This window comes from Acinetobacter sp. WCHA39 (assembly GCF_002165385.1).
GTDB lineage: Bacteria > Pseudomonadota > Gammaproteobacteria > Pseudomonadales > Moraxellaceae > Acinetobacter.
The window spans coordinates 1-54,183 of record NZ_NHRP01000020.1 but is presented as its reverse complement, the minus strand read 5'-3'; the positions used below and the strand labels follow the sequence as shown (position 1 = coordinate 54,183).

General features: G+C 36.9%; 45 protein-coding genes, 4 tRNA genes, 1 rRNA gene and 5 pseudogenes. 14 read left to right on the top strand and 41 right to left on the bottom strand.

Going from position 1 to position 54,183, the window contains the following annotated elements; translation table 11 throughout:
• Window positions 1-78: 78 nt before the first annotated feature.
• Both CDG56_RS11310 and hsdR read right to left on the bottom strand, forming a co-directional pair.
• Window positions 79-1,386, bottom strand: a pseudogene (locus CDG56_RS11310) (type I restriction-modification system subunit M); the annotation flags it as partial.
• Window positions 1,387-1,439: 53 nt separating this feature from the next.
• Window positions 1,440-3,818, bottom strand: a complete 2,379-nt coding sequence (gene hsdR, locus CDG56_RS11305; RefSeq protein WP_087547908.1) for an EcoAI/FtnUII family type I restriction enzme subunit R — start codon at window positions 3,816-3,818, stop codon at window positions 1,440-1,442.
• A gap of 382 nt (window positions 3,819-4,200) precedes the next feature.
• Here hsdR and CDG56_RS11295 point away from each other — a divergent pair.
• The 3 genes and pseudogenes from CDG56_RS11295 to CDG56_RS11285 form a co-directional block, all read left to right on the top strand.
• Window positions 4,201-4,461 (top strand): annotated as a pseudogene (locus tag CDG56_RS11295) (integrase core domain-containing protein); the annotation flags it as partial.
• 81 nt (window positions 4,462-4,542) lie between these two features.
• Window positions 4,543-6,498 (top strand): alkyl/aryl-sulfatase, encoded by a 1,956-nt coding sequence (locus CDG56_RS11290; protein WP_000693745.1) that lies wholly within the window; start codon window positions 4,543-4,545, stop codon window positions 6,496-6,498.
• Window positions 6,499-6,976: 478 nt separating this feature from the next.
• On the top strand, window positions 6,977-7,231 hold the full coding sequence (locus CDG56_RS11285) for a hypothetical protein (RefSeq protein WP_045796801.1): 255 nt from the start codon (window positions 6,977-6,979) through the stop codon (window positions 7,229-7,231).
• Window positions 7,232-7,310: 79 nt separating this feature from the next.
• Here the strand turns inward: CDG56_RS11285 and CDG56_RS11280 are convergent, their stop codons facing one another.
• Window positions 7,311-7,523, bottom strand: coding sequence for a helix-turn-helix domain-containing protein (locus CDG56_RS11280; RefSeq protein ID WP_004281769.1), 213 nt, complete (start codon window positions 7,521-7,523; stop codon window positions 7,311-7,313).
• 168 nt (window positions 7,524-7,691) lie between these two features.
• Here CDG56_RS11280 and CDG56_RS11275 point away from each other — a divergent pair, with 168 nt between their 5' ends.
• The 8 genes and pseudogenes from CDG56_RS11275 to CDG56_RS11240 form a co-directional block, all read left to right on the top strand.
• Window positions 7,692-8,174, top strand: a complete 483-nt coding sequence (locus CDG56_RS11275; RefSeq protein ID WP_087547907.1) for a hypothetical protein — start codon at window positions 7,692-7,694, stop codon at window positions 8,172-8,174.
• Window positions 8,175-8,303: 129 nt separating this feature from the next.
• Window positions 8,304-8,495 carry a BcepMu gp16 family phage-associated protein gene (locus CDG56_RS11270; protein WP_004645891.1) on the top strand — a complete coding sequence of 64 codons (192 nt, stop codon included), beginning with the start codon at window positions 8,304-8,306 and terminating at the stop codon, window positions 8,493-8,495.
• A 173-nt stretch (window positions 8,496-8,668) separates the two neighbouring features.
• Window positions 8,669-9,340: a TnsA endonuclease N-terminal domain-containing protein gene (locus CDG56_RS11265; protein ID WP_087547906.1), complete on the top strand. Its 672-nt coding sequence runs from the start codon at window positions 8,669-8,671 to the stop codon at window positions 9,338-9,340.
• Window positions 9,341-9,342: 2 nt separating this feature from the next.
• Window positions 9,343-11,232: a Mu transposase C-terminal domain-containing protein gene (locus CDG56_RS11260; protein WP_045796706.1), complete on the top strand. Its 1,890-nt coding sequence runs from the start codon at window positions 9,343-9,345 to the stop codon at window positions 11,230-11,232.
• Complete coding sequence (locus CDG56_RS11255; protein WP_045796707.1) at window positions 11,225-12,163, top strand: TniB family NTP-binding protein; 939 nt, start codon at window positions 11,225-11,227, stop codon at window positions 12,161-12,163. Before CDG56_RS11260 ends, CDG56_RS11255 begins: the two co-directional genes overlap by 8 nt.
• A gap of 4 nt (window positions 12,164-12,167) precedes the next feature.
• Window positions 12,168-14,177, top strand: a complete 2,010-nt coding sequence (locus CDG56_RS11250; protein ID WP_087547905.1) for a TniQ family protein — start codon at window positions 12,168-12,170, stop codon at window positions 14,175-14,177.
• 453 nt (window positions 14,178-14,630) lie between these two features.
• Window positions 14,631-16,271, top strand: coding sequence for a malate dehydrogenase (quinone) (gene mqo, locus CDG56_RS11245; protein WP_087547904.1), 1,641 nt, complete (start codon window positions 14,631-14,633; stop codon window positions 16,269-16,271).
• Between the two features lie 75 nt (window positions 16,272-16,346).
• Window positions 16,347-17,585, top strand: a pseudogene (locus CDG56_RS11240) (MFS transporter); the annotation flags it as partial.
• Window positions 17,586-18,278: 693 nt separating this feature from the next.
• On the opposite strand, the gene CDG56_RS11235 reads toward CDG56_RS11240, so the two are convergent.
• The 15 genes from CDG56_RS11235 to rpe all read right to left on the bottom strand — a co-directional run bounded on the left by CDG56_RS11235 (window position 18,279) and on the right by rpe (window position 28,891).
• Complete coding sequence (locus CDG56_RS11235) at window positions 18,279-18,914, bottom strand: nuclease-related domain-containing protein (protein ID WP_087547903.1); 636 nt, start codon at window positions 18,912-18,914, stop codon at window positions 18,279-18,281.
• A gap of 140 nt (window positions 18,915-19,054) precedes the next feature.
• A tRNA-Pro gene (locus CDG56_RS11230) sits at window positions 19,055-19,131 on the bottom strand.
• Window positions 19,132-19,135: 4 nt separating this feature from the next.
• Window positions 19,136-19,211: transfer RNA gene (locus CDG56_RS11225), tRNA-His, on the bottom strand.
• Between the two features lie 36 nt (window positions 19,212-19,247).
• A tRNA-Arg gene (locus CDG56_RS11220) sits at window positions 19,248-19,324 on the bottom strand.
• A gap of 68 nt (window positions 19,325-19,392) precedes the next feature.
• A tRNA-Pro gene (locus CDG56_RS11215) sits at window positions 19,393-19,469 on the bottom strand.
• A gap of 143 nt (window positions 19,470-19,612) precedes the next feature.
• Window positions 19,613-20,677: a quinolinate synthase NadA gene (nadA, locus tag CDG56_RS11210; protein ID WP_087547902.1), complete on the bottom strand. Its 1,065-nt coding sequence runs from the start codon at window positions 20,675-20,677 to the stop codon at window positions 19,613-19,615.
• A 143-nt stretch (window positions 20,678-20,820) separates the two neighbouring features.
• Complete coding sequence (gene argJ, locus CDG56_RS11205) at window positions 20,821-22,041, bottom strand: bifunctional glutamate N-acetyltransferase/amino-acid acetyltransferase ArgJ (RefSeq protein WP_005158682.1); 1,221 nt, start codon at window positions 22,039-22,041, stop codon at window positions 20,821-20,823.
• Window positions 22,042-22,390: 349 nt separating this feature from the next.
• Window positions 22,391-22,879 carry a methylated-DNA--[protein]-cysteine S-methyltransferase gene (locus CDG56_RS11200; RefSeq protein ID WP_087547901.1) on the bottom strand — a complete coding sequence of 163 codons (489 nt, stop codon included), beginning with the start codon at window positions 22,877-22,879 and terminating at the stop codon, window positions 22,391-22,393.
• An 18-nt stretch (window positions 22,880-22,897) separates the two neighbouring features.
• Entirely contained in the window at window positions 22,898-23,215 is a 318-nt protein-coding gene (locus tag CDG56_RS11195; RefSeq protein WP_087547900.1) for a DMT family transporter, read from the bottom strand.
• A 172-nt stretch (window positions 23,216-23,387) separates the two neighbouring features.
• Window positions 23,388-23,933, bottom strand: coding sequence for a hypothetical protein (locus CDG56_RS11190; RefSeq protein ID WP_087547899.1), 546 nt, complete (start codon window positions 23,931-23,933; stop codon window positions 23,388-23,390).
• Between the two features lie 2 nt (window positions 23,934-23,935).
• Window positions 23,936-24,442, bottom strand: coding sequence for a cobalt transporter (locus CDG56_RS11185; protein WP_087547898.1), 507 nt, complete (start codon window positions 24,440-24,442; stop codon window positions 23,936-23,938).
• Between the two features lie 82 nt (window positions 24,443-24,524).
• Complete coding sequence (locus CDG56_RS11180) at window positions 24,525-25,424, bottom strand: copper resistance protein B (RefSeq protein ID WP_087547897.1); 900 nt, start codon at window positions 25,422-25,424, stop codon at window positions 24,525-24,527.
• A complete protein-coding gene (locus tag CDG56_RS11175) occupies window positions 25,411-27,351 on the bottom strand; it encodes a copper resistance system multicopper oxidase (protein ID WP_087547896.1) in 1,941 nt (646 codons plus the stop codon). The genes CDG56_RS11180 and CDG56_RS11175 overlap by 14 nt, the downstream gene beginning before the upstream one ends.
• A 68-nt stretch (window positions 27,352-27,419) precedes the next feature.
• Entirely contained in the window at window positions 27,420-27,839 is a 420-nt protein-coding gene (locus tag CDG56_RS11170) for a hypothetical protein (protein WP_087547895.1), read from the bottom strand.
• 365 nt (window positions 27,840-28,204) lie between these two features.
• Window positions 28,205-28,891 carry a ribulose-phosphate 3-epimerase gene (rpe, locus tag CDG56_RS11165; protein ID WP_087547894.1) on the bottom strand — a complete coding sequence of 229 codons (687 nt, stop codon included), beginning with the start codon at window positions 28,889-28,891 and terminating at the stop codon, window positions 28,205-28,207.
• A gap of 178 nt (window positions 28,892-29,069) precedes the next feature.
• Between rpe and CDG56_RS11160 the strand changes: the two genes are divergently transcribed.
• The gene (locus tag CDG56_RS11160) at window positions 29,070-29,345 is read left to right on the top strand and encodes a DUF2218 domain-containing protein (RefSeq protein ID WP_087547893.1); all 276 of its coding nucleotides are present in this window, start codon (window positions 29,070-29,072) and stop codon (window positions 29,343-29,345) included.
• Between the two features lie 26 nt (window positions 29,346-29,371).
• Here CDG56_RS11160 and fghA read toward each other — a convergent pair whose 3' ends face one another.
• The 7 genes from fghA to CDG56_RS11125 form a co-directional block, all read right to left on the bottom strand.
• Window positions 29,372-30,217, bottom strand: a complete 846-nt coding sequence (gene fghA, locus CDG56_RS11155; RefSeq protein ID WP_087547892.1) for an S-formylglutathione hydrolase — start codon at window positions 30,215-30,217, stop codon at window positions 29,372-29,374.
• Window positions 30,186-31,631 carry a C13 family peptidase gene (locus CDG56_RS11150; RefSeq protein ID WP_087536806.1) on the bottom strand — a complete coding sequence of 482 codons (1,446 nt, stop codon included), beginning with the start codon at window positions 31,629-31,631 and terminating at the stop codon, window positions 30,186-30,188. Before CDG56_RS11150 ends, fghA begins: the two co-directional genes overlap by 32 nt.
• A 202-nt stretch (window positions 31,632-31,833) precedes the next feature.
• Entirely contained in the window at window positions 31,834-32,643 is an 810-nt protein-coding gene (locus CDG56_RS11145) for a class I SAM-dependent methyltransferase (RefSeq protein WP_087547891.1), read from the bottom strand.
• Entirely contained in the window at window positions 32,643-33,464 is an 822-nt protein-coding gene (locus tag CDG56_RS11140) for an undecaprenyl-diphosphate phosphatase (RefSeq protein WP_087545772.1), read from the bottom strand. Before CDG56_RS11140 ends, CDG56_RS11145 begins: the two co-directional genes overlap by 1 nt.
• An 8-nt stretch (window positions 33,465-33,472) precedes the next feature.
• Window positions 33,473-34,171 carry a tRNA (adenosine(37)-N6)-threonylcarbamoyltransferase complex dimerization subunit type 1 TsaB gene (gene tsaB, locus CDG56_RS11135; protein ID WP_087545773.1) on the bottom strand — a complete coding sequence of 233 codons (699 nt, stop codon included), beginning with the start codon at window positions 34,169-34,171 and terminating at the stop codon, window positions 33,473-33,475.
• Window positions 34,172-34,316: 145 nt separating this feature from the next.
• Window positions 34,317-34,844 (bottom strand): gamma carbonic anhydrase family protein, encoded by a 528-nt coding sequence (locus CDG56_RS11130; protein WP_171295046.1) that lies wholly within the window; start codon window positions 34,842-34,844, stop codon window positions 34,317-34,319.
• Between the two features lie 36 nt (window positions 34,845-34,880).
• Window positions 34,881-35,495, bottom strand: a complete 615-nt coding sequence (locus tag CDG56_RS11125) for a CoA pyrophosphatase (protein ID WP_005218190.1) — start codon at window positions 35,493-35,495, stop codon at window positions 34,881-34,883.
• Window positions 35,496-35,615: 120 nt separating this feature from the next.
• Between CDG56_RS11125 and CDG56_RS11120 the strand changes: the two genes are divergently transcribed.
• Window positions 35,616-36,164: an NUDIX hydrolase gene (locus tag CDG56_RS11120; protein WP_005158740.1), complete on the top strand. Its 549-nt coding sequence runs from the start codon at window positions 35,616-35,618 to the stop codon at window positions 36,162-36,164.
• Window positions 36,165-36,202: 38 nt separating this feature from the next.
• Here CDG56_RS11120 and CDG56_RS11115 read toward each other — a convergent pair whose 3' ends face one another.
• The 6 genes from CDG56_RS11115 to CDG56_RS11090 all read right to left on the bottom strand — a co-directional run bounded on the left by CDG56_RS11115 (window position 36,203) and on the right by CDG56_RS11090 (window position 44,403).
• Window positions 36,203-38,215 (bottom strand): hypothetical protein, encoded by a 2,013-nt coding sequence (locus tag CDG56_RS11115; RefSeq protein ID WP_087547890.1) that lies wholly within the window; start codon window positions 38,213-38,215, stop codon window positions 36,203-36,205.
• Between the two features lie 19 nt (window positions 38,216-38,234).
• A complete protein-coding gene (filE, locus tag CDG56_RS11110; RefSeq protein WP_227519061.1) occupies window positions 38,235-39,458 on the bottom strand; it encodes a putative pilus assembly protein FilE in 1,224 nt (407 codons plus the stop codon).
• An 11-nt stretch (window positions 39,459-39,469) separates the two neighbouring features.
• On the bottom strand, window positions 39,470-41,134 hold the full coding sequence (locus tag CDG56_RS11105; RefSeq protein ID WP_171295150.1) for an OmpP1/FadL family transporter: 1,665 nt from the start codon (window positions 41,132-41,134) through the stop codon (window positions 39,470-39,472).
• 12 nt (window positions 41,135-41,146) lie between these two features.
• Window positions 41,147-42,262 carry a hypothetical protein gene (locus CDG56_RS11100; RefSeq protein ID WP_087547887.1) on the bottom strand — a complete coding sequence of 372 codons (1,116 nt, stop codon included), beginning with the start codon at window positions 42,260-42,262 and terminating at the stop codon, window positions 41,147-41,149.
• 45 nt (window positions 42,263-42,307) lie between these two features.
• Window positions 42,308-43,141, bottom strand: coding sequence for a C39 family peptidase (locus tag CDG56_RS11095; protein WP_087536797.1), 834 nt, complete (start codon window positions 43,139-43,141; stop codon window positions 42,308-42,310).
• Between the two features lie 272 nt (window positions 43,142-43,413).
• Window positions 43,414-44,403 (bottom strand): DUF6160 family protein, encoded by a 990-nt coding sequence (locus CDG56_RS11090; RefSeq protein ID WP_087545784.1) that lies wholly within the window; start codon window positions 44,401-44,403, stop codon window positions 43,414-43,416.
• Window positions 44,404-44,919: 516 nt separating this feature from the next.
• Here CDG56_RS11090 and CDG56_RS11085 point away from each other — a divergent pair.
• The gene (locus CDG56_RS11085; protein ID WP_087545785.1) at window positions 44,920-46,269 is read left to right on the top strand and encodes an anthranilate synthase component I family protein; all 1,350 of its coding nucleotides are present in this window, start codon (window positions 44,920-44,922) and stop codon (window positions 46,267-46,269) included.
• 11 nt (window positions 46,270-46,280) lie between these two features.
• Here CDG56_RS11085 and hisC read toward each other — a convergent pair whose 3' ends face one another.
• The 10 genes and pseudogenes from hisC to rrf form a co-directional block, all read right to left on the bottom strand.
• Window positions 46,281-47,366, bottom strand: a complete 1,086-nt coding sequence (gene hisC / locus CDG56_RS11080) for a histidinol-phosphate transaminase (RefSeq protein WP_087545787.1) — start codon at window positions 47,364-47,366, stop codon at window positions 46,281-46,283.
• A 64-nt stretch (window positions 47,367-47,430) separates the two neighbouring features.
• Complete coding sequence (gene hisD / locus CDG56_RS11075) at window positions 47,431-48,720, bottom strand: histidinol dehydrogenase (RefSeq protein WP_005158794.1); 1,290 nt, start codon at window positions 48,718-48,720, stop codon at window positions 47,431-47,433.
• A gap of 155 nt (window positions 48,721-48,875) precedes the next feature.
• A pseudogene (locus CDG56_RS11070) lies at window positions 48,876-48,980 on the bottom strand (DUF4272 domain-containing protein); the annotation flags it as partial.
• Window positions 48,981-49,071: 91 nt separating this feature from the next.
• Window positions 49,072-49,761 (bottom strand): ATP phosphoribosyltransferase, encoded by a 690-nt coding sequence (gene hisG, locus CDG56_RS11065; RefSeq protein WP_087536792.1) that lies wholly within the window; start codon window positions 49,759-49,761, stop codon window positions 49,072-49,074.
• Window positions 49,758-51,017: a UDP-N-acetylglucosamine 1-carboxyvinyltransferase gene (gene murA, locus CDG56_RS11060; RefSeq protein WP_005158797.1), complete on the bottom strand. Its 1,260-nt coding sequence runs from the start codon at window positions 51,015-51,017 to the stop codon at window positions 49,758-49,760. The genes hisG and murA overlap by 4 nt, the downstream gene beginning before the upstream one ends.
• 6 nt (window positions 51,018-51,023) lie before the next feature.
• Window positions 51,024-51,275, bottom strand: coding sequence for a BolA family iron metabolism protein IbaG (ibaG, locus tag CDG56_RS11055; RefSeq protein WP_004663844.1), 252 nt, complete (start codon window positions 51,273-51,275; stop codon window positions 51,024-51,026).
• Between the two features lie 135 nt (window positions 51,276-51,410).
• A complete protein-coding gene (hpf, locus tag CDG56_RS11050; RefSeq protein WP_005158799.1) occupies window positions 51,411-51,752 on the bottom strand; it encodes a ribosome hibernation-promoting factor, HPF/YfiA family in 342 nt (113 codons plus the stop codon).
• Window positions 51,753-51,918: 166 nt separating this feature from the next.
• Window positions 51,919-53,367, bottom strand: coding sequence for an RNA polymerase factor sigma-54 (locus CDG56_RS11045; protein ID WP_087547886.1), 1,449 nt, complete (start codon window positions 53,365-53,367; stop codon window positions 51,919-51,921).
• A gap of 192 nt (window positions 53,368-53,559) precedes the next feature.
• Window positions 53,560-53,897, bottom strand: a pseudogene (locus tag CDG56_RS17325) (hypothetical protein).
• A 177-nt stretch (window positions 53,898-54,074) separates the two neighbouring features.
• A 5S ribosomal RNA gene (gene rrf, locus CDG56_RS11035) occupies window positions 54,075-54,183 on the bottom strand; the annotation flags it as partial.

The following is a 54,183-nucleotide window of genomic DNA, read 5'->3' as shown; positions in this document are numbered from 1 at the left end:
TGTCATCATATTCGTCGTCAGAAAACAAGTATTATGCCATTATTTCAATGAGTTATCTTTTTTTGTCGTGTACAGAGCTTGAAGCGATACTTTCCATGCCTGTTGATTTGCTATACGAGTGGCAAAACCATCACTTTCTACACCCCACCATGCTTTTAAAGTATCGAACTCTTTAAGCTGTAGCGGTTTGGTTTTGTTATATGCTTTTACACCCTGTGGTAATTGGTGCTCATAGAACCATATATGTTCTGTTTTCTTCCCCTTGGTAAAGAATAAGATATTGGTACTAATCGATGTATAAGGTGCGAATACAGACTTAGGTAAACGAACAATTGTATGTAGATTACAATCTTCCATTAATTTTTCTTTAATGGCTGTTTTGATACCCTCACCAAACATAAAGCCATCTGGTAATACTACTGCTGCACGACCATGTGCTTTTAAAAGCTGAATGATCAACACCATAAATAAATCGGCTGTTTCACGAGTCTGGAATTTTGAAGGAAAATTCTTTTCAATACCTTGTTCCTCCGTGCCACCAAATGGAGGGTTAGTCAGAACTACATCTACACGCTTTTCTTTAACCCAATGATTCAGAGAATAAGAGAGCGTATTATCTCGAATAATTTTTACTGGTACATCAATACCATGCAAAATCATATTGGTTGTACATAGCAAATGCGGTAAAGGCTTCTTTTCAATCCCGTAAATACTATTTTGTAATATCTTTTCATCTTCAGCAGTTTGAACATAATTTTCACGTTTATGTTCAATAGCAGAAGTAAGGAATCCACCTGTACCACACGCAGGATCAAGCACAGACTCACCTAATTGAGGATCAATCATCTGCGCCATAAAAGTTGTAACTGCACGTGGAGTATAAAATTCACCTGAGTTCTTCGCTGCTTGTAAATCACGTAATAACTGTTCGTAAATATCACCGAAGGCATGACGTTCTTTAGATTTATTAAAATCAAAGCCTCTTTGAATCTGGTTAATGACTTTACGAATCAAACCTCCAGATTTCATATAGTTATATGCATCAGCAAATACGTTTTGTACTACACGAGCGCGTGGATCATCATTTTCAACAGCTAGATTTTGTAATGCTGGGAACAATTCATTGTCAATGAAATCTTTAAGCTCACCTCCTGTCATACCTTCATCATTTGCAGCCCAATTGCGCCAACGAAATTTTTCAGGAATCGGAGACTTAAAAGTTATCCCTTCCAATAAAGCTAAAGTTGCTAGTTCATTCTCTCGATCATCAACAACCTTAAGGAACAACATCCACACCAACTGCCCAAGACGTTGCACATCACCATCAACCCCCACATCTTCACGCATGGTATCTTGAATGGATTTAATTGTTCCTGAAATGCTCATATTACAACTGCATTAAACTAAAAAATTTGGCGGCAATTGTATCAATCCAGTGATTAAGATGCATCCTCATATAAATGATCTCCCAATTCTTTTAAAGCATTTGTATACGCTTCAACCGATCCAAATGACTGAATAATTTCAATGATTGACCCCATCTGATTAAACGGAGGAATTTGTAAAATCTTTACATCTTCAATTGGCTCAATCCCCTGATCTGCGTATTTATCCAGTAAGGCATCTAATACCTGACGAGCTTGATCATTATATTTGGTGAAATAGTTGCGTTTACGTACATTATTAGCACGTTCTTTTTTAGTCAAAGCAGGCTGATCGAAAGCAATATGACAAATCATATCGAAAGGATCAAAATCTTTCCCAACCTCATCCTCTAATGCTTCAAAAATTACGCCCTGCTTTTTGAACTCATCAATAATAAGTGACTTTTTATCAGTACCTTTCCATTTTCTTAAAAATGCATCTAAAGACTCATAGTCTTTTAAAATATGCTGACGTGTATAATCTTTCAGTGATTCAGTAACTAATTTTCCATCGTTATCATAAAACTGAACTCGCTCTCCAATCACATTAACGGCAACATCATTTACATAGAATTTTCTTGGTGGTTCACCACCACCGTCACCTGTATCCTCACCATCAGAAGTACCCCCTATTGTTGAATCATCATCAGGATAATCTGTATCATCACCTTCATCTCCAATATCTGGCTCATCAGGTGGTACTACAGGTTCATCTGATTTAGGTTCATAAATGACAACAGGCTCACCATCAAAAGCTGGATCACTAAAAAGCTCTGTAGCTTTTTTGAAATCCATAATCGTAAACCACGTTTTTCCGAACTCTTCATTGATACGCGTACCACGACCAATCATTTGTTTAAATTCAGTCATAGACTTAATATGCTGATCAAGCACAATCAATTTACAAGTCTCTGAATCCACCCCTGTGGTCATCAATTTGGAGGTTGTTGCTATAACGGGATAACGTTCTTCGGGATTAATAAAGTTATCTAGTTCAGCCTTACCCTCTTTATCATCGCCTGTAATACGCATGACAAATTTACGGTTTTCTTTAACTCGCTCAGGATTCAAATTAACCAATGCTTGACGCATCCGTTCTGCATGATCAATATCATCACAAAACACAATTGTTTTGGCATAAGGATCTGTATTAACTAAAAACTCTGTAATTTTTTGAGCAACAATTTCTGTACGACTCTTTAAAACAAGCCCTTTATCCATATCTTTAAGATTATAGATGCGATCAGTAATTTCATTGCCATTCTGATCCTTTTTGCCTTTCTCTGGTCGCCATCCTTGTAGGTCTTTATCTAGATCGATACGTACAACTTTATAAGGTGCAAGGAAACCATCTTGAATCCCTTGTTTCAACGTATAGGTATAAACTGGATCACCAAAATATGTAATGTTTGAAGTATCTTTGGTTTCTTTTGGGGTCGCTGTTAAACCAACATGAGTGGCTGAACTAAAGTATTCTAAAATTTCACGCCATGATGAATCTTCTTTTGCACTTCCCCGATGACATTCATCAATTACAATTAAGTCAAAGAATTCAGGACTAAACTGTTTATAAATATTTTTTTCTTCTTCCGAACCTGTTACTGCCTGATAAAGTGAAAGATAAATTTCATAACTTTTGTCAATCATACGTTTAGAAATTTTAGTCATATGCTGACCAAAAGGCTTAAAATCTTTATTTTTGGTTTGGTCTACTAAAATGTTTCTATCAGCTAAAAATAAAATCCGCTTTTTTGCACCTGCTTTCCATAACCGCCAGATAATTTGAAAGGCTGTATATGTTTTTCCTGTACCTGTCGCCATGACAAGTAAAATACGATTCTGTCCACGTGCAATCGCTTCGATTGTTTTATTAACTGCATTGACTTGGTAATAACGCGGTATACGTCCTGAACCATCATCATAGTAAGGGTATTCAACGATTTGTTTAGATTCAGATGTAGTTAATCCTTTATATTGCTCATACAGTTTCCATAAATACTGAGGGGAAGGAAACTCATCCAATCCTAACTCTTGCTCAACTTTTCCAAATAATCCCGTTTGGTCATGAAATAAGAAGCCATCACCATTACTCGAAAAAACAAAAGGGACTTGTAAACAATCAGCATAGGCTAAAGCCTGCTGCATACCAGACCCCAGGCTATGATTATTATCTTTGGCTTCAATAACTGCTAAAGGAATATTCTTCTTATAGTAAAGAACATAATCGGCACGTTTTCGCTCACCACGAGTGTGTAGCTTCCCACGTACCATGATTTGACCATTGGTAAAAGTTACTTCTTCACGAATTTGATGCGCAGTCCATCCTGCTTGCTCTAAGGCAGGATTGATAAATTTACTACATATATCTCGTTCAGATAGTTTCTTCTTATCCATTCTAAAACCATGTATTTGATTCTTATAATTAGAATAATGAATTTTGAAACCTATTGATAGTTAATCAATAGGTTAATAATTTCAGTATATGAAAGTGATTTATCCTTAGAAGAGCTATGTAAAGAAGTTTTATGAGTAACAAAAATGAATTGAAACAATACACAATTAGATAGCCGGCGGCCTAATAATACATTGGAATGTACAGAAAAAATTGGAGATATTATTAAATACATTCCATCTCATGAAAGACCTCAAAGAAGTAATTCATTACAGTAAGAACATGTTAGATCTTTTTTTATTTTTCAATTTATTAGAAAATTTGAAAAAAATTTCATAAAAAAAATGCCAATTTGTGCATCAACAGTAAGCTATTCATAGGCATGTATTGAAATCAAATGACATCCAAATCAGCATGGATGGTAAAGGTCGATGGGTTGATAATGTGATGGTTGAACGATTATGGCGGAGCGTTAAATATGAAGAGGTGTATCTCAAAGCCTACAGCAATGTTTTGGATGCGAAGAAGCAATTAAACGCATATTTTGAATTTTATAATTTGAAACGACCTCATTCGAGTCTGGACAAAATGACTCCAGATGAGTTTTACTATGACCAGCTACCACAACAAAATAAGGTAGCTTAACTAGAGCAGAGTATCACTTATAAATAAGCTTTTAGTTGTTCAAACATGTGGGACCACCTCTATTTAAAAAAAGGAAAGAAGATGAAAATTAAGTTTTTAACAGTTTCATTGATGCTTATTCTGCCATTTTCTGTTTTTGCAGCAAATACTGTAGTAGAAAAAGCGGTCATTGAATCAAATAATACATATAAGGCGAAGTATAACTTAGAGGATATGACTGAGTTTAATCAGGCTCAAAAGGGCTTTATTGCCAAGCCAACAGGTCAAATTAAAAGTGAGAAAGGCAATGTTATCTGGGATTTTGATGCATTTAGTTTTTTACAAGATCAAGCACCAAATACCGTTAATCCCACTCTATGGCGACAAGCAAAATTAAACAACAATGTTGGGCTATTTAAAGTAACAGATCGAGTTTGGCAAATTCGTGGTTTTGATTTGGCAAATATGACCATCATTCAGGGTGATACTGGCTGGATTATTGTGGATACATTAACCTCTAAAGAAACGGCTGAAGCAGCACTTAAATTTGCTAGACAGCATTTAGGTGAGCAAAAAATTTCAGCCATTATCTTTACCCATAGCCATATCGATCATTTTGGTGGTGCATTAGGCGTTCTTTCTAGCGAAGAAATTAACGCTAGAAAAACTCCAATTATTGCGCCAAAAGGCTTTATGGAAGAAGCGACCAGTGAAAATGTGATGGCAGGTTCAGCCATGATACGTCGTGCGACTTATATGTATGGAACTTTTCTACCTAAAAATGCGGAAGGATTGGTGGATACAGGTTTAGGTAAGGCTGTTGCTGTGGGAAAAATGGGCATCCTTGAGCCTACACAACTGATCACTCAACCAGAACAGAAAATGACGGTTGATGGCTTGGATTTTGTGTTTTATAACGTGCCGGGTTCAGAAGCACCAGCAGAATTAACGTTCTCTATCCCATCATTGAAACTTTATAACGGCGCAGAAATTCTATCTCATACCATGCATAATCTTTATACCCTTCGGGGTGCTAAAGTCCGTGATGCCTTAAAATGGGTGGGCTATCTAGACCAAGCAATGCAGCATGCCAAAGCATCCGATGTATTGATTGCACAGCATCATTGGCCTGTCTGGGGCAATGACAATATTCAAGATTTTATTAAAACCCAGCGAGATGTTTATAAGTTCACGCATGATCAGACGGTGAGATATATGAACTCTGGTTTTAATGGCGCTGAAATTGCCGAAAAAATTAAGCTTCCAGCGGCACTTGATCAAAAACTATATGCTCATGGCTATTATGGAACCCTAAAACATAATGTAAAAGCAGTATACCAATATTATATGGGATGGTTCGATGCCCATCCTTCCAATTTAGATCCATTACCCCCTAAAGCTGTTGCAAAAAAATATATTGAGTTAGCAGGTGGGGAGAACAATGCATTGAAAAATGCGCGGGATGCCTACGCTCAAGCTGACTATAGATGGGCTGCCGAGATTTTAAAACATATTGTGTTGAATAACCCTCAAAACCAACAAGCAAAAGACTTATTGGCGAATACTTATCGTCAATTGGGCTATGCTGCTGAGGCTTCAACTTGGCGTAATTTCTTTTTGGTGGGCGCTCAAGAGCTACAAAATAATGTACCCCTACAAAATACTTCTGATCCGAGTGATTTATTGATTCATACACCAACTGAAAGATTTCTTGAAGCTATGGCGACAAATTTAGATGTGGAAAATTTAAAAAATGAAAACCAGTGTATCAATCTGGTTTTGTCGGATACCAAAGAGCATTTTTCATTATGGGTTGAAAACTCAGTCATGCAGTTTAAGCGTTATGATGAAAGTAAAGATTTGGCATTGGATTGCCCTACATTAACCTTAACCAAGCCCTTATATCTAAAAATGATTACAGGTCAAATAGAAGGGGTAAAAGTCCTGCTTTCTAAAGACAGTAAAGTCAAAGGTAATCCACTGAAAATTGGAAAATTCTTTGCAATGTTTAAACGTCCAGATTCAATTTTCCCGATTGTGACTCGACCAAATGGCTAAGCTCAAATAAGTAAAGTCGAAACTTAAATTAATAGATCCAAAGAAATGGGTGAAATTATCAACTTGGTTCTCCCAATCTTATAACAGGAATACAAGAAATTATTTCTTGTATTCCTCTTTAAAATTAAAAGTAAGCTATATGTATTTTAACTCTATTGATACTTTATTAAATGGTTTTTGAATTTTTATACTTTATTTTCGATGGAGATATTTTTATTAGTAGCTTGTTTAAAAAAGATTTGTTTATTTTTCTATTAATTGCTTCTAAATAATAACTTCAATATTTTTGTGGTTAAAAGGCAAGGGGGTATTATGATGTGTTTTTTATTGAAAATAAGCTTTTATATTAGGTATGTTGTTGATATGATGGCAGGTTAGGAATATTTAATTATTTTTATAATTAAATGGTGGACGGTAACCCTCTCAAAGGATATGAATAACACTATTAACCCAATTTAATCGATTTAAGGTTTTAGATATGACAATTGAATCCCCAGAGAACGAACGTGAAATAGCTAAAGCTGCCGCTCTTGTACTTCAGAAACGCTTTATTGAAGTTGCACGTACTAGAACAGTACTCTATGTAAAGAATGATATCGTATGGAGCAAAGCTCCCAATAGCGAACCTGTATTGGTCAAAAAGTTATCCGGACGCAATCCAGATCTTGCGAAAAGGTTTGCTGGCCGAGGGACTTACAAAATTAAAAAACGTGGTAATGATTTTATTACCTAATAGTAGTCTATCTTTGAACGCATACTATTCATCTTCAAGATAGATAATTATAAAAATAATAGTAAAGCTAGAAGCCTCATTAGTCTTTAGGCAGCAAATCATGTGGTGCAACTTTAAGTATTTGTGCAATCTCATAGAGCTTTAGTACCGTGATATTTACTTCTCCTCGCTCAATACGTCCCACATAACTACGATCGATATTGCAAAGTAATGCTAATTTTTCTTGAGTAATTTTCTGCTCAATTCGACAATTCCGAATAGCATGTCCAATTTTCTGTGCTAAATCGTTCATAAGTTCTATTCCTATAAAGAATAGAACTATTCATTTTTGAGGACTAAGTATCCACGGCTTATAATCCTCATAAGCATTAGATTTTAAAATTTTATATTTAAAAATAAACCTTAAATAAGACAGAAAAACGGATTATAATCCCCCTTTATTTTTACGTATTACCTTTAAATGATTGAAATTAAGCACCCTCTAAAAGAGCAGTTTCTTGTAGTTATTGAGAATGGCATTCTCTTATTCTTGTTCAAACCTAAAGATCTTTGGATACGCTTTGTAGGTGCTCCTGATTCACTAAAGTGGCAAACATATTCTTTAATTAAACAATTAGTAAAATTTGGCTATTTAAAAAAAGTCTATGACCAATTAGGGAATCAATATTATTCAGAAACCGATAGGTTGAGTGATTTTAGAATTAGTCATTGCAAAGAAAAAGCAAAAACAACATTAACAGAAAAATTAAGATTACTCGACCAAGAAAAAGCTGAAAAACATTTTGAAATACAAATAACTAGAGAGCTAAGCAAACAACTACCAGAAATTAATTATTGTTTTAAAAACTACATAAAAGATAAAAATGATTTACTAGTTAAAATAGAAAATAAGAAAAATGTTATAAATAATATTATTAAAAATATTGAATCTCTTATCTATTAGAATTAATAAAATATTTTAAAAATGTTTTATTAATTTAAAATAAAAAAATTAATCCAAGATAATAAACCCTTGCAAAACTAAAAAATTCCTCTATTTTAAGGTTATGTTCTAATTATTTTTATTACTATTATGAAAACAAATCAGCAAATCAAAGATGATTTTGAGCAAGCTGGAATCACAATTTCCGACTGGAGCTTAAAACATAATTTTTCAAGAGAGTTAGTTTATAGAATTCTCAATACAAATCGTTTGCCCAAACGTGGTGAAAGTAAACGAATTGCTATCGCACTTGGCTTAATTACAGAGGAGAAAGAAACATGACTTAAGAAAAAATAAAGCGGATTCATAGAATCCGCTCTACCCGTTTGCAATCAAGAGAAAGCTAACTAGTCGTGTTTTTAGTATCTCTTGATTGCAATGTTCCGTCAAGTCTTGGGCAATAAAATCAAAATTGCTCAAAGCTTTATCTCATCCTAAAAAATGTGAGAACTACTATGCAATCAAGTTATCTAAAGCAGAAAACTAATCAACTTAATCAAAATCTGCTAATCAAATTTGAAGAAGCTTTTCAAAAACAGACTCATGTATCATCAAAATTCATTGGTGAACGTAGAGTAAAATCACGTATAGGTAGTCGTGTATCCCTCTTTCCAAGTGTTAAAAATCAGGGGTTAATATGCCTCGAAAGTAATTTAGAACTAGCCCATGCAATAGCTTTGGAGCGTAATGAAGATGTACTTCAATACAGAACACAAGCAGTTCAGATCTTTATCAATGATCGACATTTTATTATTCCCGACTTCATTATAAAAACACTGAATGGATATGAAGTTCATGAAATTAAACCTAATTTAAATACACTTTCAGAAAAAAACATTGCAAGATTTAATTTAGCAGAAAGTATTTTAAATAGTTACTCGATTAAATTTAGAACTTTTGATCGTACTAATCTTATTTCAAAACAAGACTGTCTTTTATTAAGTATCAGCTATCAAAGAGCAAATTATAAAAAAATAAATGAAATTGATTTAGAAAAAGCAGACACCCTCATTAGAAATAGAAACTTCAAAAATAAAATGGATTTATATAAATTACTGAATGCTAACAATTTAGATTTGGTTATTGCTGATTATTTAATTTTTTATAAAAAAACTTTAGGAATTTAATTATGAAAAATAATTTTCAATTAAAAATTGGCGATCGATTTAAATATCGTCATGAACTTTATGAAATATGCTATATAGAAAACGAAGTTATTCGATACTCAAATTTCATTAATGGAAATATGCATTTCATAACAAAGGATAATTTAATTCAGAAGATCTTAAATGGAGATATAAAGTTAACTAATTTAAGCATTCCGCAATTTCACAAAAATAAAGCTCTGACAATTGAGGAAATTTTCAAGTATCTTAACTACATTTTTTCAAACAAAATTCCATGTTCGATCAAGCACTTGAAAATTGCAATTATAAATATAACCAAAGAAAATCCTAATCTTAGAAAAATATCTGCAAGTACTTTGGCAAGGTATATAAAAATATATCGAGATAACTCAGATTCATTTCATGGTTTTTATCAAGAAACTGGTGGAAATAAAAGCCTTAGATTTCCAATTGAAGTTGAAATAATTATTAATGAAGTCATTCTTGATTTCATTAAAGAGAGAGAAAATTTCAGCCCAACTGATGCACACTTAATTATTAAAGATCGAATCTTATCACTTAAAACAAATGCAAAGATTCCAGCCAAACGGACTATATATAGGCGTTTTGAGAGATTAGACCCTTATAACGTAGTTAAAAATAAAAAAGGCTCAAGAGAAGCAAATAGAATTTTTAAGGCTTCAGGTCAAAGCTTAATATCCCCTGGTTTACTCGCAATAGTTCAAATAGATACCCATGAGATTGATTGCATCATCCTAGATAAAATTGGAAATATTCTTGGTAGACCACAACTTTCCATTGCAATAGATGTTTTTACACGAGCTATAGTGGGCTGGAACTTGTGTATGCTACCTCCCTCAGCAACAAAAACATTACTTACACTTAAAAATATGTTAATGAGACCTCATCTGGGAAAAACAGGAGGTCTTCCAGCAGTAATAATCCCAGACAATGGTTGTGAGTTCAATAATAATGCTTTAGCTAATTTTTGTAATAATTTTAATATTACCAAGTCAGAATCCCGACCATATTCCCCAAATGATAAAGCTCATATTGAGAGTTTTTTTAATACACTAAATATAAATATTATTCATAAGCTTAAAGGTACTACGTTTTCATCACCAGCCCATCGAGGAGATTACGATTCTGGAGGAAATGCTTGTTACACACTAGATGTCTTAAGAGATTTAGTAGATGAATGGATCGAGAATATTTATCAAAAAAGCATTCATTCTGCTACGCAACAGCGTCCGGAAAAAATGTGGAAAGAAGCTACAAAAATATTTCCAGTACTGACAATTCCTGAGTTAGAAATTGAAAGAAAATGTCGGACCGTCTTTCGATATACAATAAGCAAAGGTCAAATAAACTTAAAAGGTCTACGATATAAATCTCAAGCACTCGCTACATTAAACAAACGTTTCAAAGAAAAAGTTACCGTTTATGTTGATCAATTGGACTTAAGCTCTATTTATATACAAGACCCGTTTGATGAATATAATCTAATTCAAGCGGACTCAATTCACCCAGAAGCAACTAAAAATTTATCGTTAGCTGAATGGTTAGAAGCAAAGGAGATATTACGTGAAAAGTATAGGTCTGATCCTGAGGAGATTAAAAATGAGGAACTATTATTTCTTGCACGTCTAAATTTTTTATTAAAAATACAAACACTTAACAATAAAAAGACACGTTTTAGACAAGTCAAAAATGACTTACCAATGATGATTTCAAATTTTGAAAATCGGTTAAATTTAGCAAACTTAACCAAAGAAACTGTAGCTGTTTCCAACGCGGATATTAATATAGAAATAGACTCCCATCTTACATATGACAATTTACCCCCTGACTTAACCGATTTCTTCTACGAGGAGGTTAATTTCGATGAATAGTAATAAAAATATTGAAACTCTATCTAAATTACGGAATTTCATTTGTCATCATTCTGATTTCTCAAAAGCTTTAACAGCTATTGATGAATGTATGCAAATGAGTTACATGGATAATCGACCTATCGGCTCCTTGTTGCTCGGTGCAGGAGGTGTTGGTAAATCTACAATATGTAAGCTTATTAAAAGTAGGCATAAACCTTATAAATGTATTGAAGATAACTTTGAGAAGTTAATAGTACCTGCCTTTTACTTTCCTGTTCCTTCACCAATCACTATTAAAAGTCTAGCAATTCGAATGCTTGAAGAGCTGGGATGTACAGATCCTAAAGGTACAAGTGAGCAATTAAACTATCGATTACGCATTCTCCTAAAAGAATGTAAGACACAACTTATCATGCTTGATGAGTTTCATCATATTTATAGCTCGAGTGCCCAAAAGAATAAATCATCTGAAAATGTAGCTAACTGGATTAAAACATTAGCTGATGAAACTAAAATATCTATATGTTTAGTAGGGTTACCTACCATTCAAGATAATCTTTTTATTGACAGTCAACTAGCGCGTAGATTTTCTTGTGTTTTACAGCTCAACCCTTTGACTTTAAATATAAACGATCAATCTGGGACACTTAATCCTTTTTTAAAACAGACCTCTTCATATATTGCAAAGAACTTTCATCTTACGTTTGATCCAGAAATTTTCTCGAGAGATCTTTCTAAGCGCATATTTTTAGCCACTAGTGGCTATCAGGCTTATGTCATGCAACTTATATATCAAAGCTGCCTAAGTGCGATGAGCAACAACCGTGTAGTTGTTTCAATGGCCGACTTTCATACAGCTTATGCCTTAAAAAGTATCTTGTACAAGCCTCAGACTAAGAAAGATATTTTCCTACTTAATTCTTCCCAAATTACTGAAATTCTAATTTAAAATCATGAAAAAATTATCTCTTTCTCATACTCCAATTCCATTTTCAGATGAATTTATAGCTGGATTTTTTCTTAGAGCTTCTTATATAAATGGTTACAACTCACCCAATCAAATGTTAAATAGCTATGGTATTCCAATTTATGGCTTATCTTATGAAGCAATATTTACTGATGAAAATAAAATTAAACAAGCTGTAGAATACTTAAATTTTCCACCTAACTTAATAGAACTAGTTATAAGAAAAGTTCCACCAACTTTTCAACATTACTTTTGGACAAATAATCAAATTGTTAATGCATCACTCCTGACTATTCTATTAAATACATTCTGTCCAATTTGTTTAAATAGCAATCGCTACTGGAAGAAGGATTGGTTACTAAAACCTTTAACAGTTTGTTTAGATCATCAGGTTAATTTGATAACTAACTGCCCAGAATGCCATCAACACTTACCAATAGATCGTAGATCATTATTTGAGTGCCCAAATTGCAATTTTGATCTTCGAACTCACAAAAGTACCCCTTCTACCGTCGATGATATTGAAACTAATAATTGGTTTTTAGAAAATCTCTATTCTGATGATGAGAGTTTTATAAAGATATTTTTTGATATATGGATCGCACTGTTTGAATATTTTTCAAATTTAGACATTCAGGTGAATAAATCTTATCTTTTAAAATTGTGTCATATTTTCTTTCATAATGAAGATATTTTTATATCATCTCTTATTAAGGAAATCGAAAAAAATTTAGATTATGCTCACCCGCAGATCCAATTGCTTCCATTTTCTAAAAATAAGCCTAGGTTCAAATCTATTTTGACTAAAGTCCAATCTCAATTTAGCGACTATAGGCAATTTTCAGCGCAACCAATTGATAAAAAATTTAATAAAAATGAATCAATACATATACTTGGTGTTAGTTTTAGATCATTTCATAAAAGATTAAAAGAAGGGATTCTATATCATGATCAGCTTGGAAATCATGAAAAGAATAGTTTTAGTGCCAAAATACTTGAGGATTGGTTGATTAATGATACAAGGAATATAAATGGTACATATGAATATCAACATCCACCACAACTAGCTGATGAATCCAATCACTATTACACAATTCCTGAAATTATGAAAATACTCGGTCTTAATGATAGAAACACACGATTATTTCTCAAAATTCCAGATATTCCAACGACCAAGAAGTATCTCAATCGTTATACACAATTTTGTCTTGCAAAAGAATTTGTTAATGATTTTCATAAAAAATATATTTTTCTAGGCCCCCTTGCTAAATATTTGGGCGTTTCGACTCTTACACTACGATATAAACTTTCTAGCTTAAAAATTGATCCTATATATAGCAATAAACTTTATCCTGCCTATTATGCAAGAAAAGATATTCATCATTTAGATAAATCCATGATTGAAAGTATTGTTACTTTCAAAAATAATTTAGGACGTAAAAAAGCAGGAACTGTAAATAAGAGTAAGAATAATGCTTTTGTAAGCCTGAATGAAGCAGCTCATCTTCTGAGTATTTCACCATCTCAAACAGCTCAACTCATTCAATACAAATGGCTCCAAGTAGAAAATTTAGATGAACGTCCTTATCGTATTCCGAGAAGAAGTATCGATAAATTAATACAACAAAAGAATGACCCTTCTTTTGTGGATATAGAGGTAGTCCTCAAAGCCCTAAATTGCTCATATAAACAACTACAAAAAAATTGGATTATGACAGGTTATTTGAAACTCTGGCATATAGGGTATTGGCAATTGTTCTCGAAAACAGAATTCAATAATGTGCTAGAAATTCATAAAGAATTCTTCACAGCTTCGGAGGCAAATAGCTATTTAGGCATGCATCGAACTCACATTACCAATTTAGTGAGTCGCGGATTAATCAAACCCCACTTTTATGGCAATAAAAATTACTCCATAAGATTATTCAAAAAGGAGGATGTCAAAAGATTACTAAAAGAAGGATATGGTGTTCAAACACCGTTAGGAAAATCTTAACTTATGTGTCATAGATTCCTAGAAAATCTTAACTTATGTGGCAAGAGTAAGTTGAGATCGAATGTCACAAAAACTTAAGAGGCTTTGATTTAATTAAAAAACCCAATCTCACACTATATGTCTTTTATCGATGGAAAAAGGCTGTCATTAGACAGCCTTTTTTTAATGGTTATAAATATTAAATATCCCTTTAACCTACAAAACTTAGATTGACCAGAACAAGAAACAATAAGACCTATAATCTACCATTCAAAATGACTTGAATAATACATATTGCAACATTTGGTATACCAAAATCATTTCTATTTTAAAGTAAAATTCACGAACTTTTTCTCCAAACATCAGTCAAGACAACCCTTTTACTGATGTGCCTTGATTGCGCCAATTCTTATTGAAATCCTTTCTCTCTATATTACCGATATAGGGAGTCATTTAATTTTTAAGGTAAATTGAATGAAAAAATTCTGGAAGTATTTATTAGTACTATTACTAGTACTAATAGTGATTGCTATTGCCTTTCTTTTTAGACCGATTACGTCTAAGGCAATTCAAACGAAAAATGATGAAACTGTTGTTGATGCTGTATTGGTCGGCGGTGGAATCATGAGTGCCACACTTGGTACTTACCTCAACGAGTTACAACCTGACTGGAACATCCGCATGTATGAACGTCTTGATGCAGTCGCACAAGAAAGTTCAAATGGCTTTAACAATGCGGGTACAGGACACTCTGGCTTTATGGAAATGAACTATACCGAAGAAAAAGACGGTAAAATGGACATTTCTAAAGCGGTTAAAGTGGCAAGCCAATTCGAAATTGCTAAGCAATTCTGGGCTTATCAAGTGAAACAAGGTGTATTAGAAACACCAAGTACATTCATTAACCCAGTACCACACATTGCATTCGTATGGGGCGATAACGTGAACTTCATGGAAAAGCGTTATGCTGCCATGATTCAAAATCCGTTATTCGCTGGCATGAAATTGAGTGAGGACAAAGCCGAAATTCAGCAGTGGGCACCATTGGTGATGGACGGTCGTGATCCTCAGCAAAAAGTGGCTGCAACTCGTATGGATGTTGGTTCTGACGTGAACTACGGTGCAATCACCAAGCAATTGATTAACAATCTCGAGAAAAGTCCAAACTTTAAACTCAGAAATTCGACTGAAGTCACTGGTATTAGTAAGAATGACGATAATACTTGGTCTGTTGCATTCAAAGATGTCAAATCTGGTGAAGTCAGTCATGTAAAAACACGTTTCGTGTTTATTGGTGCTGGCGGTGCTGCAATTAAATTATTGCAAATGACTGGTTTACCAGAAGCGCAACAATATGCGGGTTTCCCTGTGGGTGGTGAGTTCCTTGTGACTGAAAATCCTGCGGTAACAGCAAAACACACAGCCAAGGTCTATGGTCGTGCTGATCTGGGTGCGCCTCCAATGTCTGTTCCACATATCGATACCCGTTATATCGACGGTAAAAAATATGTGTTGTTTGGCCCATTTGCAACCTATTCAAACAAGTTCCTAAAACATGGTTCACAGCTTGATTTGCTTGCATCGACTAACAAAAACAACGTCTTGCCTATGGCTGCAATTGGTCTACAAAATGCTGATCTTGTTCAGTATCTAGTAAGCCAAGTGTTAATGTCTGATGCAGATCGTTTCAACGAGTTGAAAAAATACTACCCTGAAGCTGATCCTAAAGACTGGCATTTACAACAAGGTGGTCAACGCGTTCAGATCATCAAAAAAGAGCCAGGCAAACCTGCTAAATTGCAATTCGGTACAGAAATCTTTGCATCTAAAGACAAGTCTGTAACTGCATTGTTAGGTGCTTCTCCGGGTGCATCTACATCACCTTACATCATGCTTAACTTGCTTGAAAAAGCATTCCCTGAGCAGACTAAAGGTGTATGGAATGACAAATTGCATGAGATCGTACGTTCTTATGGTAAAGACCTTTCAACAGATCCAGCGTTGTTAGATCAAATCCGTCAATACTCAAGTGCAACTTTGGGCTTGAATTATACGACTCCAGCAAACTTAGTTCCTGCTAAGAAAGTAGAAAAAGCTGAAGCTGTTGCTCAATAAGTAACGCTAAATACATCAAAAAGGGAGGAGTTTTGGCTCTTCCCTTTTTCTCATTTTGTCTTTTATTTTTATACTATGCCTTCTGCTGCACCTCACTCTGCTTTTGCTGCATTTGCCAGTCGTGACTTTAAGTTATTGACTCTCAATCAATGCTGCCTGACTTTTGCGGTGCTGATTCAAGAGGTGCTGATTGCCTTTCATTTGTATCAAATCACCAAAAATCCACTTTTCATCGGTTTACTCGGGATCATGGATTTTTTACCTTTTATGGCGCTGTCTTTATGGGGTGGTTATATTGCTGATCGTTTTAATCGGCAACATATTTTACAAATCAGTTTTAGCTTTGCCATCCCCTTATCGATTGCTTTGTGGATCAGTTTTGATCTTTTCCACACCCAAACCATCAGTGCAAATTTATTATTAATCTCATCCTTGAGTATTTTATTTTTATTTGGCTGTATTTGCGGCATATACAGTCCCTGCTTTAATTCTTTACGTCCTTTTGTCGTACCCGAATATTTGTATACTAATGCAGCAACATGGACCAGCATGTGCTGGCAAGCTTGCGGCATACTTGCACCCGTGGTTGGCGGTTTTCTATTGGCGCATCTGGATTTGGATATTACTTTTAGCGTCATCGTGGCACTTTTTTTAAGTGGCAGTATTGCCCTCTGGTGTTTGCAAAAACGAGATTTTCCTCAAATCCAAACAGAATCGGTAACTCAAAGTCTAAAAGACGCACTACAATTTATTTTTAAAACCAAAATTATTTTTTGGGCGATGTTTCTCGATCTCGGCTCTGTTTTCTTTGGCGGCATCATCGCGCTACTGCCCATTTTTGCCCAAGATATTTTGCATGTCGGTGCCGATAGTTTTGGTCTATTACGCGCTGCGCCTGCATTTGGTGGCTTGGTCATGATGCTGATCTTGGTGCGTTACCCGCCCAAATCTAGACCGTGGCAGATCATGCTGATTGCCGTCACTGGCTTTGCACTATGCACCTTGTTATTTGCTGTTACCAGACACCTCTATTTTTCTATCGCAGTTCTCATTATTATGGGGGCATGTGACAGCATCAACATAATTATTCGTCAAACGATTCTGCAACTGATTCCACCCAAGGACATGCTTGGACGTGTCGCTGCCATTAATGGCATCTTTGTCACGTCCAGTAATGAACTGGGTGCATTGCAGTCCAGTGTGATGACACGCTTTTTTAGCGTGGTGCCCGCTATGTTGATTGGCGGTTCACTGTCTTTGTTCTGTGTGCTACTGACCAAGATCAAAACCAAAGATTTATTGAAGTTTCGTTTTTTAATCCCCCAAACAAACAGCTATTTAAAAAACCAATATCATATGAAACACACTTTGCCCGAATCTTCAGGTCCCTCCAAATTTATTATTTTTTCCGTTTTTATATGGCTACTGCTGATGTGGCTACAGTCGACCTATATTGTCATTATCGGGGGTCAAGCCTATCTGTTCTGGACTTCTTTGGGTCTGTTGATTCTGAACGTACTCAGCTTGCGCCCCAACATCTTAAAAAATCGAATTGCTCTGGCGATTACAGCACTACTGTTGCTCTATCTGGGCTTTCACTCTTTATTTTGCACCTATTTGATCATCGCTTTTTACTGTATTTTCTATTTATATGCGGGTGAATATAAACATAAATGCGCCATTAAGTTGATCAGCCTGTTTTTGATCATGATCGTTTTTGCAATCTACCAAAGCCAATCACTGCATGAACTGAAAAGCCATTATGCAAACTATGAAACGGGTGAAACATGGCAAAAATATGGTGCGCTATAAACCCTAACATTTATGTTTTTTGTGTTCTTGATCAAATCATTTTTTCTATATGTAACCATAAACTGAAGTGTATCCTGCAAAGTCAATTGAGCAGGTTTAGTGCCAATAGAAATTGATATTCGTGTCCTGTAGGATTAGTTTTGTGATCAAAATATCTTGATTGCGTTACTACACCGACTTTCTGCAATTGTTTTTCTAATTCAAGTGCTTGTTATTCGTACTTTTCTGTTTGAGATATTCAACATGTTGGCGATCTGTTTTCCATGAAGATTCCAATATTTCTTTTTCTATTCTGTAATGAATTCTTTTTTGCTTCATTGAACTGATTACTTCCTCATTGAAGCTCTTTACATAATTTATCCATGCCTTTCCACGAAATACATTTTCAGGCATCTCTGTTTTGAATTCACTTCTAGGAGTAAAAACAATAACTGAATGCAAATATTTTGGTTCAAGTATATCACTTAAAATCATCTCCAAAACTTTCATGTGTTTGTAGTTTTGATGTAATGGATTTTGAAATTTATAACTTTTTTTATAAATCTTTTGCGTCCATTGTTTCTGACGAGCACTACCAAAAATCCAACCCGTATAGTTTTTCGTTTCTATAATAAAAACACCGTAAGGACTTATTAGAATGTGATCAATTTGTGTTGTTCCCTGCTCTTGGTCAGGAATCGTACAGTTATTTAACAGAATATACTCATCGCCTAATGCTTTATCGACATGTACGGCAACCATGAGTTCACCCATCTTTCCTTTAAAATGGGGCGATTTCAAATAAGTAAGAACAGCTAAAATAATAATGATAAAAATAAAATAGAAAAGCATCTCTTCCCAATCACTTATAGTTTTGAAGTTTAAAATAATAAATCTAATACGTTATAAATATTATATTAATAACATAATCAATTAATTCAGACGTAAAAAAACCGCTAACTTAGCGGTTTTTTATCTCATCTTAAAGATGATGGTCGGAGCAGTAGGATTCGAACCTACGACCCCCTGGTCCCAAACCAGGTGCACTACCAGGCTGTGCTATGCTCCGAAATTGGGGTGAATGACGGGATTCGAACCCGCGACAACCGGAATCACAATCCGGGGCTCTACCAACTGAGCTACATCCACCATCAAAACTTTGATTCTACATACCAAGCTGCCAAATGGCGCGCCTGACAGGATTCGAACCTGTGACCATCCGCTTAGAAGGCGGATGCTCTATCCAACTGAGCTACAGGCGCATAACGATGATAATACTATCACGATACTTCGCCGATATTTAAAACTATGTTTTTCAACATATTTTAAATGGTCGGAGCAGTAGGATTCGAACCTACGACCCCCTGGTCCCAAACCAGGTGCACTACCAGGCTGTGCTATGCTCCGATTTCTTTTCAGCTTTTAGCGTATCGCACATCGTGCGGTACGGTGTGCATTCTAGGCGCGACGCCCTAGAACGTCAACACCTATTTTTCAAAAAAAGAATAAATCCTTATCAAATGTATATTTAACAAGCATTTTTAGACGTTTTAGCGTTTCAAAGAAGCACTAAAGTTCAACATTCGATCTAAGGGTAATTTCGCGCGTTCAGCAAGAGCAGGATCAACGTGTATTTCTTGATCGGCATGTTGTAATACATGCAAGATTCCATCCAGTTCATTCATCGCCATCCACGGACAATGTGCGCATGAACGACAAGTTGCCCCCTCACCTGCGGTTGGTGCTTCAAATAATTCTTTATCAGGCGCTGCTTGTTGCATTTTATAGAAAATACCGCGATCCGTTGCCACGATCATTTGTTTATGTGGCAAGGTCTGAGCTGCTTTAATCAGTTGCGAGGTGCTCCCCACCGCATCAGCAATATCCACTACTGATTCAGGTGACTCTGGATGAACTAAAACCGCTGCATCTGGATAGAGCGCTTTCATTTGCGCAATACCACGGGCACGGAATTCTTCATGCACGATACATGCACCATCCCACAACAACATTTCAGCGCCCGTTTTCTTTTGAATATAGCGACCTAAATGCTGATCTGGTGCCCAAATAATTTTTTCGCCCAAACTATCTAAATGTTCAATGATCTCAACCGCACAACTAGAAGTCACCACCCAGTCGGCACGCGCCTTCACTGCCGCCGAGGTGTTGGCATACACCACCACGGTATGGTCAGGATGCTGGTCACAGAATGCGGTGAACTCATCCACAGGACAACCCAAATCCAGTGAACAAGTTGCTTCCAAAGTTGACATCAACACTGTTTTCTCTGGTGAGAGAATCTTGGAGGTTTCGCCCATAAATTTCACCCCTGCCACCACCAGTGTTGTAGCAGGATGGTCACGACCAAAACGTGCCATTTCCAGTGAGTCAGAAACACAGCCACCCGTCAGTTCAGCAAGCTCTTGTACTTCAGGATCACAGTAATAGTGCGCCACCAGCACTGCATTTCGCTTTTTCAACTCAGCTGCAATTTGGGCAAACTTTTCTTGTTTCACTTCTGGGCTAAGACTATTGTCCTTTGGCTCGCCCAAACGATCTAAATGCGCCTGCACAATATTTTTGGCTTCGTTCGCAATTAAATTCGCATCATTCATAAAGCGTCTTCTCTATCCTGCGTGCTTGCATCGCTGCAAACTTATAACGTGGGTATCTTGGTGAGCATTTAGTTAATATCACACTATCCACATACCAGCTTATAAAAAAAGCCTCACTGTGGAGGCTTTATTATAACGCAAATTTATGAACGATAATCGGCATTAATTTTGACATAGTCATAAGAAAAGTCACAGGTATAAACCGTGTCTTTAGCTGTACCACGACCGAGGTCAATACGAATGCTAATTTCCTTTTCAGCCATGACGGCTGCACCTGCTTCTTCAGTATAATCTGGGTTTGCACCACCATCTAAGCAAATCTGAACATCACCTAACCAAACTTGTACTTTACTACTATCTAGGTTGGGTACACCTGCCTTACCAATCGCCATCACAATTCGCCCCCAGTTTGGATCTGAAGCGAATAAAGCAGTTTTAATTAAAGGCGACTCAGCAACGCTATAGGCAACATCACAACATTCTTGAGTATTTTCTCCACCATCAACCTGTACAGTAATGAACTTGGTCGCACCTTCACCATCACGCACAATCAATTGCGCTAAACGGTTCATAATACGCGCTAGCACATCAAGAACCTGTTGATAACGTGCATCCTCTTGGCTCTGAATCTCAACACCACCTGCTAATCCAGTTGCCACAAAAATACAAGAATCATTGGTTGATGTATCACCATCAATGGTAATACGGTTAAATGAATGCTCAACCGTGGTTTGCAGTAACCGCTGTACCATTTCACGGCTAATCGGCGCATCGGTTGCCACAAAGCTGAGCATGGTCGCCATATTTGGACGAATCATGCCTGCACCTTTACTAATCCCCGTCATCGTATAAGTTACGCCGTCCAGTTCAAACTGCTCAGATGCACCTTTTGGTGTGGTATCTGTGGTCATAATACCTGATGCAGCATCCGCCCAACGATCAGCATTTAAATCATTTAATGCAGGTTGAATACCTTGCACTAAACGTTCAATTGGCAACTGCTCACCAATCACACCCGTTGAAAACGGTAAAATCTGATTGGTTTGCACGCCTGCTAACTCAGCCAACTTGGCACAAGTAGCTTCTGCATTTTTATAACCGACTGTGCCTGTTGCAGCATTGGCATTGCCTGTGTTGATAATCAAGTAACGTGGTGTATTTTCTGCTAAATGCTTTTTACTCAATTGAACAGGCGCAGCAGCAAAAGCGCTTTGGGTAAACACCCCTGCAACGTTTGAGCCTTCAGCAAATTCAAAAATGACCAGATCGCGTCGGTTTGGATAACGGACATACGCCTCAGTTGAGCCAATTTTTACACCCTGCACCACATGCATAAGTGGCATAGTTACGTCACCAACAGCCATTTTTAAACTTCCATTCAATTTGTTATGAAAAAGAAAATGAATACATACCCTATATATGAGACTCGGAAAGGTCATCGACAACCTGCGTGGTATTTGTAATATCCCGTTTCTGCGATAGATAAAACAAATGCAACAAGTGAACAGGTTTTGTAGATGACAATGCCTTTGGTTACTTTGGGCGAAACCAAAGTAACTCGAACCGAAGGTTATTCCTAATATTGAATTACACTAAGCAAGACACCGCCTCGCGAATAACTGAGTTACGGTTCAAGTCATAAAATATGTCGATTCATATCTGTTAAGTAGCTTATTCCAAAAAGAAATGAAAATCGAGTATTAACACTACAGATTATGGAATTTGGCTTTGCTCTAAACTCAGTAAAATCTGCTTCTTATCCAAACCACCTGCAAAACCAACTAATGCCCCACTCGAACCAATCACCCGATGACATGGCGCAATAATCGAAATCGGATTCTTACCATTGGCTGCCCCAACAGCACGCACTGCTTTTTCATTACCAATCTGAACGGCTATTTCCTTATAACTACGTGTTTCGCCATATGGAATAGTTAATAAAGTCTGCCAAACCTGTTGTTGAAAATCTGTCCCTTGAAAGTCCAAAGGTAAATCAAATTGCTGACGTTGCCCTGCAAAATACTGTTCTAATTGTTTTTTAACTCGAAGTAACATCGGATGTTGATGATCTTCTATCAGTTCAGCCAGTCGAACTCGTTTATGATCTTCATTGTCCCACATCACGGCGACCAGTGCATGATCATGAGCAACCAGTTTTAATGCACCCACAGGAGAATCCATGTACATATACACCAGTTGCATTACACTCTCCTTAAACAATTAATTTGATGACAATTTCATCAACATTAAGCCAGATACAATTAATATTGCAGCAATCATTCGCATCGCAGTCATTGGTTCATTTAAAACCATGATACCAACAATAAATGATCCTATCGCACCAATTCCCGTCCAAACTGTATAAGCTGTACCCAAAGGCAACGATCGCATTGCAATTGACAATAATACGACACTTAAAATCATAAAAATGAGGGTCACGATACTTGGCGTTAGCTTGGTAAAACCCTCAGACATCTTCATTGAATATGCCCAAATAATTTCAAAAATACCCGCCAAAATTAAAATTGCCCATGCCATTTTTCACACTCAACCTTAACAAGAGTTGGGTCGTCCCAACGTGATGCTTTTGAAGTGAGGTCGTCCTCTTAGGAAAAGCAGTGTACTGTAAAATTTCGAGATTATGTGAAAGGTTATGTATGGCTTCCAGTGCAGTATTTTAAAAATTAAAAGCTTTATCTAAGGTTAAGATTTACTGCCATGAAATCTGATCGACCTGCATTAGCTCACATGCCCCGTTTCCTGTATCTTCACGGGATAAAGAACTTTTCCAATGCCAGCCATCTTTTGTCTGGATTTCGATTAAAGAACCCTTTAAATAGACTAAATCATCTTTTTTAATTTTTTTCATTTGAGATGCGACATAAGCATTGGCAGGAACCAGATGCATATTGGCACTATGCGTTGCGATTTCTCGCAAAGAAATAGGCGGTTGATGATCTATACGCCAGTGATACCAACGATTACTTTGTGATACATCAATTTGTTTATAGATCTGCGGATTTGCCATATCTCCCCAACCAACAGCAATATCCATTGGTGAAAATTCAGCTTCACGCCCTAAATTGTAGTCTTCTCTAGAAAGCACACGAAATGCGCCTTCATAACGCTCTAATGCATTAATCTGTACGCCTTGTTGAGTGGTCATTTGACTAATATTTGGCGCTGGTTTTAATACCTGTGTCCAAACCAACCATACGATAGCCAATCCTAGTAGGCCATACATCCATCTTGGCATGCTTAATTATCCTTCTTTCCTTGTAAGCATTTTATCCATTGCTTTAAATGATTGAAGCATGAAATTAAAAAATGACTTAAAGCACTTAAATAACTATCCTGTGACTCATTTTTATGCTCCTGTAAAGTTGCAGTATCTGTATTCAAAGTATTCATTTCTAAAGGTTCATAATGTGACAAAGTTTGTTGTAACTCAGCTCCCAAGCTCAAGCGAATTAGAGCAATTGTCACCTCATCAATTCCGTAATGATGATATAAAGTTAGATGACGTGTATCCAAATCAATACTATGTTCAACTAAAATTTCAGCAAATGGCAATAATGCTTTTCGAACCCGTTGTACTTCCACCAAACTACTCATGTGTGGAATATAATAAAAACTGACTTTCATACTGCCGCCATCACGTGGAACAGTGTCAAATTGAGTTATCAAATTTTGTGTTTTTTCTCTCCGACTTAGAGATTCATTTGCTTTATCAGTTATTAAATTGTCTTGTTGTTCTAAAGTCATTTATGCACCATGAATGACTCAAAAGAGATACTGCTAGTATAAACCAACAGTATCTCAGGATAGTGACATTTTAGACAAAGGATCAGAACTTTAACGTAAGTCCCAAACCATATAGCCAACCTTTTTTACTGTCTGTAGCCGACTGTAATTCGGTTTGTTTCAAACCTTTGTTGTATGCATAAGCGACATCAATAAATGGCATGATTTTTTTACTGATTTCATAACGCGTTTGCAGACCTATCTGAAGTTTAGATAATCCAGATTTATTTGCATAACTTGACTCATCATTGAATATTACATCTGCATTCAAATAAGGTTGAGCAATCAACTTTTGCGTAAATAATACATCCCGTGTTGTTTCCAAACTCAGTTGCCAGCGTTGGTTTTGACCTGCATAAATATAGGCTTCGGTTTCAAAAAAATACGGCGCTAGACCATGTAATCCCAATACCGCGTCCCATTGATTTTTATCATGCTTTTGCTCAGGCTGATATTGATAACGAACACCTGTTTGTACATCCCAAAAGTCAGCAACATTGCGGCTGTATAACAGCTTTGTTTCGGTTTGAGTTTTTTCCGATTCTGCTTTTTCAACATGTGCTTGAATGAATATTTTATTTTTATCACTTCCCACCCATGTTTTTAGCTCAGTACTGGCACTGCCTCGACCATCGTCATCAACGATCCATGCATTTTTAATCGCTGTGGCTTGATAAATTTGTACACCATGTTCACGATGATGATCATGTGTATCATGTTGAATATCAGATGGTACTTGCTTTAATTCAGGTTGATGTTCTGAATGATCAACAGGAGATGATGTCTCCATCAATATATTCTGTTGTACCGACTGATCCATTTGCATCATTTGATCATGCCCCTCATGTGCAAATGCAAATACACTCAAACAAGAAACCATGCCACCAATTGCCAATAATTGTGTATAGCGTTTCATCGTAGAAGCTTGCTTAGTGATGTGCATGGCTCACTCCTTGAGTAGGTTGAACAGACATAGTTTGTGAAACGTTGCTGCCATCGACATTTGCGACAATCAATTTACTCATCATGCCCGCACTCATGTGGTATAACAGATGACAATGAATCGCCCATTCACCGAGCTCATCCGCAGTCAGTAGAGCTGTAACAGTTTTGCCCGGCGGCACGATCACCGTATGTTTATTTGGCATATCCTGCGGTGCCTGACCATTCTCCAACTGCATAAACATGCCATGTAAATGCATTGGATGCGCCATCATACTTTCATTCACAAATTTGAGACGGATACGTTCGCCATAACGCACGGTTAAAGGTTTGAAGTCAGGATCACTAAACTTTTTACCATCAATCGTCCAGATGTAACGCTCCATCGTGCCCCCAAGACGAATCACCAATTCTCGCTCTGCTGGACGACTATAACGCTCAGGTTGTGATTGCAACGACTTCAAATCTGCATAAGTTAAGGCTTTCTGACCGATTGGTGTTGCTGCATTCGCCCAGCCCTGAACGGTATCTGAAGTTGTTTTTTCAGAAGATACCACCATCTGGTGTTGGCTATGATCTGAGGGCGTTACTGAAGCTGACATATCCATCTGACCGTGTGCACTATGATCCATACCCGACATGTTCATCTGACCATGTGAACTATGATCCATTTTCGACATGTCCATTTTTTCATGTGAGCGATGATCCATCGCTGTTTTTTGCATCGGTGTAACTGGTGCTTTACCTTGAGGCATCTGATGCTGACTATGATTCATATTGGCCATATTCACTGGCTGATCTGAACCATGGTCCATTTTGCTCATATCCATCTGACCATGCGAACCATGATCCATGCCCATATCTTCCATCGTCAATAATGCACGTGGGCGCGCTTTAGGAATCTGAACCTTTTGCGTATTCGGTGTCATGCTATTGTGCAATGAAGCAATTGCAAAACCAGAACGGTCGATTGATTCAGCTTCAATTTGATAATGTGCCTGCTTAGGTTCCACTAACACATCATAAGTTTCTGCTGTGCCAATACGAAACTCATCCACAGGAACGGGTTTCACTGGCTGACCATCGGCACTAACGACTGTCATTTTTAGGTTGGGAATACGCACATCAAAAAAAGACATGGCTGACGCATTGATAAAGCGCAAACGAATCTTTTCACCCATTTTAAAAGCGCCTGTCCAATTTTGTTGAGGTGTTTTCCCATTCACCAAGAAAGTATAACCAGTGACATCAGATAAATCGGTTTTGAGCATCCGCATCTGGTTCCACATCGAACGATCTTGCCACGTTGCTTTTAAACCGTCTTGTTTCACCTGCTTCCAGACATCACCCACCGTTTCACGTTGGTTTTGGTAATACTCAGCCGACTTCTTCAAATTTGCCATGATCTTGTCGCTTTCCGTTTCATGAAAATCAGACAACATCACCACATAGTCACGCTCAGCTTTTTCATATGCGGCAACAGGCTGTTTTCCTTTTGGATAAATCACCAGAGGACCATATAAACCATCCTGTTCCTGTCCTTTACTATGCGCGTGATACCAATAAGTTCCATTTTGTCGAACTTTAAAACGATACTCAAAACTGCCATTCGGCTTAATACTTTTAAAGCCATTAAAACCAGGTACACCGTCCATCAATCCTGGCAAAAGTAATCCATGCCAATGTAATGACGTATCTTGATCTTTGAGTTGATTATGCACATGAATGACCGCTTCATCCCCTTCTTCAAACTCTAATAACGGCGCAATAAATTTGCCATTTACCGTAATACGTTTGACAGGTTTTCCAGTAACATTGACCATTCCTTGATCAATGTTCAGATGATATTCTTTTATTGCAGCCAAAGTATAAGGCGCAAAAATTAGACTTAAGCCAGCAATGACACCAGCATATATTTTTGAGGACATAATATTTTCCTAATCTGTGAACTATTTTTAACTCGCTCGTTGAAGCGAAAAAGAGCTTCTAAGACAGATTAGGTTCTAGGAGGACGTAAAATTTCTTGCCAATGCCCTGCAAGATGACGAGCTTGATACTCAGTATTTTTATAAGTGTTTAGCTCAAAAAAAGGTGAAACAGACAGGCTTGGAATTTGTTGATCGAGTGCAAAATTAATCGTTTGGCAATGTGAAATATTATTACAATCGGGGCAATGTTGCTGATCTTGCATTTGTTCATCATGGCATTTAAACACATCGGTTACATCATGCGACATATCCATTTGATGATGCGGACGTGTCATCTGTTGATCATGACATGGTATCACCTGCGCTGTAGGCATCTTTTGATCAAGTTGAATCTTTTGGACTGCTGCAATAGACGCACCGCTTCCCCCGATGAAAAATATCATCAGGAATACAAACCATAGATGCTTGTATTTTTTATGAAGTTGCACTAAATATCCTTGGATCAATCATCAAATGAATGCGATTTACTTAGCATAATTTCTTTCTATCTTATGCACAATCTACTTTATGTTCAATTATGCTAATTCCTTGCATTTAAGCAACAGAATTGCCGATTTATCAAACGAAAAAGAATAAAATACGTTATGAACAAAAATAAAGCAAAATAAAGGACTTGATGCACAAAAAAAGGACAAAAATTTGTCCTTTTTTGATATTTTTGTTGAGAATATAAACAACTGAAATCATTTTGTTTATTTTAACAACATCTTATCCACTTGCTTATCAACACGGTTATCCACCCAGTTATAAACAAAGTTATCCACAACCTTATGTGAAAAATAGGATGAAAACACTAAATGTCTTTTGCACCAACTTGAGCTAATTCTGCACGCATTTGATCAATTACAGTTTTATAGTCAGGTTGACCAAAAATTGCCGAACCAGCTACAAACATATCCGCACCCGCTTCAGCAATTTCACGAATATTTGCTGGGCCAACACCACCATCAACCTCTAAACGAATATCAAGACCGCTGGCATCAATGATTTTGCGTGCTTGGCGAAGTTTCTCCAATGTCATTGGAATAAATTTTTGCCCACCAAAACCAGGGTTCACACTCATCAATAAAATTTGATCTACTTTATCGAGAACATAATCAAGGTAATGTAAAGGGGTTGCTGGATTGAAAACTAAACCTGCTTTAGCACCACCCGCCTTGATCAGTTGTAAAGAACGATCAATATGATCCGTTGCTTCTGGATGGAAAGTAATAATATCTGCGCCTGCCTCCAAAAAATCACCGATCATACGATCAACAGGTGAAACCATCAGATGCACATCAATTGGCGCCTTAATTCCATAATTTTTCAATGCCTTACAAATACCTGCACCAAAAGTTAAGTTTGGTACATAATGGTTATCCATGACATCAAAATGCACAACGTCTGCACCCCCAGCTAAAACTTTTTCTACATCTTCACCTAAACGTGCAAAATCAGCAGATAAAATCGAAGGAGCAATTAAATAAGGCTTGGACATGAATGACCTGGCAAACTTTGAAAAATGATAATTGAATTATAACAAATTCATCGGCTTTAGGCTGTTACAAAGATACGATTACGACATTGCAAACTTGCAACAACACGTTGCATGAATACTGTTTTTAACTGCATACGATTTTGCTATTTTTAATGGTGAAATCATATGCAGTTAAAAAATGAATAGTACGACACAAATTACAACTCACGATGGTAAACGTATCAGTAAACGTTTATTGAATCACTGGAAGCACAAATTTGAAGTATCAGAGACTGAGCTGTATTCAAAAATTTTTATGCCGACAGCAACAGTGACGCTTACACCACAAGAACAGCATTTAGATGTATTGATTGAAAATCAGCAAGAAGATGTTGCTCGTCTAGAACAGGTGGTTATTGATCATTTAAATCGTATGGCACAACAAGAGTTTATTGTTGAATGGCAGCATCATTAAAAAGAAGCTCAATCGAGCTTCTTTTTTTAAGCCATTCCCTTTTCTAACTGAATCGCATGAAATTGCAGATGATCATCAATAAAACTTTGAATAAAGTAATAACCATGATCGTAGCCTTTGTGCTGGCGTAAAGTTAAATGTTGCCCTGCTTCTAGACAAGCTTGCTTAAACTTTTTAGGATTTAATTGAGCATAAAACTGATCTTCTAGACCTTGATCAATTAAAATTTCCGCAAAGACTCCACCCTTTTGCTGAACTAAAGCCGTTGCATCATGTGCTAACCATTGCTGTTGATCTGTACCTAAATAGTGACTAAATGCCTTTTCTCCCCACGGACAAATACTTGGCGCACAAATCGGAGCAAAAGCTGAAACCGATTTAAATTGCTCTGGGTGTTTAAACGCCAAGGTTAATGCACCATGCCCTCCCATTGAATGACCAAAAATTCCAATCTGACTTTCAATAATCGGAAATGCTTGTAAAACATGTGCATAAAGTTCATCAACCAAATAAGACTCCATTTGGTAATGTTCAGCCCAAGGTTGTTGAATAGCATTGATATAAAAGCCTGCACCCTGACCAATATCCCAATGATCACCCTGTGCAACTCCCTCTCCACGCGGAGAGGTATCAGGACAAATTAAAATCAGACTCAGCCGAGCTGCCATACGTTGTGCATGTGCTTTAATCGCAAAGGTGTCTTCAGTGCAAGTTAAACCCGCAAGATAAAATAATGCTGAACAAGGCTTTCCTTCTAAAGCAGCAGGAGGTAAATACACTCCAACTTTGGTTAGACCTTTAAGATGCTGTGATTCCAGTTGATAAATACGCTGTTCACCTTCAAAACAACGATTTTTTTGCAGTAGCTGCATGTTGATTATCCTGTGTTTTTGTAATGTCTGTTGTTGTGATATTTTGCGTTGGGAATAAATACGGCTCAAGTTGTGGCAACATCAATTCCATGTTACGACCGATAGCCCATTGCGGCTCGGATGGTTCAAATCCTTGAGCTGTTTCCCACTGTGTCACAGTTTGTTTAGACTGATCAAATGCTTTTTTCATTGAGGATTGTTCACGCATCGCCAAATCGAAGAAAGCACGACCAAAATAAGTGTAATCCGCTTCATTATTACAACCAAAAGAGGTTTTATCTGCGGCTGAAGCAGTAATAATTAAGGTTTCAGGTGACTGTAATGCTGGAATAAAACTTCCTGAATAACACGCTGAAATTACAATCACTCGCCAACGAATACCTGATTTATCGAGCGTTTCACGTAGCCATTTCGGGTCGACTTGCCCTAATTCTAATGGTGCATTTTCGAGTTCAAAATGATTACGCTCACCGTGGGATGTCATATAAAGAAATAATACATCGCTATCACGGTTCATCTGCTGACCAATCCGACGCAACGCTAACTCAATACTGGTTTTAGACGCAATTGGAACATCTAAACGTGTCGCAGGATTATTAATCAACATAATGGAACGTCCAAACGTTCCAAAACGAGTATCAAATTGCTCTCTAATGCGCTCAATTTCAGATTTGAAAACATCAGCGTAGCTATCCCCAGCTACGCCCATAAAATACCAATGGCTTTTCGCAATATCACCATATTGGATTTGATCTAAAGCTTTGTCCAACACATGACTTTGCGCATAAAAAGCATCTTCAGCAAAACTTGGTGGTGTTTCTTCAACTTTCCAAATCGGTTGATCTTTTACCGAAAGCTGCCAAACCACCATGGTTGCAATAGTCGCAATAAAAACTAAAGCACGCTCCCACCACGGCCAATTTAATGCCCGTGAAAATACCCAAATCACAGCCAGACTTTGCCAAACAAATAGTCCAACAAATAATGGTGGTAAGAAACCATTATAGATTGAATCGGGAATGAAATTTAGATAGCCATTTGAACCTAAATATTGGATCAAACACTGTAATAATAAGATATTGGTATCAAGCACTAACCATAATAATGCGGGTACAAGCATTAAACGGGCTTGGTTCATGCGTTGCGAAAGGAAAATCCCCACAATTAAGGCAATAAAAGGCCACAGTGCGTAACCAATCAAACCTTGAGGGTTGAACTCACCAATTTGCCCTGCCACCAACCAGCTATAAAGTGAGTTGGTACAACCACCTAAAATACCCCAAATAATGAGCTGGGTAATTGATGGATGAACAATCTGTAAGGAACGTCGAGACCCAAGGAACAACCACATTCCAGCAATTTGGTTACTTTTAAAATCATGCCAGATATTAATGGAAGGTTTGAGGTCGATCATAAAGTTCTTCGGGTATTTCTCTTTTCAAGCTTAGATTGAAAATATGTCTATCTTTTATCAAATGAATATGACTTTTCCTAAAAGGAACAACGTCTTTCCTTCATTTAATCTCGACAAGAATTTTTTATCAATCATGCTTTTGCACTATATCACAAATCTTTACCGAGCATTCACCTAAGCTAAACAATCACTTGGATAAAAGTTAAGTTGAACTTTTGGGAAAATATGCATCAAAACGACAAGCATCACCTAGCCATTGATGATCTGGAGCTTGATCAGCCAAATAAACTGCATGTCGAGGTCGTTTTACAATAACGCGCTTAGCGATTTTACTGGCAAGATGCAGTAATTCATCACCTAAATCCATTTCACCATCTTCAGGTAATAACATATGCAATAATTGCATTTGCTTTTTGACCTGTGCCTGTTTCTTTTGTGCTTGGTGGTTTTGATCTCGCTGTGGGAACATCGGATCTAAATAAATGACATCGATCTGTTCATCTCGCTGCTTTAATCCATGTAAATAATCAGTTGAATCAGCATAAATGAGTTGAATCCGTGGCATAACAGATTGCAGAAAAGGATCTCGTTCTGCTTGGGCTTTGGTATATTCCAATAACACAAATAGGATCGGATGACGTTCAACCAAACGGATATTAGCACCCAAATAAGCCATCAATAAACTATCATGACCTAAGCCAGCTGTTGCATCAATTAAATTAGGTTTTTCACCTAATTGACATGCTCTTGCGATCATTTCGGATTTCAGACTGGCTCGTTTTAAACGAGGAATTTCAGCACGCCAATCCGGTTGCATTTTCATCCCATTCGCAGCCAGACTCAGCCCATCTTCATCTAAAACCAAAGCCATGTCTGGATTCAGACGAAGGAAACGTGCATTCACTTTTTCAACGATTTGACCTTTTAGTTCGACATCCAAACTCGCTAATCGGGTTTGAAGTTGTTGAAATTGCTCCGCGTACTCCGTCTGATACCAACAGATCATCTGCATTACCAATGCACCCAACCTGTCCACCATGTCGCCAAAATGAATAAACCAAACACTATACGGTAGTAAGCAAAAGCGGTGAAATCATGCTTAGAGACATAACGAATTAATGCACGAATCACAATTAAAGCTGAAACAAAGGCAACAATAATTCCAACTGCTAAAATAGCCATATCATTACTATGTAATTCATGACGCATTTTATACATATCCAGTAAGCCTGCCCCCATCAATACAGGAATACCGAGGAAGAATGAAAATTCAGCCGCTGCTTTACGTGAAATACCTAAGAATAATGAACCAATAATGGTTGAACCAGAACGTGATGTCCCAGGAATTAATGCAAGACATTGAATCAAACCAATCAATGTGGCTTGCTTGAATGTTAGATCTTCAACTTCTTGACTCACGATTTGATGCGGACGGCGTTCCGCCCATAAAATAACGAAACCACCGACAATTAATGCAATTGCAACCGTGACCGCATTAAATAAATAAGCCTTTACCACATCACCAAAGCTCAAGCCAATAATCACAATTGGAACAGAAGCGATGATTAAATTCAGGCTTAAACGACGACCTTGCTCTTGTCCTGTGAGTGCGCCAATTAATGCGCCCCACAGTTTGCCCCAATACTCATAAATTACTGCTGCAATCGCACCAATTTGCACAGCAACCGCAAACATATCTCGTTTTTCAAGCGTCCAAAAATCTAGCAACTGCCCTGCTAGAATCAAGTGCCCTGTACTTGAGATCGGTAGAAATTCGGTAATCCCTTCCACCAACCCCATAATTGCTGCTTTAAATAGCAATAAAAAATCCATAATTAACCTTAATTCGCTTTACTTTGTTCTGGAATTTTTTTCCATGCATCATCACGTAAATACACAGGGAGTGCATGCTCAGCATCAACCCATTTTTTTTGTACAGCATAAATTTGCGCAATTGTTGCAATGTCTTGTGCAGTTGCTCGAATTTCTGTTGCAGACGTTTTTAGAATGGAAGCCTCTTGCGAGTCTATTTGACTTGGCTTAATCAATTCTGAACCTGAGCCAATCGCCGTAAATTTACGATATGCGGTCGCTTGTTCATAATTTAATAATTTTTCTTCATCGACAGCATGCATAATGCCATTTTCATCTAGACTAAAATTAGCAATATAAACTTCTTGCATACGTGCATCTAAAACAGCTGTAACCTGCTGTAATCCTGTCAAACGATATGCAGCTTGCGCTAACGCTTGCAAGCTTGATACAGGAATAACAGGCAAATCTTGTGACCATGCCAAAGCTTGAGCAACCGCAGCATTAATACGTACACCACTAAATGAACCTGGCCCACGACTAAACGCAATTGCAGCCAAATCAGCCAATTGAGTTTGAGTTTGTAATAGTGCCTGTTCAGTTAATGGCAAAATGGTTTGCGTTTGTGCTTTTGGTCGCTCATCTAATTGAAAATAGAGTTCTTGAACATCATCAATTAATGAAACTGAACAGTGCTCATTTGCAGTTTCCAATGCAAGCAACTTCATGCAAAAACCTTAGCTTAAAAGAGATAAAAAACGTCGAGTATCATACCCCACTCAAGCGTCCTAAGCGAGTTATTGACTTTTTATAAATACAAAAAAGCCAAGGATATACTTGACTCAAGAAACACACTATATCAATTCGTAATTATTAGAAATTAAACTCTTCCAATACTAAAAAACTCTTATAATGTTCAGCATAATGTAAAGCACTCAAGCGTAACCGTGCAGCGCCTTGCTCATCTAAAGTTTTGATCACTTTTCCTGGTGATCCCATCACTACAGAATTATCAGGGATAACTTTACCTTCAGGAATCAATGCATTTGCACCAATAATACAATTTTTACCAATCACCGCATTATTTAAAACTACAGCATTGATACCAATTAAAGAATTATCTCCAATCGTACAGCCATGCAACATGGCTTGATGACCGACTGTCACATAATCCCCAATATTCAGTTCAATACCTGCATCAGTATGTAAAACTGCATTCTCTTGAATATTCGAGAAATTTCCAATCCGAATTTTACAATTATCAGCTCTTACAACCGCACCAAACCAAATACTAACTTGGCGACCTAACTCAGCTTGACCAATCACCGTTGCATTCGGTGCAATCCAGCCATCCCAAGGTTCATGTAATGCTTTAGGGCTCAATCCTTGATATGTGTACATCATGACAAAATACTACTCTATTTTAATAAGACGTGATTAGAATTTAGATAATCCAAAATGAGGAGGATTAACTAAAAAAGGCCATTTTTTTTGATGTCCTAGCCCATACTGAAATAATGATACTAACATTCGAGCGGTTAAACCCCATACGATCTCATTTTCAACCTGCATACTCGGAAAATAAATTGATTGTCGAGCTAAACGCACTTCATAGGGTAAAGGTGGTGCATCAATTAACTGCTGCAATGGTGCAAAAAAAATACGATCTATCTCTGTAGGTTGTGCAATTAGATCTACTTCTGCGGGAATTAATCCTACAATCGGTTTCACAGATAAACCACTACGCGCACGTTGTATCGGTAGATCACCTAACAGTTTGACATCGAACGGATTAAGCGCTGTTTCTTCTTGTGCTTCACGCAAAGCAACTACAATATTACTGGTATCACTCGGATCACGCTTTCCTCCTGGAAAAGACACCTCACCTGCATGTTGAGATAAATGGATTGAACGACGTGTGAGTAAGACCTTCGGTTGCTGTTCTTGTGTAATTGCAATTAAAACCGCTGCATCAGCTTGTTGGATTCGTTTGGAAAAACGCAACCGTTGTTGTAAAAGCTGTATTAACGATGGTTCTTCCATATGACTCATCTCTTTTTCTCATTTTCCTTACAAATCATCATAACTGAAATTTCAATCACAATCATAGATCATGATGCGAAGTGATCAAAATTCAGTTATGCTGAGTTATCTCTGTAGCTGATGATAATTATGAGCTTTTGCGTTGCGTGTGGACATCAAACTGAAGCAAAAATCCCGCTAGGTGATCATAAAACACGGCTCGTCTGTACACACTGTGGCAATATCCACTATGAAAATCCGAAAGTTATTTGCGGTGCATTAGCCATTTGGGATAATAAAGTTTTATTGTGTCGACGTGCCATCGAACCACGTTATGGGCTATGGACACTTCCTGCTGGGTACATGGAATTATTTGAAACCATGGAACAAGGTGCTGCTCGTGAAACACGAGAAGAAGCTGAAGCCGAAGTTGATATTGAACAACTATACTGTATGTATAATATTCCACGTATCGGGCAAATTTATGTTCTATTTAAAGCACAATTGAAAGATGGTGTTTTTGGAGCTGGAGAAGAAAGTCTCGAATGCCGTTTATTTGAAGAACATGATATCCCATGGGCAGAACTCGCATTTCCGAGTGTAGAACAAACTTTAAAACATTATTTTGCAGATCGTAAATTAGGATTATTTCCATCTCATTTAGAAACATTAGGTACACGTTTAGATCATACAGGTTAAATAAAAAGACCGCTTATCGCGGTCTTTTTATTTAACTCTTACTTTATTTTAACAGCTTTACATGCGTTTAAATTTTGATCCGCTAGTTGAATAGTCACTGGACCAGTCCAGCGTTTAGCCATTTTACGATCTTCATCTGTAGGTTTAACATAATTATTTTTATCCGTGTCTTTTAAATTATCGTATAGATTTACATACACACCCTGATAATAAGCGTAAGTGTTTGACCAATATACTGTACTACTTGTCTCAGTAAAGTCAGTTAATGTTATTTCCTTTTGTGGGGCATCACTTAATAAATTGTGAATATTAATTTTAGCGCCACCAATAGCTTTAATCGTTTCATTATAAATAACACCAACATTCAATCCAAACATCGCACCATTTAATATACCAAATTTTGGATTAGATAAAATTGCTCGGATAGATACTGATTTACTTGTAGGTGTAAAAGAGGTTGCTCCTGTAGAGCCTATACGATATTGAGTCTCTCCAAACTCATCAGTGATCGTCCCATCTGAATTAATAGATTGAATTTTTGCACACTCTCCGGACATATCACTAGATGTAGAATTTTTACGAATATCAGTTCGGATATCACCATTCTCGTCAATTACAATCCCTAACTTAATTTTTTCTGAGTCAGGAATACTATTATCAGAGAAACCAAAAATTAGAGTCGCATATAAAGGGAAAATATATTTTTGATTTGTTTTTACATTTGTACTGGTTTTAAAAACATCTTTACCTAAGTAACTTGGCGGGTTTGCTTTATAGATTTCTAAACTTCCATTATAAGCTTGACCACCTATAGTTTGCTCCCATTGCCCCAAATGTGCTGTATTTACAGGGTCAGTATCTTTAGCATTTAATAAAACTCTATAAATATATTCCGTCCCAGGGATTGTATGACCATTAATCAACTTACCTTGCTTAAATTTTAAGTCTTCTGATGGGTTGGTTGTCAAAGCAAAACGCAGCGGTTGGTTAGAGTTTATTTCACGATTAATCGGATTCAACCACGTATTTTGAGGATTAATTTGTACTTTTTGAGCTTTGACTTTAGTAATTAATACAAGTGGTGGATAAAGTTTACCCTCTATAAAACTTGCAGGACCTCTCCATTGTTGACCTGTTCCTATTGTATATCCTTGTCGATCTGTAAGTAAAAAGACCTCCCCCATCGAATGTATAAGGTCATTACCTTTATCAGGATTTACACAATCATTATAATTTGATTGATTACAACCAAAAAAGCCATCTGGAGTCTTAACTGAAGGTGTAATTGTACCCGCCTTTAAGAAAGGTATTGTTGTTTGCCATACACCTGCATTAGATAAATTTAAGAGACGCTGAAGCAGCACCATCGCCTGTTCATCTGTTACATTACTAACACTTAACCATGGCTTTAATATATCAACGTAAGAACCATTACTCAGTTCAGCGACACCAATATCTTTAGTTAATTGAGATAATAGATCTTTCTTTTCGTTAGTAATCTGAGTAGGTTGAATATCACCCAAAGCGTTATCTTCTTGCTCAAGACCAATACTATGGAAAATTTTTATTAATGCTATCGCTACACGAATAGTCTCATCATTTGGATCAAGTGCTGTTGGCATTTTTCCTGTTAATGCGCTTGCTAAATCAATTACTCGAAGCCGTGGTACTGGATACCTTGAGTCATTAATCTTAGAAATATCATCTAATTTCACAATACCAAGGTTAATTTTCCTAGCATCTTTACCTTGTATATAAAAAGTTGCAGTGTCGCCTAATTTACAAGCTCCCCCAACAGCATTTGAATCAAGTTTAGTTGCAAAGTGATTTGCCTTATCGCTACTACAATCAAAATTTAAACCAGAAATAGGATAATCCATGGCAAAGGGTAGACAGTCGCTACTTGTAGGCGTACAACTCGTACTAGTTGTTACGCCACTAACCCCTTTATTTGGATCTTCATTAATTTTTGTACTCTCGCCTCCACAACCTTGTAATAATGCTACTAATGTCGTTAAAGCAAAGGGTAAGAAAATTTTGTTATTTGTCATGGGTTCATCCTATTAATGCTTACTGTAAAGCAGCAATCTTAATCTGTCCTTGATTTGAAAGTTCCTGCTCTGGAACATCCACGGCTGATGCTAATGGAGTCATCATCATATAATAACTTTTAGGCGGTATCTTAATTACACCTTGAAGGGCTGCATGTTGTAATAATGTTGCTGGAATCTTCTGATTCTTAAATCCACTCACGCCTTCTAATATACAACCAGACTTATCTAAAAAAATCACTAAAGGCCAATAATATGTCGGTTTATCATTATTAGATGCATAAGAATCCAATTGCATATATTGAATATTTTGATCAAGCTTAATCAATTCATATTCAAATTTTTCTTTTATAGGTTTCCGAGGCCATAAGCCAATTTCTTTTTCGGGAACTAAACTCTTGATTGTTTTATTTTTGCTATAGCTTTCTAAGAAACAACGATCATTCTCAAATGCCAGAGATAAATCTTGTGCAGATAAACGAACATAATTATTAGATAAAGTAATTGAATTTAGACTCTGGTTTGATTTGTTTAATATTTTATCCAAAATTGATCGACTTACGCCTTTTTTACGCTCTATCGTCTCTAAACGTCCTGTACCATCAGGCATAGTATAAAAGCGCTTTTTACCTTCTAAATTAAATTCCTGATCTTCTAAATATTCATTATTCACATATTCAATACCATCTACTTGTATGAATGCAGATGAAGCAGATGAAGCAGATGAAGCAGATGAAGCAGATGAAGCAGATGAAGCAGATGAAGCAGATGAAGCAGATGATTCTGCCTCAATATTAGTTAGACTTTTACTAGCAACATTTAATTTTGGTGTTATCTTTTTATTCGTATTTGCATCAATTATTTCTTTTGAAGTATTTATAAAATTTTGAGATTTTGGTTGATGGACTACTTCTGCGTCAGAAGCTAATTTTGATTCTGAAGATGATTGCATTTTAACTGCATTCTTAACAGCATCTTGCTTAGATATTGATATTGTTGGTAAATTTAAATTGACATTATTTCTAACAGGTAGATTTTTTTCTGATGCTGCTGGAGAATCAACATCATTAGAACGTATAACCTTATCTGTTCTATTCTCATTTTCTGTTGGTTTTTTAGGAATAATCATTGGTCTTCCATCAGGGCCAATAATTGTATAAAAACCTTGTGCATATACAACCGAAGTACTTGCAATAACAGTAAAAATTACAGATATTGCAAGCTTAGATTGTTTTATTATCATAGTCGTTAACATTACCATTTTGTTCTATAGCTGATACCAAGCAAAGTTACCTTAGTATTGGTTTTAATATCTAGGCCTGCATACGGGTTTAATAAAATATTATCAACCCCTGTTTTATTTGCAAGACTACTAGTATTTGCAGGAATATCATCACGACTGCGTAAGAAGCCAATTGAAAGATCTAAATCTGTATCTTGATCAAATCGATAACCAGCACCTAAACCGAACAGTTGAGCATTATTAATAGGTACCATCGTATTGCGCTTGTCATCCGGAATTGAACTTGTACGAGGCTCATAACCCATGCGTAACTTCAGCCGATCAGTTGCAGAATACTCAAAACCGATTCCCCAACGCCAAGATGATTGAAACTTTAAAGGTAAAGCTAAAGAACGATCCGTTACATCAGCAGTCAAAAGTTTAGCAACCTTTAATAATGATATTTGTCGATCAAATTCAAACTTAAACTTATCCCATGCAGCGAAGTCGGTCCAACCGAGATCAAAGTTCATTTGCAAGTCGGGAAATATTTTATATTTTATACCCGCTTTAAAATGTTGTGGATATTTAAAATCCATGGCAACTAAACCAGATTCCACATTAGGAATATACCCAGGCAAGCCAAGAATTGCCGCAAGAATTTGACCAGTCGCTGACGAATTTAAACCAGCTACGAGTTGTTGCGGAGCTGTCGCATTATTAATTAAATATTTACCTCGCAATCGCATTTTAGCTTCACTTTGATAAACCATACCAAAACTAAAATCATCGGTTGGCTCCCATAATACGCCCAAATTATAACTTGGACTTAATGATTGCTCTAAAGATACATCCATTGCCCCCACTTTACTAAACGGGTTCATACCTTCTTTGGCGTTACAAATACCAAATAATAGTAAATCGGTGATAATATCCCCATTATTCTTAAATGGAGTACATACCACTTCATCTACCATTCGCAATACACCAATCATTTCATTTGGAAAGCGTAGATCCGTTTTAAGTGCGATCGCTTGGTAAGACATACCAAATGATGCACCAACTGATAAATGATCATTCACTTGATAGCCAAAAGAGGGCGATAAATAGGTAATACGCTCTAATGCAACTTGTTGGCCCATATAATTACTTGGATTACCATCTTCTGCGCCAAAACCTGCAACTAATGGTGCGTACATAGCTGTCGCATAGGTTACTTTGGAACCAGGTGGCTTATAAGCAATCGCTGCAGTTGGTGCAGCTAATGGAGCATTAGGTCCTAAATCTACGATTTTTTTAAGAATCGGTACATAAATACTTGCGTATTCAACGTCCCCGTGAACTGTTCCTTTAAAATCTGTACAAATTCCAGTTCTAACTTCTGGTCCGTCATTACAAACCAATGGATCATCGGAATAACCAAAAACATTATAACCAGCAGGAGCTGAATAATCCCGTTTAATCGCAAAATTAGCTAAAATCCCTTGTACATCAGTTTGTAAACCATCAATTTTCGCCAGTGCTGCTGGATTAAAATGTACTGCACTAATGCCTGGTGGATCAGCGGTGACAGCATTCCCCAAAGAAAGAGAACGTAAGTCTACAGATAAGTCTTGTCCCAATTGCGCATTGGCAATATTTGATAAGCTAGCTAAAAAAATTGCTGCCGTTAAAGGACATAATTTTAGGTATTTCACCATTACATCTCCTTAACGAACTTTTTTGCCGAAACCTATAATATCGAGTGGGAATGACAAGCCCAAGGACACATCTGGCGCATCTTCCGTTAATCCAATAGCAACGGTGCCATTTACAATTGTTTCAGGTGATACCCTTACGCCCAATGCAAATGACAACATGGCACTACTTTGATCGGCCGATTGATAACTTTCATCATTCTTGAAGTAGAATTTTGCACCAGTGTTAAAACTTTGCTGATAGGACATTGTGAGTGATACGTCGTAGTTAAACGAATATGCAAATCCGAATGAAAAACCACCACTTAAACCTGGATCAAAACTTTCCAACACTCTGTTTCCGCGTAATTGGTTAAGTCCAGATTCTTTCAGACCATAGTTCGCCGATACTGAGCTGAAAAGCACAACAGGATCGATGTATTTGCGAGTACTTGCACCAAAACCAACAGAATAATAACCTTTACCAGTTGACAGCTCATCAATACCAATTTCATAAGGACTATCACCAGTTTTAGTTGATAAGTTACCAAATAAAACCAACGGAAGACGCCCTTGCTTTAATGGAAATGGTTCCCAACGAGCACCAAAAGAAACATCACCTAAACCTGCGGCTGTCTTATCCTGTAAAAGATCTTTTTTAGCGATTAATGGAATAGATGCTGATAAGGTCAAGTTATCAAGTAAACCATATTGCGTGGTAAATGTATTGGTCAGTGTATGGTTTGCATCTTCTTCAACACGTAAGCGTTGTAAAGCACTTGTACTATCGCCCGTAGCAAGATCTAGTCTACTATCTCGATAGTATGTGTAATCAATGTCATAATAAGAAGAAATAACACCTTTTTTTATCAATGAATATTGACGTTCGTTAGATGTAAATACTTCTTGTAAATTTGTTTCTTTAGTCGCATCACCTTCTTGCTTTTGTAATGCATTTGCTGCTTGTGTTGCTTGACTATCACCAGCTTTTACATTGGACTCATCTTTCACTGCATTTGTAGCTTGATCTACTTGCGCTGTTTGTTCGGTCTGAACTTCCGTTGATTTCTGTTCTTCAGCATAAAGTGTTGTTGTTACTGCACTCATACTTAATGCCAACACACTGATGTTCATCCATGGACTTTTCATTTTGCGTTACATCCTATTAATACATTAATTTTAATGATTTCTAAATTACTTCCGCTTGTAATATAAGCGCATAAAAGTCGTAATTGGTTGATTGTAAGTAGCAGAGGTCGGATCTGCATCTAATACTTTACGCATCGTTGATGCCTTATCAGCCATACGTTCAAACTTTTGTGTCGGAAACTGAATTTCCGCAAGCGCGTATTTATTAACAGTTGCATCTTCTACATGGCGCATATCTGAGTCTTGCAACGCTAATAAATTTTTACGATACTCTTCCGGAATATCTACAATGAAAAGTGTATTATTATCCCAAATCTGTTTGAAGCGAATTTCATCAAAACTAATATTGCCTAATGATGGATCTGCAACATACACTCGACCGTTTTTATATGCTTTATATACAACAAAATGTTTAAAACCAGCATAAGTAATAGGAACAATTGCAGGCTGTTTTAAACTGGTTAAATCTGAAAACTCCCCTCGATAACCACCACTATTCAACCCAAGTGCAGTAACAAATCGCTTCATGTCTAACAGAGAAAAACTACGGCGCTCAATAATACGTTGATACTCACCATACTGAAGCAAACCTGTCATTGTTTGTTGTTCAGTCAAACGTAAACCACCATAGCCATTTAACAGCGTAGTTAATGCGGCTGATCCACAACTGTAGTCATACGCCTGACGAACAATACCACGAAATTGATCTTCTATAGCAGGTTTAATTGTGACCGCCTCACGATGATTACGTGTAAAAGAAGGATTACGAGAATCTAAGGTCTCTGTATAATATACAGTCCCCTCTGGTTTTTTTTCTATTTCGAAGGCTTGCGTTGTAAAGTAATACATCAATGCTGAGCCTAAAGCGATCTCTAACATAAGTCTCTTTTTCTAACAGTGGCACAACTTGCCTTATTCATTTTATTTTAGTGTCCGTAAACACCTCATCCCTGAATGTTGAAGATACCTTTTTTTATAAAAAAAAGCAGCTTTTTTTTAGTTTTTTTTGACGAAATGTATTTTTTAATAAAAATTAGTTGTCATTAAGTAATTTATTGTGCTTTAGCAAAACTATTTTCCATTTTTTAGCACATAAAAATACTTATTTCAAATAAAAAAAGCGCAACTAGTGCGCTTTTTTTGTTATAAGATTAGTGACCAGAAATAGTGATCATAGAACCTTGAACATTTGCAGTACCGTTGAAGTAGTAAGTTTGTAAACCTTGAACTTCCACATCACCAATTGAAGCTGCTGCTTGGCTACCTAAATGAATACCTTTGATGTACATATCAGTTTTAGGTGTAGTAGCACCTGAACCTGTGATAATTTTTAAGTAACCGTTATTAGTGTCTTCTTTACCAACAACACTTACAGCAGCATTCACTGTTAAGTTTGCAGCGTTAGCATCAGCAACTTTGATGCTCTCAAGGTAAATTTGACCAGCAGCACGGTTACCAGTTGTACCATCTGCAGTACCAGTTTTTGTAGAACTATCAACAATACCTAGGTTTTTAATCTCTAAACCACCTTGCATAGTTGTATTTAATACAATCATCGCACCTTGTGGAGCAGCACCTAGCTGAATATTTGCATCCATTTTACCAGTTTTGATTGTTAAACCAGATAAAATTGCGTTGTAGTTAGTTGTATCATTACCACGACGAACTGTAGTGCTTGCTGCATTAGAGCCAGACACACCAATTTCACCGATGTAGATATCTAAACCAGAAACAGCTGCTGCAACGTTAAGGAAAGCACCATTTGTACCAGTACCAGCATCTGTATCAATTGTAAGGTCAGCAAGGTTATGTGATGCTAAAGCACGAGTATTATCAACAGTAGTAGCATTCAACATTGGAGCTGTAATTACAACACCTTTAGTAGCAGTAAGACCTGTACCGTTTCCTTGAATTACAATTGCACCAGCAGTACTAGTACCGCCTAATGTAGTATTTGTCAAACCATCGTTATCGTGAATTAAAACTTTATCAATTTCAATTTTAGAGATACCGATACCAATATTGATACCGTCTTGACCTGTTGCAGCGCTTAGTGCAGCATCATCCATTGACTGCATAGCCATTGCATTCGCGCTAATCGCCATTGAAGAAACTAAAGCTAGTTTAGTAAACATTTTCATTGAGCACTCTCCCAAGAGCATTTATTTTTTGACTTTCACTACTCTGCTGTTCACTGTCGTTTTTTTCTTAATGACAAATTGAACTTCCAATCCTTGAGTAGTTCGTTTAGCAAGTACTAAATTACAGGTTTGTTATTTTATGTTCAACTACTGTTAATCGTTTTTTATAAATAACCCGACAAACGGCATAATACTTTTTTCGTGCACCACTTTAATTTATATGCTCTAACATATGGAAAGCACTATAGTTTTTTAATCAGCATTTTTAGAAAATCATAGTCAAATATCCTATTTAAACCTTTTATCATCCGCCCAAATCACTGCAAAATGTAAACAATTGCGCTTTCTTAAACCAATTCATGAAAATTGCAACTTGTTTTACAATTTCAGTAGACAGAATCACAATACATTTCAGAAATATTTTTCAACTTTTATCTACAGGATAAATATCAGTAGAGTTTAGATGATTGTAGTACAATTATATTTTCCAAATGTATATGAATGTATTTTTGTTATATGTCTCATTTTCAGCAAAAACTTGACACGCAACTCACCTCTGCATTTGACCTTCTTATACAGCTGAATGAACTCACTGGTTTAGTTTATTTATATGACAATCACACTCCGACAATTGGTTTTTTGCCTCAAGAATTTTTAGTATTAGAACAGTCAAAACTCAAAAAATTTTGTAAAACTCAATTTAATAAATATAAGAATGTACAAGCAACCTTACCTATTAGCGATTTTTTAAATTTTCAATCCCATTCACAAAGTTCAATGAAAACTACTTTTGGTGGTGGATATATTGGCTTTTTTAGCTATGACTATAGTGCAAATCAATTTATAAACATGGTTTCACGAAATCAACCCAGTTTTTTCTTAGGTCTATATTCGACTTTTTTAAAGTTTCAGGATGATGCTTGGTATTTTTATAGTGATGAAAATGAAGCTGAAAGTATTTATCAAAATGTCATAAATCTAATCAATCAATCAATCAATATTCAAAAAACACCTTTCTCATTATTAGAAAAATGCTATCCGCGCTGGTCTAAGCAACAATACCTACATGCATTTAATCAAGTGCAGGAATATATCAAAGCTGGTGACTGCTACCAGATTAATTTAACTCAAGAGTTTATTGCAAAAACAGAAGGCTCATTATTAGATCGAGCACAGGATTTATGGGCGCTCACCCATGCACCTTATGCTGCCTATCTCAAGATACATGATTTTGAGCTACTCAGCTGTTCTCCAGAATTGTTTGTCGAATTTCAAACAAATCGAAAAATTAAAACACGACCAATTAAAGGTACAATGCCTCGTTTTGATGATGCCGAGCAAGACCAACAATCTAAAGATCAGCTCAGCCGCTCTGAAAAAGATCAGGCTGAAAATGTGATGATTGTTGATTTACTTCGGAATGATTTAAGTGTTTATGCAGAAACAGGATCTGTAGAAACGACAAAACTTTTCGAAATTGAAAGCTTCAACCAAGTCCATCATATGGTCAGTGAAATCACTGCAACCTTAAAAAAAGAAGTAAACCCCATGCAGATGTTATTGTCCGCTCTTCCGGGTGGTTCAATTACAGGGGCACCCAAAATTCGCGCTATGCAAATTATTAATGAATTAGAAGGTGCTCCACGTGGCGCATATTGTGGAAGTTTGGGTTATTTTAATTTTGATGGAACAGGTTGCTGGAATATCTTAATCCGCAGTATTCAAAAATATCAGGATCAATTATCGATGTGGGCAGGTGGCGGCATTACGGTTGCTTCTGATGCCCAAGCCGAGTACCAAGAATGCTTTGATAAAATTTCTGCCATGCTTGATTTGCTCAATACATGGCAAAAATCTGAGAACTAAATTTTATAGAATTATAAAATTTGATTTTTAAGTGTATCGATTAGACGTTGATTTTGTTCATCTGTACCAACCGTGATACGTAAAAATTGATTAATTCTTGGTTTATTGAAATAACGCACAATAATACCATGCTCACGTAATTGTTGAGCCAGTTGAGCAGCATCGTATTGAGGATGCGTGACAAAGATAAAATTGGCTTTCGATGGCAATACATCAAAACCCAAAGCCACGAGATCACCAACTAATTTTTCTCGACTCTCAATCACTTTGGCACATTGCGCTTCAAAATAAGCTTGATCTTCAAATGAGGCCACCGCTGCGGCGATCGCAAAACGATCGATTGGATAGGAATTAAAGCTATTTTTTACAGCTTCAAGTGCAGCAATCAAATGCGCTTGAGCAATCGCAAAGCCGACACGTAATCCCGCCAATGAACGAGACTTAGATGTCGTTTGGCAAACGACTAAATTTTCGTAACGATTGACCAATTGCACTGCTGACTCAGCGCCAAAATCGACATAAGCTTCGTCAATCACCACGACTCGATCAGGATTTGTTTTAAGTACTTGCTCAATCTGTGCTAATCCTAATGCAATGCTGGTTGGCGCATTCGGATTGGTAATGATAATACCGCCATTTTCCTGTTCATAATCCGACACATCAATTTCGAATTTTTCATTCAATGGAATCTGCTTGGTCTGAGTTCCAAAAAACTGGCTATAAACAGGATAAAAACTATAGGTAATATCTGGGTAGAGAATTGGCTCTTTCTGAATAAAAAAAGCCTTAAAAATATGCGCTAAAACTTCATCCGAACCATTACCGACAAAGACTTGAGCAACATCAACATGCTGCTGTTTAGCAATTGCCTGCTTTAAAGCGGTCGCATCTGGATCTGGATACAAGCGCAAAGCATCGGCTTGGTGAGTTAAAACTGCTTGAACAGCTTCCACAACTTTAGGTGATGGTGGATATGGGTTTTCATTGGTATTAAGTTTTAGTAAGTTCTGAATCTTAGGCTGCTCACCTGGTACATATGGCTCAAGTTCACGAACTTCTGGACTCCAAAAACGCATTTGTTCAGTTGTAAACGTCATTGTTCTACTCTCATATATCTCAAAAAAGGGGCTTCTATCAGCCCCTATCTATTCTTCGAATCGGTTATTGATAACGATAGCGTGCCGAGCGTGCATGGGCATCAAGATTTTCTTCAACTGCCAACACATCTGCTGTTTTAGCCAAAGTTTTAACGCCCTCTTGCGAGCACATAATTAAACTTGAGCGCTTTTGGAAATCATAAACGCCGAGCGGTGAAGAAAAACGCGCTGTACCCGAAGTCGGTAAAACATGATTTGGGCCTGCACAATAATCACCGATCGCTTCAGGCGTATAACGCCCCATAAAGATCGCACCTGCATGACGAATCTCTTGGCTCATTAATTCAGCATCATCAAGACATAATTCTAAATGCTCTGGAGCAACCTGATTAATCAGTTTAATCGCTTCCGCACGATCCTTTACCAGTACCAACGCACCACGATTTTGAATCGAAGTTCGAGCAATTTCTGCTTTTGGCAATTCACTTAAATGCTTTTCAATGGCTGTTTCGACAGCATTTAAAAGTGCTTCATCTGGCGTAATAAAAATGGCTTGTGCAACCGTATCATGCTCAGCTTGAGACAATACATCCATAGCCAACCATTCAGCATTATTTTCCCCTTCGGCATACACCAAAATTTCCGAAGGCCCCGCGATCATATCAATACCCACCTGACCAAAGACTGCACGTTTGGCTGCTGCTACAAAACGGTTCCCCGGTCCTGTAATTTTATCGACCGCTGGAATAGTTTGCGTTCCATAAGCTAACGCTGCAACGGCTTGAGCACCGCCAATAGTAAATACACGGCTTACCCCTGCTAAATATGCAGCTGCTAAAACCAATGGATTCAATTCACCATTCGGCGCTGGAACCACCATGATAATTTCAGGAACCCCTGCTACATGTGCTGGTAAAGCATTCATAAGTACAGATGATGGATAAGATGCTAATCCACCAGGAACATAAATCCCGACGCGATCAAGTGGCGTGACTTTCTGACCTAAGGTATTACCCAGATCATCAACATAAGTCCAACCTTCCTGCTTTTGTGCCTGATGGAAAGAACGAATACGTTTTGCAGCCAATTCTAAGGCTTCACGAATTTCTGTGCTTAAGCCTTCAAATGCAGTTTTAAGTTGAGCTTGGGTCAGTTCCAAATCCGAGAATTGATGCGCTGGATGTCGATCGAACTGTTGTGTTAATTTAAGTACATGATCATCACCATACTGACGAACATCAGCAATGATTTGGTCTACAGTTTGTACTAATTGAGGATCATTCACAGTTTCAAATGCTAAAAGTTCAGCAAATGCCTGTTTAAAATTTTGATCCTGAGTCGATAAACGTCGCATCAATTTACCCACAAGGCGAATAAGAGAAAGCTAAGTTTACTCTTTTTCAACACGCTTGTGGGCAAGATAACATCAGCATTTCCACCTGCTTTAATAGAAAAAATCATTTTTAGGTTTAAATATTTTAAATTTTATGTATTTAAGTCTGGATTATCCTAATCTCCATCATGCTGAATTAGCCAATTCAAAGCACCATGACGTTCCACAACAACTGAAGCATTTAAATTTTCAGGCGCATCTTGTTGTTTTAAACGAGCATCATTTGAAAGTAAGACATTCTTTCCCTTAATTAGAACATTAAGCGATAAAAAAACCGTTCAAAAGAACGGTTTTTTGAATCATCATGCAAAATCATACTGAACGTAATTTCACAGCTTCTTCAAGTTGCGTCAAAATTGGATTTAACACGGCTTGTTTACGTTTAAAGCTCGCTTTATTGACAATTAAACGAGAAGAAACTTTGCAAATTTCTTCTAATGGCTCTAAACCATTGGCACGTAAAGTATTACCTGTATCGACCACATCGACGATGTAATCACCCAGCCCAACCAAAGGTGCAAGCTCCATCGATCCATAAAGTTTGATCACATCAACTTGTTCACCTAAACTTGCATAGTATTGACGAGTAAGATTCACGTATTTAGTTGCAATTTTTAAACGGCCTTTCGGACGTTCCATGCCAACTTTACCAGCAGTCATCAATTTACAATTTGCAATTTTTAGATCAAGTAACTCATAAACATGTTGGGCGCCATGTTCCATCAGCACATCTTTACCCGCTACACCAAAATCTGCTGCACCGTTCTCAACATACGTCGGTACATCAGAAGCACGAAGAATCAAAATACGTACTTTTTTATGTGTGGTTGGGAAAATTAATTTACGTGATTTATCAGGATCTTCTAATAAATTAATACCCGCATTCTCAAGTAAAGGTAATGTCTCTTTTAGGATACGTCCTTTACTGAGCGCTAAGGTTAAACCATGATCAAAATTACCCATTACATCAAAATTTGGATCATCGTTTCTTAAGTCATTCATCCTTTTACTCGCTTAATCTGAGCACCTAAACTTTGTAACTTTTCTTCAACTTGTTCATAGCCACGATCGATATGATAGATACGATCAACTAAAGTCTCACCTTCTGCGACTAATGCAGCGAGAACAAGAGAAAATGATGCACGTAAATCAGTCGCCATTACAGGAGCAGCTTGCAATTTATCTACGCCAGTTACGACTGCATCATGCCCTTCCACTTGAATATTTGCGCCCATACGTGACAATTCAGGAACATGCATAAAACGATTTTCAAAAATTGTTTCTGAAATCGTTGCAAAACCACGACCAATCACATTGACCGCCATAAGCTGCGCTTGCATATCAGTTGGAAATTCGGGATGAGGTAAAGTTCTAAAGCTCACAGCTTTAGGACGTTTACCTTGCATATCTAGTTCAATCCAATTATCACCACGGGTCACTTCTGCACCCATTTCTTCAAACTTATCCAATACTGCTTCTAACAATGCTGGGTCCGTATGCGTGGTTTTAACTCGACCACCTGTAATTGCAGCAGCAGCTAAATATGAACCAGTTTCAATTCGATCAGCAACAACCGCATATTCACAGCCATGTAAACTTTCAACGCCAGTTACAACTAATGTATCTGTGTCCAGACCTTCAATCTTGGCACCCATTTTAATGAGCATTTGTGCAAGGTCAGTAATTTCAGGTTCACGAGCAGCATTACGAATTGTCGTCACACCATCAGCCAATACAGCAGCCATCAAGATATTTTCAGTGCCACCAACAGTGACCATATCAAAAATAACTTCGCCACCTTTTAAGCGACCATCAACAGAAGCATGAACATAACCATTTTCAACTTCAATCTGCGCACCTAAAGCTTCCAATGCTTTTAAATGCTGATCAACAGGACGTGAACCAATCGCACAACCACCAGGTAATGAAACTTTAGCATTCCCATAGCGAGCCAATAGTGGACCGAGTACCAAAATTGATGCACGCATAGTTTTCACAAGTTCATAAGGTGCAAACTGATTATCTAATGTTGACGCATCCGCACGAACCGTATCCCCTTCATAACTCATTGTAACGCCTAAGCCAGCAATCAGCTTCACTAAGGTGTTCACATCTTTTAAATGAGGTACATTCGTTAAAGTAATCGGAGAATCTGCAAGAATCATTGCAGCAAGTAAAGGCAGAGCCGCATTTTTAGCACCAGAAATACGTACTTCGCCCTCGAGCTTAACACCGCCCGTAATTAAAAATTTATCCATTAATATTTAAGCTCCGAAAAGGCTTGCTTTACGCCATTCGTCTTTTGTCATTGCGCGAATCGTAACTGCGTGCACTTCACCACTTGCGATATAAGAGTTTAATGGTGCATATACGGCTTGTTGACGAGTAATCGTACGTTTGCCATCAAACTGATCATCAACAATTCGAAGGTCGAATTTCCCAGCTTGGCCACTCACTGCTACTTCTGCTTCAGGGAAAGCTTCTTTTAAAATTTGCGTGAGCTGCTCACTATTCATTACTAGACCTCTTATACAACCATGGCGTCAAACCATACATTTTACTATAACTTTTTCAGATAATTCATTAAGCCTTTTCTTTTTTTATCGATAAAAAAAAGAGGCTAGTTGCAATAGCCTCTTTTGATAAAAAACTTAAGTTAAAATTGCCAGCTCATGTTGATAAGAACACTGTATTTTTCTATGTTTTGCAAGCTGTCTTTTTAGTTTTTCTGTTAATTTATTAATCGAAGTATACATATCATCTGCTGTCGCCTGTGCAAACAGTTCAATCCCCGGTAAGCGAATAATCGCCTCAGCAATATGATTAGAGCTCCCTTTATGAGAACGTCTATCAATTTGATGATCTTTAGCCAATTTGATTTGCATACTATTCACTTGATCTAGATGCTTAGTCATTTGACTAAATTTCATTTTTATATTTTCTTCAATAGCAGGCGTAATAGTTAAATGGTGTCCACGAATCGTTATTTGCATAATTCTATCCCTCACCTTTTCTAAGGATACAAAGAATCGCCTAAGCAAATTTAATGCATATTAAGATTCAACATTCATTAAATCATTTTAGCGATTCCTTTAGTGATTATTAAAAAGATTCATTATTCCGTAATAATGAATCCCTAGAATAGTCACACCTTGAAATTTAGATCAAGACTTTTCTTTCTGAAGATGATGGAATATGTAACGATTCACGATATTTTGCAACTGTACGTCGAGCTACTTCAATCCCCTCATCTTTCAACATTTCCGCAATTGCATTATCAGACAAAGGCTTACGCGGATTTTCATTCGAAACTAATTTTTTAATCATTGCCCGAATCGCAGTTGAAGATGCCTCACCACCTGTCGTCGTTCCAACATGACTTGAAAAAAAGTATTTCAATTCAAATAAGCCACGTGGTGTAAGCATATATTTATTAGTTGTTACACGTGAAACAGTGGATTCATGTAATTCAACTTCCTCTGCAACATCACGGAGAACTAAAGGCTTCATCGCCTCAGGTCCTTGTTCAAGAAAAGCTCGCTGATGTTCCACAATACAAGTTGAAACTTTGAGTAATGTTTTATGCCGTTCATCTATACTTTTAATAAAATTTTTCGCTTCAAGCATTTGATTACGTAAATAAACATTATCATCACTCTGATCAGCACGACGAATCATATTTGAATAAAAAGAATTAATCCTTAATTTAGGCATAACATCGGGATTAAGCTGCACTTGCCAATGCTGATCTTTCTTAGAAACCACAACATCAGGAACTTGATATTCAGATTCTTGTTGGCTAAATTCTAAACCTGGATATGGTTTTAATGTTTTTAATAAATCAACAGCACCTTTCAACTGCTCTTTAGACAAACCTGTTTGTTTCAATAATTTATTTAAATCATTTGCTATTAATAATTCATAATACTTCAGTAAACACTTTGCTTCAGCTAAGTATGATTTTTTTTGATCTATGCCTTCTAATTGGATCTTCAAACATTCTGCTAAATTTCGAGAACCCACTCCAATTGGATCTAAACGTTGAATATGTTTTAAAACAACAATAATTTCATCTTCTTCAACCTCATCAGCACTCTCCATTTCATTTAATAGCCGAGTAACTGCAAGCAAAATATCATCTAATTCAGCATCTAAAAACCCTTTATCATCTAAAGAATCAACGATGCAATAAGCAATTAATTTATCTACTGTAGAAAAATGTAATAAATTTACTTGCTCTAAGATATGTTCTTTTAGACTCAATTGAACTTGACGATTATCCTCTCGTTCTTCATATTCTGGCGATGCTAATGCAGTTGATTGATGTGTATAAATATCATCCCATTCGGTATCAACAGGCAAGTCATTTGGTAAATGATCTGCATTAAGTTCCGTGGTTAAATCTCCTGACTCACTGATCTCTGAAGTAGATAAACTTTCTGTTGTATTATTTTCTTCAATTTTTTCCAGTAACGGATTACTATCTAATTGAATTTGTATTTCTTGCTCTAATTCCAAGCTAGAAAGTTGTAGTAAACGAATTGCCTGCTGTAATTGAGGGGTTAACGATAAACTATTCGCAACTTTCAACCCTACAGATAATTTCATGCTAAGACTTCCCTTTTTAAATAAGCAAAAAACATGCCCATAAAAATATTTATAACATAAAGCAATGTTTACGCCTATAAGCAAAGTTCTTTTCTACTGATTAATCTGCTCAAAAATAGCAAAGATGCAAAATATTTATTGTAATAGGGGGTTGTATCCCTCTCATTTAACAAACATGCAAACAGCATAGAATTATTTTATGTTTTGCTGTTTAAGGCATTCAAGCATTTCTTCAAGCACGTTCTTTCCCATCGTTCTTCGCACAAGCTCATTTAAATCCCCTGCTAGAAAGCTAGACCAAGTCGTACTCGTTGAACCAGAAGAATGAGAATAACGACCAGAAACAGACCAGACCTTTTGATCTGATGTAATAAAAGCTACATATAGCTCACCGTCAGGATCATCCAATATCCATTCACGAACAACTCTAGGTTCTTGATTTTGTTTCTCTGTATTTTTTTAATGCTATTCAATATTAAGAAACACAAATAGATAGAAGCAATAGCAGATAAAAGTGTATAAAAAATCATGCTAACCCATCTTTATTAATTATTCGACATATTACTAAGAGAATAACACAACTCTAATTTCTACATATGATACAATTTTCATCAGACTAAAATTTGTTCTTAAATCAATTCCCAATTTCTTTTCTTCCCGAATAAAAAACACCCCTAACCATTAGGTTAGGGGTGTTTAGATTTAAAAGCTGGCGATGACTTACTCTCACATGGCAAAGGCCACACTACCATCAGCGCTAAGAGGTTTCACTTCTGAGTTCGGGAAGGGATCAGGTGGTTCACTCTTGCTATTGTC

What these genes read in the sequence shown, in the direction of transcription:
- hsdR (WP_087547908.1), bottom strand. Translation starts at nt 3,818, where the DNA reads ATGGATAAGAAGAAACTATCTGAACGAGATATATGTAGTAAATTTATC.
- CDG56_RS11290 (WP_000693745.1), top strand. Translation starts at nt 4,543, where the DNA reads ATGAAAATTAAGTTTTTAACAGTTTCATTGATGCTTATTCTGCCATTT.
- CDG56_RS11285 (WP_045796801.1), top strand. Translation starts at nt 6,977, where the DNA reads ATGACAATTGAATCCCCAGAGAACGAACGTGAAATAGCTAAAGCTGCC.
- CDG56_RS11280 (WP_004281769.1), bottom strand. Translation starts at nt 7,523, where the DNA reads ATGAACGATTTAGCACAGAAAATTGGACATGCTATTCGGAATTGTCGA.
- CDG56_RS11275 (WP_087547907.1), top strand. Translation starts at nt 7,692, where the DNA reads ATGATTGAAATTAAGCACCCTCTAAAAGAGCAGTTTCTTGTAGTTATT.
- CDG56_RS11270 (WP_004645891.1), top strand. Translation starts at nt 8,304, where the DNA reads ATGAAAACAAATCAGCAAATCAAAGATGATTTTGAGCAAGCTGGAATC.
- CDG56_RS11265 (WP_087547906.1), top strand. Translation starts at nt 8,669, where the DNA reads ATGCAATCAAGTTATCTAAAGCAGAAAACTAATCAACTTAATCAAAAT.
- CDG56_RS11260 (WP_045796706.1), top strand. Translation starts at nt 9,343, where the DNA reads ATGAAAAATAATTTTCAATTAAAAATTGGCGATCGATTTAAATATCGT.
- CDG56_RS11255 (WP_045796707.1), top strand. Translation starts at nt 11,225, where the DNA reads ATGAATAGTAATAAAAATATTGAAACTCTATCTAAATTACGGAATTTC.
- CDG56_RS11250 (WP_087547905.1), top strand. Translation starts at nt 12,168, where the DNA reads ATGAAAAAATTATCTCTTTCTCATACTCCAATTCCATTTTCAGATGAA.
- mqo (WP_087547904.1), top strand. Translation starts at nt 14,631, where the DNA reads ATGAAAAAATTCTGGAAGTATTTATTAGTACTATTACTAGTACTAATA.
- CDG56_RS11235 (WP_087547903.1), bottom strand. Translation starts at nt 18,914, where the DNA reads ATGCTTTTCTATTTTATTTTTATCATTATTATTTTAGCTGTTCTTACT.
- nadA (WP_087547902.1), bottom strand. Translation starts at nt 20,677, where the DNA reads ATGAATGATGCGAATTTAATTGCGAACGAAGCCAAAAATATTGTGCAG.
- argJ (WP_005158682.1), bottom strand. Translation starts at nt 22,041, where the DNA reads ATGGCTGTTGGTGACGTAACTATGCCACTTATGCATGTGGTGCAGGGT.
- CDG56_RS11200 (WP_087547901.1), bottom strand. Translation starts at nt 22,879, where the DNA reads ATGCAACTGGTGTATATGTACATGGATTCTCCTGTGGGTGCATTAAAA.
- CDG56_RS11195 (WP_087547900.1), bottom strand. Translation starts at nt 23,215, where the DNA reads ATGGCATGGGCAATTTTAATTTTGGCGGGTATTTTTGAAATTATTTGG.
- CDG56_RS11190 (WP_087547899.1), bottom strand. Translation starts at nt 23,933, where the DNA reads ATGCCAAGATGGATGTATGGCCTACTAGGATTGGCTATCGTATGGTTG.
- CDG56_RS11185 (WP_087547898.1), bottom strand. Translation starts at nt 24,442, where the DNA reads ATGACTTTAGAACAACAAGACAATTTAATAACTGATAAAGCAAATGAA.
- CDG56_RS11180 (WP_087547897.1), bottom strand. Translation starts at nt 25,424, where the DNA reads ATGCACATCACTAAGCAAGCTTCTACGATGAAACGCTATACACAATTA.
- CDG56_RS11175 (WP_087547896.1), bottom strand. Translation starts at nt 27,351, where the DNA reads ATGTCCTCAAAAATATATGCTGGTGTCATTGCTGGCTTAAGTCTAATT.
- rpe (WP_087547894.1), bottom strand. Translation starts at nt 28,891, where the DNA reads ATGTCCAAGCCTTATTTAATTGCTCCTTCGATTTTATCTGCTGATTTT.
- CDG56_RS11160 (WP_087547893.1), top strand. Translation starts at nt 29,070, where the DNA reads ATGAATAGTACGACACAAATTACAACTCACGATGGTAAACGTATCAGT.
- fghA (WP_087547892.1), bottom strand. Translation starts at nt 30,217, where the DNA reads ATGCAGCTACTGCAAAAAAATCGTTGTTTTGAAGGTGAACAGCGTATT.
- CDG56_RS11150 (WP_087536806.1), bottom strand. Translation starts at nt 31,631, where the DNA reads ATGATCGACCTCAAACCTTCCATTAATATCTGGCATGATTTTAAAAGT.
- CDG56_RS11145 (WP_087547891.1), bottom strand. Translation starts at nt 32,643, where the DNA reads ATGCAGATGATCTGTTGGTATCAGACGGAGTACGCGGAGCAATTTCAA.
- CDG56_RS11140 (WP_087545772.1), bottom strand. Translation starts at nt 33,464, where the DNA reads ATGGATTTTTTATTGCTATTTAAAGCAGCAATTATGGGGTTGGTGGAA.
- tsaB (WP_087545773.1), bottom strand. Translation starts at nt 34,171, where the DNA reads ATGAAGTTGCTTGCATTGGAAACTGCAAATGAGCACTGTTCAGTTTCA.
- CDG56_RS11130 (WP_171295046.1), bottom strand. Translation starts at nt 34,844, where the DNA reads ATGTACACATATCAAGGATTGAGCCCTAAAGCATTACATGAACCTTGG.
- CDG56_RS11125 (WP_005218190.1), bottom strand. Translation starts at nt 35,495, where the DNA reads ATGAGTCATATGGAAGAACCATCGTTAATACAGCTTTTACAACAACGG.
- CDG56_RS11120 (WP_005158740.1), top strand. Translation starts at nt 35,616, where the DNA reads ATGAGCTTTTGCGTTGCGTGTGGACATCAAACTGAAGCAAAAATCCCG.
- CDG56_RS11115 (WP_087547890.1), bottom strand. Translation starts at nt 38,215, where the DNA reads ATGACAAATAACAAAATTTTCTTACCCTTTGCTTTAACGACATTAGTA.
- filE (WP_227519061.1), bottom strand. Translation starts at nt 39,458, where the DNA reads ATGATAATAAAACAATCTAAGCTTGCAATATCTGTAATTTTTACTGTT.
- CDG56_RS11100 (WP_087547887.1), bottom strand. Translation starts at nt 42,262, where the DNA reads ATGAAAAGTCCATGGATGAACATCAGTGTGTTGGCATTAAGTATGAGT.
- CDG56_RS11095 (WP_087536797.1), bottom strand. Translation starts at nt 43,141, where the DNA reads ATGTTAGAGATCGCTTTAGGCTCAGCATTGATGTATTACTTTACAACG.
- CDG56_RS11090 (WP_087545784.1), bottom strand. Translation starts at nt 44,403, where the DNA reads ATGAAAATGTTTACTAAACTAGCTTTAGTTTCTTCAATGGCGATTAGC.
- CDG56_RS11085 (WP_087545785.1), top strand. Translation starts at nt 44,920, where the DNA reads ATGTCTCATTTTCAGCAAAAACTTGACACGCAACTCACCTCTGCATTT.
- hisC (WP_087545787.1), bottom strand. Translation starts at nt 47,366, where the DNA reads ATGACGTTTACAACTGAACAAATGCGTTTTTGGAGTCCAGAAGTTCGT.
- hisD (WP_005158794.1), bottom strand. Translation starts at nt 48,720, where the DNA reads ATGCGACGTTTATCGACTCAGGATCAAAATTTTAAACAGGCATTTGCT.
- hisG (WP_087536792.1), bottom strand. Translation starts at nt 49,761, where the DNA reads ATGAATGACTTAAGAAACGATGATCCAAATTTTGATGTAATGGGTAAT.
- murA (WP_005158797.1), bottom strand. Translation starts at nt 51,017, where the DNA reads ATGGATAAATTTTTAATTACGGGCGGTGTTAAGCTCGAGGGCGAAGTA.
- ibaG (WP_004663844.1), bottom strand. Translation starts at nt 51,275, where the DNA reads ATGAATAGTGAGCAGCTCACGCAAATTTTAAAAGAAGCTTTCCCTGAA.
- hpf (WP_005158799.1), bottom strand. Translation starts at nt 51,752, where the DNA reads ATGCAAATAACGATTCGTGGACACCATTTAACTATTACGCCTGCTATT.
- CDG56_RS11045 (WP_087547886.1), bottom strand. Translation starts at nt 53,367, where the DNA reads ATGAAATTATCTGTAGGGTTGAAAGTTGCGAATAGTTTATCGTTAACC.